Source organism: Shewanella sp. 10N.286.52.A9 (assembly GCF_041468985.1).
Taxonomy (GTDB): Bacteria; Pseudomonadota; Gammaproteobacteria; order Enterobacterales; family Shewanellaceae; genus Shewanella; species Shewanella japonica.
This window is the reverse complement of sequence record NZ_JBFRJQ010000010.1, coordinates 140,607-190,652: the sequence shown is the minus strand read 5'-3', so window position 1 is coordinate 190,652 and position 50,046 is coordinate 140,607. Positions and strand designations below refer to the sequence as shown.

Sequence of the window (50,046 nt, the reverse complement as noted above, 5' to 3'; positions counted from 1 at the left end):
GACACTGAAAACCTTGATGTCACTGACGGCTCTATCACTGTCGCCTTAACGGTTAATGATGGAACTGAAACAGCAAATATTTCTGGTAACACTGTCGATGTAGCCCCTGGAAGCACTGTAACGCTGACTCTCACAGATATCACAGGCGCAGTGCAAGTAGTGACAGGTGTAACCGTTGATAATGACGGTAACTATTCAATTTCAGGTGTCGATATCTCTGGTTTAGTAGATGGTGATATCACCGTCGATGCTTCTGCTGAAGATCGTAATGGCAATACTGTTAGTGCAGATGATACTGACGAATTAGATTCAACCGCACCAACATTAGACATCACTGTCGCAGACGCCACTCTTGAGTTTGGTGTTTCAACCCTGGTTACATTTACATTTAGTGAGGCAGTCACTAACTTTAACTTAGTTGATGATGTCGTTGTTTCGGGTGGTACACTTACTAATCTCGTTACAAATGATGGCGGTGAAACTTGGACAGCTACATTCACTCCAACTGATGGCTACAGCGGCCCAGCTAGTATCACAGTGAATGACGATACCTACACAGATTTATCAGGTAACTTAGGTTCCGGTGATAGTGAAAACCTCACCATTGCAGATAACACAGTTGATGCCGTTGATGATGCTGTTGGCACCATATTCACAACGTCAGCAGATTCAGACAATAACTGGGTAAGCCCAGTAAATGCAGATGGAGAAGCTGACTTTACTATCAGCGCAAGAAATGCTGATGGCAGCGTTGGCGCAATCTCAGTCAATGCCGATAATAACCACATAGGCGTAGCTGGCTCGCCACGATCTGCAGGTCAAATTTCAGGACAAATTGAATATGACTCTGAGACAGGCACATCTGAAGCCATAATCATTGATTTCAATGGTCTTGTTAATCAAGCAGAATTTAGCGTTTCACGTATGTTCGCTGATGAAAATAGTGGTGAACAAGGCACATGGTACGCTTACTATAATGGCCAATTAGTGGCTTCTGAAACCTTCACAACCTCAACCGGTACAACAGGTAGTTTTACCATCAATACCGGTAACCTGGTATTTGACCAATTAGTCTTTGAGGCAGCGCCAACAATTAGCGAAGCCAACGGCGGCGCAGCACTCGCAGACTCATCTGATTACTACTTAGATTCTGTTACTGTTACAGGCCCTGCATTAGTCGATGCGTACGTTGTGCAAGAAGGTTCAACCTTGGTCATTAGCGATGTTTCTGAAGGGTTATTTGCTAATGATAGTGATGCGCAAAACCATGACTTTGACATCAGTCATGTCAACGGTAACGCATACGTCTACGGGCAAGAGATTACGCTTACTAGCGGTGCTAAACTCATTATAAATGCTGACGGGACATACACCTATGATGTTAATGGTGCATTCGACAGTCTAACTGCAGGTGAATTAGATACTGATACATTTACATATACGCTAACTGATGAATATGGCGCTGTCGACACCGCCACAGTTACCATCAACATTGTTGGTGTTAACTTAGTGCCAGAAACAGTTGCAGATCAATTAGCAGTACTTGAAGGTGAATCGCTATTATTTACTGCAGCAGATCTACTCATCAATGACACAGATCCTGAAGGTGATAGCTTGTCAGTAACTCGATTTGCTCCTGGCAACTCTGACGTCGATAGTATTGATGTGACAAAAGCAGGACAAAGCTTCACTACCACACTGGGTGGCACCATCACAATTAATAGCGATGGAAGCTATACCTATGAAGCACCACAAAACCTCGACCATACAAGTAGCGATACACTGGTTGATAGTTTCTATTACCAAGCTACCGATGGAACTGGTGCCTCTTCTTGGACCCAAGTATCAATTGATGTAAATGATACAGCTCCTGTAGCTGAAGATGATACAGACCATGTTGGCTTTGGTGGTTTAGCATTTGGTGATGTCATCACGGCAGCAGGAACCGATGGCTCCGGTATTGATAACCTTGGCGCTGATAGTGCACAGATAACAAGTGTGACGTTTGGTGACGTGACTTATAGCGGTTTTGATGCTGATGGAAACCTGACTATCACCACAGATAAAGGTGTACTCACCATCAACCAAGATGGTAGTTATCAATACCAGTCAACCCAAACTGATACGATTATTGATAGCTTATCATTCAATGACTTGGTCAATAATAATGGGGTTTCATTATATGGCTTTGGTAGTGGGGCATCGTTTAACTTTAATAGCTTAGGAGTGCCTGGTAATAATGTCGGAGATAATGGCTCTAGAATTGGAGTCGGCAACTCTACCATTAGCAATGGTGAACAACTTGTCATTGACCTTGGCTCTGAAGCTCCTTTCAATGCGTTAGACATTAGCTTAACCAATGTCGGTAACTCTGAAAGCGTCATTTGGACCGTTTATGATGCAGATGGCAATCTAGTAGAGACAGGTACAACGAATAGTAATAGCCTTAATATCTCTACCAGCTCGCCGTTCCAATATCTGGTACTTTCAGCAAATTCAGGTACAACATATGGCCTTAATGCAATCACAGCTTCTTCCATTGGTGATGGTGTGATTTCTAGTGAGGAGTTTACTTACCAGCTCACAGATATTGATGGTGATTCAAGTACAGCGATATTAACTGTAAACCAAGATTCGACCCCACTTGCTGAAAATAATGCCGCTATTGTATCCGAAGCAGGTTTGGCAGGCGGTACTGAAGAAGGAACCAATTCGCACATTGCAACCGGAAACTTACTTGATAATGACTCTGGTGTTAGTAGTAGCACTGTTATAACAAGTATTGAAGGTGTCGTACCTGTAAATGGCATTATCTCAATAACGACAGCTGATGGTGTATTAACCGTTTACACCGATGATAGCAACGGCTTTAGAGCAGGTGACTATCAGTATGAATTAACGTCTACAAATACAACCAGTAACGATGTTTTAGAGAACTTCAATTACGTCATCGAAAACGGTGTAGGTGACACGAGCAGTGCCACTTTAACGGTATCAATTACTGATGATAAGCCGATGGTGAATGATATTGAGCAGAACTTGCAAGCAAGTGCTGCACCTATCACAACAAACTTGACCTTAGTATTAGATGTGTCAGGCAGTATGGACAACAGTGCAGGTAATGGTAAAACTTACCTAGAAACAGCAATTGAATCATTAACAGCACTTATCAATGAGGTCGACTCAACGGGTAATGTGAATGTTCAAATTGTTGCTTACTCAGATTCTGTTAGTAATTCTAGCTGGCTAATTGATGATATCGATAGCGCCATTAATTACTTAAATGCATTACAAGCTGGCGGTGGTACATATTACGATAGCGCCTTGAATGAAGTGATGTCGAATGTTGTCTTACCACCAGCAGACCAAAGCTTTGTTTACTTTATCTCTGACGGTGTGCCTTCAAGTGGACACAATATTGATGGAACTTTACAGAGTAACTGGGAAAGCTACCTTGATACTTATTATGATATTTCATTCGGTATCGGTATTGGCAATGCAGATTTAGATGAAATTTACCCAATTTCTTACCCTCAAACGACTGAAATAACAGAAGAAGAGCATGCGATCAAAGTTAACGATGCTGACGATTTAACGAATACAATTCTTGATTATTTCGAGTCCAATGCCGTTAGCGGCAGTTTAGGTATTCTCGGTACTAGCTCTACGGGGGTATTAGTTGGTGCCGATGGCGGTTATGTTGACCAAATCGTTGTCGATAACACGACGTACTCGATTAATATGGCAGATCCGATCCAAGTTATCACCACTGCGCTTGGCGCGACATTCACCATTGATTTCTCAACTGGTGAATATAGTTACTTTATTGATTCGACAGAAAACATTCTTAATGAGCAAGAAAATATCGAAGTCACAATTATCGATAATGATGGTGACTCGGATACATTGAACCTAGCTATCAATATCGATTACTACGCTTCACTCGATGCCAATGTAAATAATGTCATTACTAACCAAGCTCAGGGCAGTAATATCACGATTGCTACTGAGTATTTAACCCATGGAGATGCAACACCAAGCGATGCTCAGGTGACAAGTGTCAACGGAACCAATGCTTCATTAGCAAACGACGCTGTCACTGTTACTGCCGCAAATGATGAAGATTCTTTTGAATATACTTTAACGGGCAATGGTGCCAGTGACACAGCTGAAGTGTCCATTGATTATCAAAATTCCAATGTCCTCACAGGTACAGCAGAAAACGATATTATCATTGCGACGTCGACTGCTGTTAATTCGGCATCGTCTTTGATTAAAGCGACAGTGAAATCTGGAAATACCTATAACGCTTCCAACCAGTTCGGTTTTGAGGCTGCATTGCTCGCAGCAGGAATATCTATCACCCAAATAGAAATTAATCTCAGAGGTGGAGGAGATACCAATGCGATAGTAGACGTCAGTCAGTCTAATTTAGTAAAAGGAACTGACTCCGTTGGCATTAATGACAGTGATTCAAATATCTTTGCCAATATGACGCAAGATAGCGGCACACTGACCGCAGTATTTACGGCAGGAGACTTCACGAACGGAGATGAGTTCTGGTTTGCGTTTGATACAGATAATTTAGGTAGTGACACTGGCGCAAGTTTAGTTGGCGCGACATTCACGATTACCTTAAGTGACGGAACCACCCAAACTGGTACGTATATTTCCGATGGGAACTCAGGAGCAACAGGCAGCTTGTACTTTGCTGACGCGATTCTTGAGGGCGGAGCCGGTGATGATGTACTCATTGGCGGTGAAGGTAACGATATGCTTATCGGTGGTTTAGGTGATGATTTACTTATCGGTGGCTTAGGTGATGATGTCTTAAGTGGCGGTGAAGGAAGTAACACCTTCGCATGGAATGCCAATGACACCGGCAGTGACACAATCACTGACTTCGACACCAGTAAAGATAGCTTAGATTTACGCGATTTATTGGTGAATGAAGATCTATCTAACTTAGAAGACATGCTGAGCTTCAGTTACGACGGTAACAATACCACTATTGATGTCGACGTTAATCTAGATGGCACTGCTGATCAAAAAATCGTGCTAAACGGTGTTGATTTAACTGACATCTACGGTAGTTCAGCTAATGGCGAAATCATTAACGGACTGCTAGATGACGGCGCTTTAATCGTCGATACATCAGATAACGCATCCGCACAAAATGCTGCAGCAATCGATCCATTGGAAAATAACCTGGATGGTAATATTATTCCTTAAATACAACAATTTGTTGACGCTACGTAGTAATATGTTAGCGTCTGCACATTGTGCTTAACAAAACTATAATTACAAAGGATAAGTAATAAGTGCCAGCAACTGCGTCTGACCAACAAGAACAGTGGACGATTTCGGCTTCACAGCGAACAACTGTCGATCCCCTGCTTGATTGTCTTGTGTTAATGACTGAACATTTTGGTTCGCCTTGCTCAAGTGATTCACTTGCGGCAGGCTTACCATTGACTAGTGCTGTCATTACTCCAGAGTTACTGCCACAAGCCGCTTCTCGTGGCGGTTTATCTGCAAAATTGACCCGTAAAGATTTAAATCAAATCTCGGATATTTTGCTACCTTGTATTTTATTATTGAAAGATAAAAAAGCCTGTATTTTACGAAAAATTGATATTGATGCGGATCAAGTCACTATTCAATTGCCAGAAACAGGCGGACAAGAAACCCTCACAGTAGAAGAACTCGAAACCCTTTATGTGGGTTATTTATTTCTTGTGAAGCAGGAGTTTCGTGGAGATAACAGCTTTGATGTTCATATCCATGACAATAGCACTCACTGGTTAATTCAAAGTATTAAAGACTCTGCTCCCATTTATCGAGACGCATTAATCGCTTCAGTATTAGTCAACCTGTTTGCACTGGTATCCCCTCTATTTATCATGAATGTCTATGATAAAGTGGTACCCAACCTAGCATTTGAGTCTTTATGGGTATTAGCGATTGGGGCAGGAATCGCCTATTTGTTTGATTTAATTCTACGTCAGCTTCGTAGTTACTTGATTGATATAGCTGGTAAAAAAGTCGACATTATTGTGTCTTCAAAGTTATTTGCCAAAGCCATTGGGATCCCACTATCAAAACGCTCTCCCAGTGTCGGCGGCATGGCTCGACAGCTCAGTGAGTTCGATAGTATTCGTGAAATTTTAACCTCAGCAACCATTACCACATTGGTTGATTTACCTTTTGCACTCTTGTTCGTGACCATTATATATATTGTGGCGGGAGACCTAGCCGTCATTCCAGTAATAGGCGGTATTATCATTATTGGTTTTACGCTCTTTATTCAGCCCAAACTCAAAGCTGCTATTGAAGAAAGTAACCGTTTCTCAAGCCTCAAACATGGTCATTTAATTGAAAGCCTTACAGCTCTTGAATCGATTAAAGCCAATGGTGCTGAAGGGCTTGTTCAAAAAAGCTGGCAGCAGATGATAGGCCATACAGCTAACTGGCAATTAAAATCAAAAAAACTAACAAACTCAGTCAGTAATGTTGCTAATTTTGTTGTACAGCTCACCGTAGTTTGCGTCGTTATATTAGGGGTTTACCGTGTCGCTGATAATGCAATTTCAATGGGGGGCATCATTGCAGCGGTGATGCTTTCAAGCAGAGCGATTTCACCCATGGCACAGTTAGCAGGCCTGATTACGCGAGGCAATCAAACAGCCAGCTCATTGCGACAACTTGATGAAGTAATGAATCAAGAAGAAGAATTTGAAAACAAAGGCCATCTCGTTAGCAAACAGCGCTTACAAGGTAAAATTGACGCGGATAATGTCGCATTTACTTTCCCAGAAGCTGAAAAACCGGTTTTACACCCACTTTCTGTGCACATTAAGCCAGGTGAGAGAATTGCCATCATTGGCCGCAATGGTTCAGGTAAAAGTACCTTAGCAAAACTGCTGGTTGGTCTGTATAAACCAACACAGGGTAGCCTTCGATATGACGGATTAGATTCAGGTCAAATTCACCCAAGTGACTTACGCAGTAACTTTGGCTACTTACCGCAAGATGTCACCTTATTTCATGGTTCAATTAAAGACAATATCTTGTTTGGGACCCGTCAAGTCACCGAACATCAACTGATCCGAGCGGTGCAGCTATCTGGGGTCAGTATGTTTACCAACCTTGAGTCAGAAGGCTTAGATCAACAAGTTGGTGAAGGCGGCTTATCGCTCAGTCGTGGCCAACGACAAACTGTGGCTCTTGCTCGAGCGACACTCAATGACCCGCCAGTATTATTAATGGACGAACCTACTGCTAGCCTAGATGCACGAGCAGAAAAACAATTTATTCGTTCAATGGAACATGTCAGTAAAGACCGCACACTATTACTGATTACCCATAAAATGCATTTATTGCGTTTAGTGGATCGCATTATTGTCTTAGACAAAGGCCATGTAATAGCTGATGGGCCAAAAGACAGCATTTTAGAAAAACTCAATAATGGATTACTTGCAGGAGGTCGTGCTTCATGAGTAATAAATTATCGAATCACGACTTAGAGATGGTTGATGATGTCTATGGCGCCATGATGACAGACTCCCCTCGTGGCCATAGTCTTATCATATGGTCACTGGCAGCCATGACCTTATGTTTCTTTATTTGGTCTTATTTTTCTGAGTTAGATCAAGTGACATCTGGAATGGGAAAAGTGATCCCCTCCTCTCAAATTCAACTTATTGATAGTCTCGATGGCGGTGTACTGCAAGAGATATATGTTCAAGAAGGAATGATCGTCACTAAAGGGCAACCGCTAGTTAAAATTGATGATATTCGTTTTCGTTCAGACTTTGCCCAACAAGAACAAGAAGTGTATAGCTTACAAACCAATGTTATACGTATGCGCACTGAACTTGATAGCATCGTTATTTCTGATATGTCGTCTAACTGGCGAGAACAAGTCAAAATCACCAAACAACCTTTAGTATTCTCTGATGAAATTATTGAACAAGAACCTGACTTAGTTAAAAACCAGCAAGCAGAATACTCAGGCCGTCTTGACAACCTTACCAATCAACTGGAAATTTTGGTGCGTCAAATACAACAGCGCCAACAAGAAACAGAAGAGCTGACGTCTAAAATCTCTACGCTAACTAAAAGTTACCAGCTTATTTCTCGTGAGCTTGAATTAACGAAACCATTAGCCCAAAAAGGGATTGTACCCGAAGTTGAGTTACTTAAACTCGAACGCACGGTCAACGACATCCAAGGTGAATTAAAAACAATGCGCTTATTGCGCCCTAAGCTAAAGGCATCGATGGATGAGGCAATTTTAAAACGACGTGAAGCTGTATTCGTTTATGCTGCTGATTTACGTGCCAGTTTAAACGAGATGCAAACTAAGCTTTCTCGTATGAACCAAGCCCAAATTGGTGCTTTTGACAAAATTAATAAAGCTGTGATTACTTCGCCGGTAAACGGAACCATTAAAACATTACATATCAATACTCTAGGTGGCGTAGTTCAACCAGGAGAAGAGATTATTGAAATCGTACCTTCAGAAGATCAGCTATTAATCGAAACTAAAATTACACCACAAGATATTGCATTTTTGCACCCAGGCTTACCCGCTGTCGTCAAAGTCACTGCTTATGATTTTACCCGTTACGGCGGCCTTAAAGGCACTGTTGAACATATCAGTGCAGACACCAGTCAAGATGAAGAAGGCAATAGCTTCTATACTATACGTGTCAGAACTGAAGAATCGAATTTAACAAAAAGCGATGGCACAAAGATGCCAATTATTCCCGGCATGCTCACATCAGTGGACGTCATTACCGGGCAAAGAACTATCCTTGAGTACATTTTGAACCCGATATTACGGGCAAAAGAAACAGCACTTAGAGAGAATTAGCCAAAAAACCGGGAGGGTTTTTTACATGAAAATTAACATTAACCAATGCAGTAAATTGAGTATCTTCGCATTGGCAATGTCAGCAATTTTTGCAACGCCTTTGCTTAACGCACAATCGTTAGAGCAGGCTGTTGCACACACTCTGGATACCAATCCTGAGCTTCGTATTGCGTTTAACCGTTTTAAAGCACGCGAAGAACAAGTTAACCAAGCCATTGCTGGGTATATGCCAACTGTAGATTTAACAGGGGCCTATGGATGGGAACAAACTGACAGTCCTTCAACTCGTGGGAAAAGACAGCCAGGAAATGACAATCTGGATGAAGGCGTCATGGAACTTGAACGAGGTGAAGCAGGATTTAGTATCAAACAAATGCTGTTTGATGGTTTTTATACAAGTAGTGAAGTTGACCGTTTTTCTTTCGAAGCGAGTTCTGAGCAATGGGCGTTATTCGCCGCTGCAGAAGATATCGCACTCGAAGTTAGTAAAGTGTACATGAATTACATTAAAGCTGAGCAACTGTTGGTGCTTTCAGAGAAAAACTTAAATAGTCATAAAGAAATTTATGAGCAAATTAAGGAACGTACTGATTCAGGTTTAGGCTCGATTGCGGATTTATCGCAAATATCTGGTCGACTGGCTCGTGCAAATGCCAATCTGATGTCAGCTAAAAACAACCTTTCTGATGCAAGAGCCCAATATATTCGCATCGTTGAAGTTGCACCTGAAAACCTAGTTGTTCCTGTGCCTGATATAGACTTACTCCCTGCTAACATCGCAGAGAGTGTCATCATGGCCCAAGACAACCACCCAATATTAAAATCGGCAAGTAGTGATATCAAAGCCGCCGATAGTGAGCGCAGTTCAGCACAATCTAATTACTATCCAAAATTCTCATTAGAATTAAACGGTAACTGGAATAATAACCTTGATGGTGAAGATGGTTATGGCACAGGAACCACACTTGACCCTTATGTGAATGGTTACAGTAATGATCTGGTTGGTATGGTTCGAGTGAAGTACAACTTATTCTCTGGCGGTAAAGATCTCGCACGAGAAAAGGAAGCCGCTTACAAAATTAACGAAGCGAAAGAAATCCGCCAACGTGCTCATCGTCAAGTCGTTGAAGGTGTGCACCTTTCATGGAATGCTTATGAAATGTTAGCGCCGCAAAAGCGATATATTCGTGATCATGTTATTGCCTCAAAAGATACTCAAGTTGCTTATGCTCAGCAATTTAACCTAGGGCAACGTAGCTTGTTAGATTTACTTGATACTGAAAACGAACTGTATCAAGCCCGTCAGGACTATCTACAAACAGAATATGATGAAACGATTGCAAAATATCGCTTATTGAATGCAACTGGACAGTTACTAGATTCATTACGTGTTACTCGACCAGATATTTGGCAAGGCGAACGTGACTACGAAGGAGGAGTAAAATAATGAAATACCTCATTTTACTACTCAGCATGACACTAACGGTGGGCTGTTCAATGCGTGATATCGTCACCGCAGACAGCCCAACTGAGCAGCAATTCGATTTAAACGATAACGATAAAGATGGCGTTATTGTGGCACGTGAGCGCTGTTTAGATACCGTCATTGGCGCAGGCATAGATAATTATGGCTGCCCAACAATTAGCGAAATCAACGAACGCCAAGAGTTAGAGATTTTATTTGAAAATGACTCAGATCATATCAACACACGCTTTTACCAACAAATAGAAGAAGTGGCTGACTTGATGAAGTTATACCCTAATACGGTTGTGACTATAGAGGGACATTGCAGTAAAACTGGAACATATGAGCACAATTTAACGCTTTCACAAGCGCGTGCTGATAATGTTGTGAATGTCTTAGTTGATACCTTCAATATCGATAGATCACGTTTAACGGCAATTGGCTACAGCTATGATCAGCCAATTGATTTAAGTGGTACGCCTGAAGCAAATGAAGCAAACAGACGTGTTATTGCTGAAGTTACAGGCGATGATCAAAGAACAGATATGAAGTGGCACATATACACGGTTGATCAATAAGCTTTTAATGTAAGGAACTGATTTTTGCCAAAGCAGGGTTATTCGCAATTACAAAGTGTTACGCGAGCTTGCCGTTACCCATTATTGGCATCTATTTTCATTGTGTCGGGGCTTTACGCAGCAGCTCCGGCAACAATGGATGCACAGAAAACGATCAGTGCCTTATCAGATCAATACGGTGAACGCGCCGGAAAGCGTGCTAAAGCTTGGTTTAAAATCGTCAATGACGCGCAAAACCTTGACGATATAGCCAAGCTTGAAAAAGTGAATAGCTTTTTTAATTTATTTAAATTTGTCGATGATAGTAAAGTCTGGGGGGAGTCGAATTATTGGGCCTCCCCTATGGAGTTTATCGGCGTCAATGCTGGCGACTGTGAAGACTTTTCCATCGCCAAATATTTTACGCTCCTTCAGGTCGGTATTGCTGAAGATAAGTTACGCATTACTATGGTTAAAGCAACATCTGTAAACCAATACCATATGGTCTTAGCTTATTATGAAACCCCTGGGGCAATCCCATTGGTGCTAGATAATTTAGACCCAGTGATTAAGCCTGCTACCAAAAGAAATGATTTGCTGCCTGTTTACAGCTTCAATGGTAAGCAACTATGGCTTAATAAAGAGAAAGGACGAGGTGTGCTTGCGGGCTCTTCCTCGCGTCTTGAAAAATGGAATGATTTAAAATTAAGGTTGGGCATAGACCGGTTACGGCAGCCCAAACAAAAAATGGAGTAGTGGCCAAGATGACCCTTTTTCGTCAAATCTATGCGTTACTGTTTGGTTTATTTTTATTGGTTATAACCAGTCTAGGTTATGTTCAATTTACAGAAACCCAAAGCTTTCTCGTTAAGCAAATGGATTCAGATCTCAACAATGCCAGTCACTCGCTTGGTATTATGCTGGTGCCTGCTTTAGAAAGTGGCGATGACGTTGCGGCTGAAACTTTAGTGAATGTCATTTTTGAAGGCGGTTATTATCAGCAAATCAAATTGACTTGGCTGGTTGACGGTAAACAACAAGTTTGGAATAACGCCATTCGTATCGAAGGCGTGCCTCAATGGTTTATCGACTTAGATTTGTTTACGACCATCACTAAAGAAAGTGTTATCACTTCTGGCTGGTTACAACTCGCTAAAATTGAAATTACCGCCCATCCAGGCTTTGGTTACCATGAGCTTTGGCGCATTATTTCTAATACAATTATCATTTTTTCAATTCTATTTTTACTTGCCATCGTTTGCGCACGTTTTGGCTTAAGCTACATTCTCAAGCCATTACACGCACTATCAGAACATGCTAAAAAAGTCGCAAACCGTCAGTTTGGCCCTGATATGCCAGCGCCAAAAACGAAAGAACTACAAGAGTTAGTCGGCGCATTTAATAGTATGTCTGCACAGCTAAAACAAGTCTTTAGCTCATTAGATGAAGAAGTATCAGCCCTACGTAAAAAGAATTTAGTCGACCAAGTTTCTGGCTTACCGAATCGACAATACATGGTCAGTCGAATAAATGGCTGGTTAGGTGAGCCGAGTAGTGGCGCCATATTTTTAGCTAAGTTTGATTGGCTAGAAGAAGTACACAGTAAGTATGGCTATCAAGTTCGTGATGAAACCATCAAGTTATTATCACAAAAACTTGAGCATCATTTAAACGAGGTATCCCCATCCGTCATTGCCCGAATTGCTGCATATGAATTCGCTTTTCTAGTCACGGATGTAGAACACGATCAACTCACTAAGTACTTACAGACCTTACTAAGAACCTTGAATAAAGAAATCTCTAAAGCAGGCTGTAAGCCTAATGAAGGTTTCGCAATTGGTGTGGCTGAACGTACAGGGCACATGACGGTCAGTGATATTTTGGCTCAGGCTGATAATGCGCTGCAAAAATCATTAAAAGACAACAAAGTATTCCATTGGTTTGAGACCAATGAGCATCAACTATTTAGCCGCGAGCAATGGCGAGATAACCTCACTGATGCCATAAAAAACAAAAAATTCCAATTTAGATGGCAGCCCGTTTTACTAACTGAAAACGAAGAAGTCTGTCAACGTGAGGTATATTGTCAGTTGATGGTTAACGATAAACTTCAACATGCCGGTCAATTTATGCCTTATGTGGAGTTACTGTCTTTAGGTACCTTAATGGATCAATGCCTCATTGAAACCGTGATTGATAACCGCCTGCTTGAGCGAAACTATGAGCCGTTAGCGATTAACCTCACATTCCAGAGTATCAGTGACCCGCATTTCCATTCATGGCTACAAGGTTTACTGCGTAATACCGCATTCCCTGAAAGGATCTGCTTTGAAATCCCTGAGGCCAGTGTGTATAGCGACTTAGATAATTGCGAAAATCTGTGTAACATTATCAGAGATAATGGCGCCAAGTTTGGTATTGACCATTTTGGTCGCCAGTTTGGCTCAATGAGCTACTTACAAAGCCTACGTCCAAGCTATGTAAAACTCGATCAATCTTTTGCCTACATGGAAGATGACCAACATAATACTGAGCTATGTCGCGCCTTAGCAAATGTCGCCAAAGGCTTAGATATCCAAGTTATCGTGACAGGTATACAACAGCAAGAGCAGCTCGAGCGATTTACTTCAATGCGCTTAGATGCATATCAAGGGTTTATTGCTCCGCCTATCGCAATTACCTTTTAAGCTGTTTACAGCTATTAAAGCCACTCACTGAGTGGCTTTTTTATGGTTTTAGCCCACATGAGATTTAAGCTGACTGAATATCAGACACAAAAAAGCCACTCAAAGAGTGGCTTTTTTGTTTATTTGGTCGGTGATAGAGGATTCGAACCTCTGACCCTCTGCTCCCAAAGCAGATGCGCTACCGGGCTGCGCTAATCACCGGAAATCGTATTGATATATTGAGTCTAACAAGGCAAGCCTTAGCTCCACTCTAATAGAGTGAGTGATACGTAATCAATAAACGCTAATCACTAAGTTGTAAATTAATACGGTAGGCCAATTTGAAAGGATCAAAAATAAATCACTAATTGGAATACAAAAATTTGGTCGGTGATAGAGGATTCGAACCTCTGACCCTCTGCTCCCAAAGCAGATGCGCTACCGGGCTGCGCTAATCACCGAGATATTCTATAAATAGAATGTAGATTGAATGGGGTGACTGATGGGGCTCGAACCCACGACAACCGGAATCACAATCCGGGGCTCTACCAACTGAGCTACAATCACCACTGATTTCAATCTTGCTAACAAACGACCTTACCGAATGGTGCGCCCAGAAGGATTCGAACCTTCGGCCTTACCCTCCGGAGGGGTACGCTCTATCCAGCTGAGCTATGGGCGCTCGTCTTGGTTAGCGACGCACATAATAGGGATAAATCACCTTCACGTCCACCTTTGTTTAAAACTTTTTTGTTCGTTTGCTCAAGTTTTGAGTAAATTGTGAGGTTTTTAAGCAATTTTCAAAATAAACGTCTAATACTTAGCTGCTAAAAAGAGATATTTTCATATTTCAGCCTAAAGGACTAACTAATAGTTCCCTTTGTTGCTCAAGCTTCATATACTCAAGTGTGGGTAGTTAGCATAAAAGGATTGAAGGAGTCATATGGAAAAGGGAGCCTTCCCTAATCACTCTAATAATATCGAACATCTACAAAGAAGGGTGTCGAGGCTTAGACGTTTAGCGACAAAATATAAGCGCGCAGAAATCATTCAAAATGCGCTATTAGAAATTTCCAATATTGCTACCCAAGCGATCTCACTTGACGCTTTCTATAAAGGTGTCCACAGTCATCTGCAAAGCTTGATCCATGCCGATAACTTTTTCATTGCCTCTTTTGATAATCAAACTGGCACCATATCCTTACCTTTTTTTGCTGATGAGAAAGATCCCCACCCATCAGAGCTATATCCAGATGAAGAAATATCATCATTATTAGAGCGTGGCATTACAGGTTATGTGCTAAAAACCGGTGAACCACTTTTTTGTAATGAGCGACGTTTTAATGAATTGGTCGAAGAAGGAAAAATTGATGGCTTAGGTTCGCCTTGCCTTCAATGGCTCGGCGTTCCCATCAAACACAATAACCATGTCTCAGGAGTATTGGTCGTTCAAAGCTACAGCGACGATATTATCTATGGTGAGCTCGAACTCGAATTAATGGGCTTTATTTGCCACCATATTTCAGGTGTTATGGAGCGACTGCGTCACAATGAAGAGCTTGAAATAGCAATTATTGAACGCACTAAAGAACTCAGCGAAGCGTATGACAAAGTAAAACTTGAAGTCACTGAGCGTGTTAAAGCAGAGAAACTGCAAAAGTCATTATTTCAAATCGCTGATTTATCCGCATCTGATGTGACTCAAGCCGAATTTTACCCACAAATCCATCAAGTCATCAGCCAGTTACTGCCTGCTGACAACTGTTTTATTGCATTAGTGCACAAGCCATCACAAACCTTATCTTTTCCTTTTTATGTCTCGCAGATGAACGCCGAAGCGCCTAAACCAAGGGCGTTAAAGGATGGCTTAACAGAGTATATTTTAAAGCACCAGCAACCACTATTGTTAAATCAGCAAGACATTAAAAGGATGATTACTGCGGGTGAGATTTATGGCAGTAATCCCGATTTAAACCACACTCAAACAATGAAGCAATGGATTGGTATTCCGTTATTCATTCACGGGGAAATTGCCGGCGGATTAACGATTTACAGTTTGACCGACAAAAACTCCTTTGCCACTAAAGATTTAGAGCTACTCACCTTTGTCTCGCAGCATATTGCCAATGCAATTGAGCGTAAACTTGCCGCTGAGCAGTTAAAGCGAAGCTATGAGCAACTTGAGGATAAGGTCGAAAAACGCACCAAAGCGATTGCTGAGATCAATGACAACTTACAACGTCAAATCATGCAGCGTAAAAAAATCGAAGCTCAATTGGTTTACGATGCTAAACATGACAATTTAACCGGTTTACCTAACCGTAGCTTTTTCATGGAGCGGTTATCACAAGCCATTAAGCATGTTCGACGTCATCAAAACGAGCAGTTTTCTCTGTTATTTATTGATTTAGATGGCTTCAAGCAAATCAATGACACCTTAGGTCACCTTGAAGGTGATCGCTTTTTGATTGAAACATCAACTCGGCTAAAAATGTGTATTCGAGACAATGACACTTTAGCTCGCTTGGGCGGTGATGAATTTGTCATTTTACTCGACTCCATCCACCAGCACCGAGATGCCGAAGATGTATGTGAGCGCATCTTGCAAGCTATTGCAGAACCATACACATTAGCTCAACAGCAAGTGATTTCTGGTGCCAGTATTGGCGTGGCTTACAGTTCTGTTAACACTTCAGATAACAGTGAGTCAGTATTGCGTAATGCCGATACCGCAATGTATCAAGCAAAGTCAAAAGGCAAAGGCTGTTATGTTGTTTTTGACCAGAAAACCGAATACAGCTTCAATCAACGGATCGCGCTGGAGCAAGACTTTTTACACGCCCTAGAGCGCAATGAAATCATAGTAGAGCTAACGCCCATCGTCACTTTCGATCAAAGCCATATTTTAGCCTATGAGCCAGTTAGCTACTGGCACCATCCTAGCGAAGGGAAGATTGATAACCATCAGTTAAAAGCGCTTGCCGAGCAAACGCAAAGCATGATGATGTTAGACGATTATATTTTTAAATATATTGATCAACACTACCAAGCTTTAGCAAATGGATTAGGTGACAACATTCACTTTCATATTCCACTATCAAGTCAGCACATTAAACATAAATACGGCCTTCGCAGCTTAAAGAACACCATTAAGCGCAGTCGTATCTGTGCCACAAAGCTATGGGTATTCTTTCACGAGAAGTCATTTGTGCAAGACAGCACTAACCATATCGGTGCCTTTGAGTCTTTAACCGAAATGGGTGTCAATATTGGGATAAATGGTTATGGAACAGGTTATAGTTCACTGAGTAGCTTAAGCTTTTTACCGATTAAAGCGTTAAAACTCGATGCCGATGTTAGCCAACACTTACTCAATGAAAAACAACTGCAACTGGCTAAAGCCTATCAGCTTATCGCTCAAACATTGGGGTTTGATATGTATGCAGAAGGTATAAATACTTCAGAGCAGAAGCAAAGTTTATCAAAATTGGGCTATAGCCAAGGGCAAGGTAACGTTTTTTCTATCGTTAATATTGTACTAACAGATCATAATGACGTTAAAGAAGCCGTAAGCTAACCTCGCACTCAACCTTGGCATTACCGTTTACTTTTTAAACATATCTCTTAGGTTAGCAATATTCGCTTTAGCAGATTGCACCTTCTCTTGTTCAGTTTGTTTAGGCTTGCGGTTTTCCCAAATCAAATCGTCTTGAGGTAACTCCATTAAGAAGCGACTCGGCTCACAACGCATAGTCTCACCAAACTGACGGCGTTCACGGCACATAGTAAACCACAACTCTTTTTGCGCACGTGTAATACCTACATAGGCGAGACGACGTTCTTCATCGACATTATCTTCATCAATACTCGATTGATGAGGCAAAATTCGTTCTTCAGTACCTACCATAAAGACATAGGGATATTCCAACCCCTTTGAAGCATGTAACGTCATCAACTGAACTTGGTCACCGCCTTCATCTTCTTGGTTTCGTTCCATCATGTCACGCAGCGTAAGACGTGTTACCACCTCAGGTAGCGTCATCGGTTCATCAAGCTCATCACCTTCCAGCATTTCCGTCACCCAACGATAAAGCTCAGAAATATTCTTCATCCGCATTTCTGCAGCTTTGGCGCTGGTACTGGTTTCGTACAAGTAATCTTCGTAATTAATTTTACGAATTAACTGCTTGATCGCATCTACCGGCTCACCACGAGTTGCTATCTCTCCAGTATCGACAATAAATTTTCCGAATTGATACAAAGATGACATCGCCGCTGGCGCTAAATGGTGATTAAGCTCAGCTTGAAAAATCGCTTCAAACATCGAAATATGTTTTTGGTTCGCATAGTTGCCTAAGCGCTCTAAGGTAGCTGGGCCGATTCCACGCTTAGGTAAGTTCACTACACGTAAAAACGCATTATCATCATCTGGATTAACGACCAGACGCAAATATGCCATGATATCTTTAATTTCAGCCCGAGCGAAAAATGATGTGCCACCAGACAATTTATAAGGGATACGGTTGGTCATCAATGCCCGTTCGAGTAAACGAGACTGGTGATTTCCTCGATATAATATGGCGTAATCACCAAATTTAGTTTTGCCGACAAACTTATGACGAACAATTTCAGCAACGACTCGCTCAGCTTCTTGCTCTTCATTCGCGGCAAACAACACACGCAGTGGCTCACCATAAGCAAGTTCACTGAACAGCGTTTTATCGTACACATGGGGGTTGTTAGCAATGAGAATGTTGGCTGCTCTTAAAATCCGCTGACTTGAGCGGTAATTCTGCTCCAACTTAATCAGTTTAAGTTTAGGGAAATCTTTACCCAGTAAGACTAAGTTCTGCGGTTTTGCTCCCCGCCATGAATAGATGGATTGATCATCATCCCCTACCACGGTAAAACGAGCACGTTCACCCACTAACAGCTTCACTAGCTCATATTGACTGGTATTTGTGTCTTGGTATTCATCGACTAGCAAGTATTGAATACGGGTTTGCCAGCGTGTTCTGACTTCTTCGTTATGACGCAATAAAAGCGTTGGCAATAAAATCAAATCATCAAAATCAAGCGCATTATAGGCCTTCATATGTTGGGCATAACGTTGATAAAGCTTGGCAAACAATTGTGTTTGCTCATCTCCACCTCGTTTAATTGCCACATCAGGCACGACTAAGTCGCCTTTCCAGTTTGAAATCGCACCGGCTAGCGCTTTAATTAAATCTTTGTCTTCTTCAAGTTCATCTTCAGTCAGCTCTTTTAACAGCGCAAAGGTATCTTGATCATCAAATAATGAAAAGCCAGCCTTTAAACCAACCACTTTATGTTCACGCTTAATGATCTCAAGCCCTAATGTATGGAACGTCGAGATCCATAATCCTCTGGCTTCTTTGCGTCCCATGGACTGAGCCACACGCTCTTTCATCTCTCGTGCCGCTTTATTAGTAAAAGTCACCGCAGCAATATTGCGTGCTTTATAGCCGCACTTTTCAACTAAGTATGCAATTTTGTTAATAATTACCCGAGTTTTACCACTGCCTGCACCCGCTAATACTAAACAAGGTCCAGAAACATAGTGAACGGCATCATTTTGCCCAGGATTTAACTTCATGCTGACGACTTTACCAATAACCAAAATAAACGGAGTGCGATCATACCAGAAAGCCACGATCGACAATCAATAAATTTAAACGTCTACTGCGATCAAAAAGCCAATGACGATCGTATCACTCCACTAAGGTGAACCCACCCACAGGCTTAATCGATAACTTTGGACATGGCCGGTTGCTGAGGTACAATTACCCCATAGACTAGAAACCTAATTTAATATGGAATTGATGATGATTAATCCAAAAAAACTTGAAGAAGTGGCTAAGCAGTTAAGTGAAAACCTTCCTAGCGGCGTTAAGCAATTCGCTGGCGAATTTGAAGAGCGTTCTAAGCAGGTGCTTCAAAGCCAACTGATGAAGTTAGACGTGGTTTCTCGAGAAGAATTTGAAGTACAACAGCACGTGTTATTAAAAACTCGTGAAAAGCTCGAAGCACTGCAAGCACAAGTCGACGAATTAGAAAAAAAATTGTCTGCTGACGCTTAATACATAATGATCTAACAAAAATGGCATCCTTTGGGATGCCATTTTTTTAACCTTAATTTATCTCAACTGATTGTATTAAGATTAGTTAAGCACTTCATCTAGCGCGCGTAGACATAAGGCTACGTTTTCGCGTCGAGCCCCAAAACCCATCAAACCGATACGCCATGCTTTACCAGCTAATGCACCGAGTCCAGCACCAATCTCTAAATTATAAGTATTGAGTAACTGCTGACGCACTGCGGCATCATCCACCCCTTCAGGAATATAAACCGCATTTAATTGCGGTAAACGGCACGTTTCATCCACGACGAAAGTCAGCCCTAACTGCTCAAGTCCATCACGTAATATTTGATGCATATCCTGATGACGTTTCCACGCATTTTCCAAGCCTTCATTAGCCAGTAAACGCAGTGATTCATGTAATGCATATAAGGCATTCACTGGTGCAGTATGATGATAACTGCGTTTAGCGCCGGTATCTTTATTACCCCAATAACCCATCACTAAGGTTTGATCTAAAAACCAGCTTTGGACAGGGGTCTTGCGACTTTTAATCTTTTCTACTGCTTTGGCTGAAAATGACACTGGAGAAATACCTGGAACACATGAAAGACATTTCTGACTACCCGAATAAATCGCATCAATGCCCCATTCATCCACACGCAGCTCTACCCCACCTAGTGATGTCACAGCGTCAACAATGGAAATACAATCATGTTGTTGAGCCAAGGCACATAGGCTTTTGGCATCTGATAAAGCACCGGTTGAGGTTTCAGCATGAACAAAAGCTAAAAACTTAGCGTCAGGATTTGCGTTTAACGCAGCTTCTACTGCTGAAACAGATACTGGTTCGCCCCATTCATTATCAACAACAACCGCTGTAGCACCTACACGCTCAACATTTTGGCGCATGCGCTCACCGAACACACCATTACGGCAAACAATGACTTTCTCACCCGGCTCGACCAAATTAACAAAACACGTTTCCATTCCCGCACTCCCTGGTGCAGAAACAGCTAAAGTCATTTCATTATTGGTTTGAAAAGCATATTGAATTAAGGATTTCAGCTCATCCATCATTGCAACAAACAATGGATCTAAGTGGCCTATTGTTGGCCTAGCTTGGGCGGCTAACACTTCAGGATACACATCCGAAGGGCCTGGTCCCATAAGGGTACGGCGAGGTGGCATAAAGGCATTTATGCCAGATACAGAATTAGTGGGTACAGATAACATCAAAGTCTCCTTGGCTCGAGGTCAGTTGTAATAGCTCAATGAAACCTACATTTTTTATTTTACTTAACGCCACCGAATATGATTTCGTTTGTGGCTTTCTCGCCTCTTTGGGCAGAAATGACAATAACACAGACTATGTATTGAATCTGTATCCTATTGAAATTTATTAGCTTGAAATCGCCTTTTTATCTAAAAGGCTCCCTATGTAGGAAGCCTTTATTCACGGTTTAACTTAGTGACCAGAGTTCAAAAACAATTGATAAGCAGGGCTATCAGTTTCCTCTTGGTAAACAAAACCGAGCTCTGTTAAAAAACGAGCAAACGCCGCTTCGTCAGAAGATGGGACTTCAAACCCAGCTAGCACACGCCCAAATGCAGCGCCGTGGTTGCGATAATGGAATAAACTGATATTCCATTGGCTTTGTAAGGTGGTCAAAAACTTCAACAGTGCACCAGGGTGCTCAGGAAACTCAAAGCTAAATAGACGCTCATCTAATGGCTCTGGTGGTCTGCCACCAACCATATAACGCACATGCAGTTTGGCCGTTTCATCTTCTGATAAATCTTGCACCTGAAAGTCTTCTGACTCTAGGTTAGCAATAATCTCATCTAATTCAGCTTGACCTTGGCTTATACGAATGCCGGCAAATACCACCGCACTGTCACGACTGCTAAAGCGATAATTAAACTCGGTCATTGCACGTTTATTTAAAATTTGGCAAAAACGTAAAAAGCTCCCTGGTTTCTCAGGCACTTTAACCGCTAAAACAGCCTCTTTTTGCTCGCCTAATTCACAGCGTTCAGACACATAACGTAAGCTATGAAAGTTCACATTCGCACCACTTAAAATGGCGGCTACCCGCTCACCTTTACCAGCCTCTTTAGGGTGTTGTTGCAAGTATTTCTTTAATCCTGCAATAGACAATGCCCCAGCCGGTTCTGAAATTGCACGGGTATCTTCAAAAATATCTTTAACTGCGGCGCAGATTTCATCAGAGGTCACAGTAACCACATCATCAACATAATGTTTTGCGATTCTAAATGGCTCTTCACCGATACGTTTAACTGCAACCCCATCTGCAAATAGCCCAACTTGAGATAGAGACACTGGCTCGCCTGCATCTAACGCCGCTTTTAAGCAAGCGGCATCTTCTGGCTCAACACCAATAATCTTAACTTGTGGCATCACAGCTTTATAATAAGCAGCGATGCCAGCAATCAGTCCACCACCACCGACAGGAACAAACACGGTATCGATGTCACGTTGCTGTTGTAGCATTTCTTGTGCGACAGTGCCTTGACCTGCAATGACATGTTCATCATCAAATGGGGCAATGTAAGTGCGCATTTCACGCTCAGCAAGTTGCTTTGCATGTTCGTTTGCTTGATCAAACCCTTCACCAAACAACACCACATTGCCACCAAGGCGCTTTACCGCATCAATTTTAATATCAGGCGTGGTGCCAGGCATAACAATCACGGCATCAATACCACGGCTTGCTGCCGACATCGCCACACCTTGCGCATGATTACCAGCTGACGCACAAACTACTCCATTCTTACATTGCTCAGGAGTCAGTTGCGCCATACAGTTATACGCGCCACGTAGTTTAAAAGAGTGTACCGGCTGCATGTCTTCACGCTTTAAGTACACCTGACACCCCAATCTGGCTGACAGTTTATTTAAGCTCGATAACGGCGTTACTTTGGCCACATCATAAACTGATGATAACAGCGTTTTTTGCAAATATTCTTGTGCTAAAGACATAGGTCTCATTCCATCAGTTTTAGGTTAACGCTCATGTTTACACTAGCCTTCTAGCTTACTGCGATCTCTTACCGCACCTTTATCAGCACTGGTTGCCAATAATGCATAAGCTTTGAGTGCTAATGACACATAACGCTCACGAGCTAGTGGTTTCCAAGCTTGTAGCCCTTTGGCTTCCATCGCTGCTTTACGCTGCGCTAATACATCATCAGATACCGCAAGTTTGATCGAGCGTGAAGGAATATCAATTTCTATTTGGTCGCCATTCTCAACCAAGGCAATGGTGCCACCCGCAGCTGCTTCGGGAGAAATATGACCAATAGACAATCCTGACGTCCCACCAGAGAATCGGCCATCAGTAATCAATGCACAGGCTTTACCTAAACCTCGAGATTTAAGGTATGTGGTTGGATACAGCATTTCTTGCATGCCTGGGCCACCTTTAGGACCTTCATAGCGGATAACAACCACATCACCAGCAACCACTTCGCCACCTAAAATGCCGTCAACAGCATCATCTTGGCTTTCATAAATACGTGCAGTCCCGACAAAAGTCAGGTTTTCTTCATCCACACCGGCCGTTTTAACAATACAGCCATTCTCAGCAACGTTGCCTGACAACACCGCTAAACCGCCTTCTTGGCTAAAGGCATTTTCACGAGTACGAATACACCCTTCTTGACGGTCATCATCCACACTATCCCAATAACAGTCTTGGCTAAATGCAGTTTGTGTTGGAATGCCTGCTGGACCTGCACTATAAAAGCGGCGAATCGTTTCATCTTGAGTTTGGGCAATATCATACTTTGCTAGAACAGACTTTAAATCGCCGCCATTATCAGCAGCAACATGTGGCACATCCGTATGCAGTAAGCCAGCCCTATCTAGCTCACCTAGAATGCCCATGACACCACCCGCACGATGCACATCTTCCATATGATATTTAGGTGTAGAAGGCGCAACCTTACATAAATGAGGCACAAGGCGTGACATTCTATCGATGTCAGCCATCGTAAAGTCCACTTCACCTTCTTGAGCCGCTGCAATCAAATGTAAAACGGTATTAGATGAACCGCCCATCGCAATATCGAGTGCCATAGCATTTTCAAATGATTTAAAAGACGCAATATTACGAGGTAATACGCTGTCATCATCGTCACGGTAATAGCGTGTCGCAAGATCCATGATACGGCGCCCCGCTTCTAAAAATAAATTACGACGTGCCGCATGCGTTGCTAAAAGAGAACCATTACCTGGTAAAGATAAGCCGAGGGCTTCGGTTAAACAATTCATCGAGTTAGCAGTAAACATGCCTGAACATGAACCACATGTAGGACAAGCACTACGCTCAATTTGCTTACTGTCTTCATCACTGACATTGGTATCAGCACCTGCAACCATAGCATCAACTAAATCAAGCTTAATGATTTGATCTGAAAGCTTAGTTTTACCCGCTTCCATCGGGCCACCTGATACAAATATCACCGGGATATTCAATCTTAATGCCGCCATCAACATACCAGGAGTGATTTTGTCACAGTTAGAAATACACACTAAGGCATCGGCGCAATGGGCATTCACCATGTATTCAACGCTGTCGGCAATCAACTCTCGGGACGGCAAACTATACAACATGCCACCGTGACCCATTGCGATACCATCATCAACAGCAATAGTGTTAAATTCTTTAGCAATACCACCAGCCTCTTCAATCGCGCCAGCAACTAATTGCCCCATGTCTTTTAAATGCACATGACCTGGAACAAATTGGGTAAATGAATTAGAGATCGCAATAATCGGCTTACCGAAGTCTTTTTCTTTTACACCCGTCGCTCGCCAAAGTGCACGTGCGCCAGCCATGTTACGACCTTCGGTACTGGTTGCTGAACGTAGTTTAGGCATTGTCTTTTCCTTCCTGTGTCGCTTTACTGAGATGAAGCTATCAGTAAAACCTTAAAAATATTCATTATGAGTTATTGTTGTGTATATCAGTCTTATATTGACTGCTTAACGATGCTTAAATCGCTTAGTCTGATGCGACTAATGGCTCTAACCAGCCCCATTTATCTTCAGTTTCTCCGTTAAATAAACCAAAGAAAGACTGTTGAACTTGCTGGGTAACGGCACCACGCTTTCCTGAGCCAACTTCAATTCTATCTACACTTCTAACTGGAACAATTTCAGCCGCTGTTCCTGTCATGAAGATTTCATCTGCTACGTATAAAAACTCTCGTGCCATGGCTTCTTCAATAACCTCGTAGCCTAAGTCTCTTGCCAACACCATGATGGTGTCGCGGGTAATGCCTTTCAAAATAGCAGCGGTAGCCGGCGGGGTATAAATCTTATTATTTTTAACAACAAAAAGATTAGCCCCTGCACCTTCACTCACTAAGCCATTGGTATCGAGTGCGATACCTTCATCAAAGCCATTACGTTTAGCTTCTGTCGAAATTTGTAATGATGATAGGTAATTACCACCAGCTTTAGCGCCAGTCGGAATCGTATTTGGTGCTAAACGTTGCCATGAGGTAACCGCTACATCAACACCAGCATCCATACTATCAGCTCCTAGGTACGCTCCCCACTCAAATGCTGCTACCACTAATTCACATTGTGCATCGCTAGGCGGTGTTATCCCCATTCCGACATTTCCCATAAAGATAAGCGGACGAATGTAGGCACTTTGCAGATTATTCTTAAGGACTGAGTCACTGCACGCTTGCATGACTTGCTCAAAATCATATGGCACATTCATGCGATAAATTTTGGCTGAATCAAATAAACGCTGTACATGATCAGTTAACCGGAATCCTGCTGGGCCAAGGTGCGTATCGTAAATACGAATGCCTTCAAAGACAGACGTGCCGTAATGCATTGCGTGTGTCATCACGTGTACCGTAGCATTTTGCCAAGGCATGATTTCACCATTAAACCATATCAGTTCTGATTGAGTCGCAGCCATTTTCTTTCCCTTCTATCGAATATTGATGAAATGCATTAAGCAGTTGCGCAAGTAGAAGCCGTTTGAGGCTTAGATGGCATAACCACTTGGCAATTAATCACATCAAATAATTTACCTAATTGATGCGTTAATAATTCAATGACTCTGTCACTATTAACGGTAAAGTTAACCTTAAACTCACCCGATTCTGTGACTGTCATGTTCAGTTCAATGATTGTAAAACCACGATGACGAGTTACTCGTAATACTCGTTCTAACACTTCAGGTTGCGGCGATAGCAACAGCTCTATTGAATGCATCATGTTTGCTTCTCCATTTGGTCCATCATGTCACTATTGCACGCTCCTGGCGGCACTAAAGGCCAGACGTTAAATGCATCATCAATGGCTACGTGCAGCATAAAAGGTCCAGGTGCAGCAAGCATTTCATCGAGTGCAGCTTCTACTTCTTCTGCACGATGTATGGTGCGGCCCGGAATATCAAATGCCGATGCCATTAACACAAAATCAGGATTGTCAGATAAATCGGTTTCGCTGTATCGCTGTTCAAAAAACAATTGCTGCCATTGCTTCACCATGCCTAACTTTTGGTTATCGATAAGCAAAATTTTCACAGGTAACTTGCGGCGCTTAATGGTTGTCAGCTCTTGCACATTCATCATGAATGAGCCATCACCCGATACCGTCACGACTGTTGCATCTGGGCGAGCAACTTGTGCACCAATTGCTGCAGGCAAGCCAAATCCCATTGTGCCAAGACCAGCACTAGACAAGTGATCTTCTGGACGGCGGAACCACATATGCTGAGCTACCCACATTTGATGCTGACCGACATCACAGCTCACAACACTGTCTTCAGGTAATTTATTCGCTAAGCGGCGTAACATTGCTGGCGCATAGATTAAATCGCCAGGATGTTGATAATCCCATTGATGCTCACGATAAAGCTCTTCCACCTCTTGTTGCCACTGTGCTAACTCATGTGATTTAAGTTCAATTGAGTTAGACAATGCGGGTAATACTTGACGAAAGTCAGCTGAAATAGCCACATCCGCTTGGCGTAATTTATTGATTTCAGCGATATCAATATCTAGATGCAACACCTTGGCGTTGCCTGCAAACGTAGCTAAACGTCCGGTAACACGGTCATCAAAGCGCGCACCGACCACTATCAATAAATCACAGTTTTGCACAGCGAGGTTAGCGGCTTTGCCGCCGTGCATACCTAACATACCCAAATAGCCTTTGGTGCCATGTGCAATCGCCCCCAAGCCCTTTAAGGTTGCAACCGAAGGTATGCCTGTTTCATTGATAAATTGACGCAAATGATCAACTGCGCCAGCCATACCAACACCACCACCAACATAAAGGATAGGTTTACTCGCTTGTTGTAATAGTGCTCGTGCGGCCTCGATATCAGTTAATACTGGAGCAGGCTCTTCAACCACTGAAAGTAGAGGTGTTTTATATTCAAGCTCAGCGATTTGAATATCTTTTGGGATATCAACCAATACAGGGCCTGGACGACCAGATGCAGCGATTTCAAACGCTTTATAAAGTGTAGGAATTAATTCATTAATGTCTGTCACCATAAAGCTGTGTTTGGTGCATGACAGCGACATCCCGAGTACATCTATTTCTTGAAAAGCATCGGTACCAATTACAGCGGTAGAGACTTGCCCCGTTATCGCAACCACAGGGACCGAATCGAGTAAGGCGTCCGATAATGACGTTATCAAGTTCGTCGCACCAGGCCCTGATGTTGCAAAGCACACGCCTGTTTTGCCACTGGCTCTGGCATAGCCTACAGCCGCAAAGGCCGCGCCTTGTTCATGACGACTCAGTAAGTGCTCAACAGGATGACCATATAGCGCATCATAAATCGGCATGATTGCCCCACCAGGGTAACCAAAAATCGTCGTCACACCATGTGCCGCTAATACTTTGATAACGGCATCGGCGCCGCGCATTGTCTGTCCTGATTCCATATTGATAGTCTCGTATTTCATCTGCATTTACTGAGCTAAGATCAGTGCGTCTGATAAATCGTTATTGCCACTTATTGGCTCTCATTTAACCTTGCTTTTGTGAAACAAAATAAACCCTAGAAAACAAAAAACCCCCGGTCCTTTCGGAGCGGGGGTTTTGCAAATTCTGACGATTAACTCTGTCTCTTTGCCAAACGCCACCCCCGCGGTGACTTAATAATCACGACGGTAATAATCACAATAATGAGCTGGGCAGCTTGGTTAAACATGGTTAACTGATTCCTAAAAAATAATTGTTTATTTTTGTTGAGTCAGGCTCCATGCCGGACTTGTTTATAATTTATCCTCTATAGGAGTACCATAAAGTGATTTATAAACACAACAAAAAATCATGTGTTGTAAAAAAAATTCAGCTTCCCTGCCGAGACAATGCAAACAACAACAAAATCTAAAGCTATGATGATTAGGACATAATCCGTCTTTATCATCCTAATTTTCTATAGATTGTTTCTTCTACGCATTTAGCAAATGGTAGATAGATGCCTGCTCGATAGCTTAGCTGAACAGGTATTTCACAACACAATCAACAAATATTAGCTAGCTTCAACAATACCTTTCATGTCAGTCATGTAACCGCGTAACTCTGCACCAATGAACTCAACATCGGTATGACGAATCGCTTCATTTACTTCAATCAAACGCTTGTTATCAACACTGTTTGAGCCTTCTTTTAGACCAGCTCCTAACAATTCTGAAGACATGCCAGCTACATAGTCACGTAATAATGGCACTGCAGCATGGTTAAATAGGTAACAACCGTATTCAGCAGTATCAGAAATAACCACGTTCATTTCATATAAACGTTTACGTGCAATGGTGTTGGCAATAAGAGGCGTTTCATGCAGTGACTCATAGTAAGCCGACTCTTCGATAATGCCCGCAGCAACCATAGTATCGAACGCTAATTCAACACCTGCTTTGATCATAGCAACTAAGAAAATACCTTTATCAAAGTAAGTTTGCTCGTCGATATACTCATCAGATGCCGGTGCATTTTCAAATGCTGTTTCGTTGGTTTCAGATCTCCAACGCAGTAAATTTGCATCGTCATTAGCCCAGTCTTCCATCATAGTGCGAGAAAACTCACCACTGATAATGTCATCCATGTGCTTTTCAAATAACGGCTTAAGAATCACTTTTAGTTCTTCGGCAACTTCAAACGCTTTCACTTTGGCAGGATTCGATAAACGATCCATCATGTTCGTGATGCCGCCATGTTTCAGCGCTTCTGTTACTGTTTCCCAACCTTGTTGGATTAACTTACCCGCGTAACCTGGCTCAACACCGTCAGCAACCATTTTCTCGTAACCAAGGATTGCACCAGTCTGCAACATGCCACAAAGGATGGTTTGCTCGCCCATTAAGTCAGACTTAACTTCGGCAACAAATGAAGATAACAACACACCAGCTCTGTCGCCGCCTGTTGCACTTGCATATGCTTTAGCAATGGCAAGGCCATCACCTTTAGGATCATTCTCAGGGTGAACAGCAATCAATGTCGGTACACCAAAACCACGTTTGTATTCTTCACGAACTTCAGTACCAGGACACTTAGGCGCTACCATCACAACGGTGATATCTGAGCGAACCTGCATACCTTCTTCAACGATGTTAAAACCATGAGAATATGACAAGGTTGAACCTTGCTTCATTAATGGCATAACTGCGTTAACAACATTTGAATGTTGCTTATCTGGAGTTAGATTTAATACCAAATCAGCATCAGGAATAAGCTCTTCAAATGTACCGACTTTAAAGCCGTTATCAGTAGCTTGTTTCCAAGAGGCACGCTTTTCAGCAATCGCTTGTGGGCGAAGTGCAAATGAAATATTCAGTCCAGAGTCACGCATATTGAGACCTTGGTTCAGGCCTTGTGCCCCACAACCTAAAATCACAATGTTCCAATCTTTAATAAAATTACAACCGTCACTAAACTCATTACGGTCCATAAAGCGGCATTGAGCTAATTGAGCTAATTGTTGACGTAAATTCAGAGAGTTAAAATAGTTAGCCATCTGAGATACCACCTTTAATTCAGAAATTTGAGACACAACATTTTGGCAATCTCACGGCACAAAAGTTGTGATTGGGATCACTATAGCGTAAGCTGCTCATTGCTTAAAATGATATATTCGGGATGTTATATTGCATTTTATGCAATACTAAAAATGAGCCATTTCATACTGTTTTTTTACTCATTTATTTAAGGTTGATTCATGGATATTCGTGCGTTAAAACTGTACTTACACCTATGTGATAGTCTGCATTTTGGTAAAACTGCAGAACAAACCCATGTGAGTCCATCTACGCTCAGTCGAGCGATGCAGCGATTAGAAGAAGAGGTGGGCTGCAAATTATTTGAACGAGATAACCGCAGTGTCAGTATGACCCATGCGGGAACTGAATTTAGGCGTTTTGCAGAACAAACCTTATCCGAATGGCTCAACCTGAAAGGTCGAATTGACCCGGACCAACCTCTACTGCACGGGCGGATCAATTTATATTGTTCAGTTACAGCAGCATACAGCCACCTTCCAGCCTTGTTAGATCGATTTAGACGTGAACATCCTATGGTAGAAATCACCCTTAATACAGGTGATGCAGCTAATGCTGTAGATGAAATTCAGCATAACCGCGCTGATATTGCCATCATCGCCTTACCTGATTCATTGCCGAGTAGTCTCCACTTTGCAGAAATTGATCAAGTGCCTTTGCATGTTTACGCTCCGACAATTAATTGCCAAGTACAGCAAATGGTTAATACCGTTCCCATTAATTGGGCAAAATTACCCTTCATTGTGCCGGATCATGGCCCTGGGCGACGTCGAGCTGACAACTGGTTTAAAGCAATGGGATTCAAACCTAATATTTATGCTCAAGTATCAGGTCAAGAAGCGATAACTTCTATGGTCGCGTTAGGGTGTGGTGTCAGTATCAGCCCAGAAGCTGTGGTTGAAAATAGTCCAGTAAGAGAACGACTGGTTAAATTAGATACACAGCAAAATATTGCCCCATTTCAGCTTGGCTGTTGTTGTAAACAAAAACGCACCCACGAACCCATTTTACATGCCTTTTTAGAGGTCATTTAATCACTCAGGTTATTGATTTAAAGTTGAATAAGCTGCGCTAATTGACACTGCATACCGCTTTGACTTCTTGCTCAAGGATTTGATGCCATTGATTGTTAACAATCATACGAAATAAAGGGCATTCAAGTGTTAAGTGACGATAAAAATTATGTTCAAGGCATAGGTCAAATGTTTGTTTTTGCTGATGACGAGCAATATTTAGCCCCACCACACCTGCTAATAAAAATGAGCCTCCTCCTATCGCATTGACGTCACCATTTTTAAGTAACTCATATGACAAGACCGAAGGGTTAATCGCCAATACTTTAATATCTTCACCCGGTTTTCGGTGGGTTTCTTTTAAGGCTTTAACGACCCCAACTGCCATTTCATCATTGCCAATCCATAAGCCGTCTACCCCAGGAAATCGATTCAGCAATATATGCGTTTGTTCGTAGGCTTTATTGGCTTGCCAATCTGCATAAACGACCAGCTCCAATACGGTATTCAAATGCAGGTTAAAATACCCCTCCATTCCTTGTGTGCGTAGTAGCGATGTTTCCCTTACATCATCTCCCGCTACAGCCACCACATGTGCGGGAGTAGTCGTAAATAATTGAGTTAATGCTGCAGCAGACTCACGACCAATATGATAATTGTCTTCAATAACTGCAGGTAATAAGTACTTTTTCCAGTGGGGATCGTTCATTAACTGCAACCTAAGTGGCTGCTCAATATCATTAATCATAAAAATAATGTGAACGGGTTTTTGGTAAAAAGTATCAAGCACTTTTTTAGCAACATCTTTATCGTTAACCATGACAAGATAGTCCGGTAAAGATGCATGATTAGAAATTTCAACCGCCTGATTTAACATCAAATTACGGTCACGGTTTGAATGTAAAACCGTTAAATTAAAATCTTGATCTTGCGCTGTAACTTGCATGACATTATCGATATGGTGCCAGAATGAATCATCAGCTGCACCGGGGTTTAAAAACACGACATTAGTACTCGCCAGCACTGAATTTGAAAGCATGAATAACATAAAAATGAGCAAAGCTCGCATAGTGACATGTCCTTTTTCAACCAATACCTATCGCAGTTATCTGAATAAAGCATAGTCTAACGGCATACAACACAGCCTAACTGTATATAACATAGTCTATTTTAGTAATGATTCGCCTCCGCAAACTAAAGCTTGAATGTCATTTAACTTAATTATGTCTGTAAATAGTACACCTTGCATGATTAAGTTCTGTGAGAAAGCTTACTTACCATGCAATATGCTACTGATAACAACTAACCCGCCAAAACCGCTTATTGTGACTCAGTGTAATGCACAAAATAAAGCGACAGAAATATGATTAAAAATATTGATTTATATCACTTTTAACGTTTTAATAACCAGCTCAATTCCAACGGAAGGAAATCTAAATGAGTACCATAGACTCATCACAAGGCAGTACCGCCTCTACAGCTTCGACATCAACAATATCTTCAGACACATCAACAACCAGTACTCCATTTAAATTTCACGGTATTGGTGGTGAATTTTTTGGTATTTGGATAGTCAACGTTTTACTCACCATGGTGACATTCGGCATTTACTCAGCCTGGGCCAAAGTGAGAACCAATAATTACTTTTACGGAAATACTGAATTAGGCGGTGACAGATTCGAATACCTTGCCAAGCCAATGCAAATCTTAATTGGCCGAATTATTGCCGTATTCTTATTGATTACATGGTCAGTGCTCAGTAGCACTATGCCTCCTGTCGCTGTCGCATTAGCCATCATATTCATGTTAGCAGTACCATTTCTAGCCGTTAGAAATGCTCGTTTTGATGCTCGTATGACACGTTTTCGCAATGTTAGGTTTGATTTTGCTGGCTCTTATGGCGGTGCATATATCAACCTACTGCTAAAACCCATTGCGGCATATATTATTGTTGTCGCGGGTGGATTTGGTATTGGTGTTGTTACAAGGTTAATGACAGATAACCCCATTGCTATCGGCATTGCAATTACCGCAGGCGTGGTATTTTTCTTTGTTGCTGCTATTTATTCTTACGCTTGGGTTAGCGCTGGAATGGCACAATACTTAATCAATGGTTATCGCTATGGTGATAAGGCATTTAATGCCAAACTTGAAATCAATCAGTATGCCAAAATTGCCGTCACCGCTATTGGGTTATTCTTCGGTGCAGGCTTACTTTTTTCAGTTTTTGCATTTGCTTTTGGCATGATGGGGTCGATTGTTGAGCTAATTCAAAGTGGCGCCTCTGAAGAAGCATTTAAAAATAATGCTTCGTTGATAGGCATGATGTTCTTTGGATACTTCTTCATGTTTATTTTATCAATGCTCATCGCAGCCTATGTTCAAGTCTGTGTTCGCAATTATGTCTTTAGCCAAACATCTATTAATGATGACTTACAAATGGCATCGACAATGAAAACCTCAAGTTTCTTATTCTTAGTTATCACTAATCTACTGCTTGTTATGTTCACCTTTGGCATGGGTAAAGCTTGGGCAGATGTCCGTTTTGCTAAGTACATGGCAGAAGTCACTGCAGTTGAAGGAAACTTAGATGCTTTCACAGCTCATGACCATAATGAGCAAAGTAGCACCGCTGTGGCAGATGAAGTGGCAGATGCCTTTGATATTAATATTGGCATAGTTTAGCAATGCCAAGGTTTGCTGGAATAAAGCTGTGATAGAACAAGTTAATGGGCATATTCTTGCCCCAAAACAAGCCACAAAATACCCAGCCACATTAGTGCTGGGTAAAAATGGGATGTTGACATTGTCCTCAGACGTTCACCGAGGGCAATTTCAACTAGACCAAACCATTGTTACAGATCCTATAGGTAATATGGCTCGTCATATCACGTTTTCCAGCGGACATGTTTTTGTTTCAACAGATCCTCAACAGCTTAATCAATGGCTCAACATTCACGCTAAAAAAAGCTGGATAGCCCAGCTAGAAAAAAACCTTGGACTGATTATTATTGCAACCTTGGTTTCACTAGCTGCGCTGTATTTTATTGTTGTGCATGGCATACCTGCTGCTTCTAAAACCATCGCCCAATTATTACCGGATGCCGTAGTGGAAGAAGTCGGTGAGCAAACGTTCAGCTTAGTGGAGTCCATGGGATTCACCGAAAGCCAAATCAAGCCACAAAGACAAGTTGAACTGCAGCAGTTATTTCAGCAGACATTAGATAAACTGCATCAAGAGCAGATAGTATTTTCAATCCAACCTTCTTTGTTAATCTATAGCAGCAAAGATGGTGCTAATGCTTTTGCACTCGCAGACGGTCAAATTATATTAACGGATGACATGATTAACCTCGCGAAAAACGACCAACAACTTGAAGCGGTTATTTTGCATGAGCTGGGTCATGTTCATCACAGGCATGTACTCACAACGTTAATACAATCATCAATCCTCTCTGTTGGCGCAGCGCTAATTGTCGGTGATGCCAGCGGGATCTCGGATATGCTTGTCAGTGTCACGGTATTAGGGACCAGCTTAACCTATTCTCGAAATCATGAACGAGAAGCCGACCAGTTTGCAGCATTGCAACTTCAAACTTGGTACAAAAATACCGACTCTATCGTCGAGCTATACCAGTTATTGCAAGCTGAGCATAATCTCGACATACCAGACTGGGCCAGTACTCACCCCGACATTGATGAACGCATCAAAACCTTACGCTCTGATTCTATTCAATAAATACTCATCCTAACTCACTTATTTTTGTTATAGGTGGGGTTTGGCTACAGCGATTTATTTACCTGCTACACTTAATGGGCTTAATAACCTCATTAAGTGTCATTAAATATCTGTAAACGAAAAACAAAAGGATTTGTTTATGGCGATTGCCTGCGTAGTCACACGTGCTTGCTGCGGCGTTGAAGCCCCTAAAGTCACAGTCGAAGTTCACCTAAGTAATGGATTACCTGCTTTTAATTTAGTCGGATTACCAGAAACCTCAGTAAAAGAAGCCCGTGAACGGGTTAGAAGTGCATTAATCAACGCCGGCTTTGAGTTTCCCATGCAGCGCATTACCGTTAACCTCGCTCCAGCCGATCTCCCCAAACAAGGAGGTCGATATGACTTGCCCATTGCAATCGGTATTTTAGCGGCTTCAGGCCAAGTGCCGTCGGATAAATTGGCTCACAGTGAATTTATTGGAGAGCTGGCGTTATCGGGAGAGGTTCGTCCATGTATTGGCATACTGCCAGCAATCATTGCAGCCAAAAACCAACAACATCAATTGTTTATCCCTTTAGAAAACAGACGAGAAGCAGAGTTAGTCGGCTTTGAGCAAACTCACTTTGTTGCCCATTTACAGCACCTTGCCGCCTTTATGCATGGTCAAGCTCAACTACCACTTGTTGACCAGCAACCGCAATGGTTTGAAGATGAAGCAACAGGCCCGCAGTTATGCTTAAGCGAAGTCATAGGCCAATATCAGGCCAAGCAAGGGTTAGAAATCGCTGCAGCAGGCGGGCACAACACTCTATTTCTAGGCCCTCCTGGCACCGGCAAAAGTATGCTCGCTAACCGAATCATTCCGCTATTGCCCAAGCTCAGCTATGAAGAAGCTATTGATGTTGCCGCTATTCATTCTGTCGCAGGGTTAAACATCAAACCAAACGCTTTTCTTGAACGTCCCTTTAGAGCACCACACCACACATGCTCATCAATTTCATTAGTTGGCGGTGGCAGCATCCCAAAGCCAGGTGAGATATCACTAGCCCATAGAGGAATATTGTTTTTAGATGAAATAGCCGAGTTTCCACGTAAAGTATTAGATTGCCTACGTGAACCTATGGAGTCTGGCGAAGTCGTCATTTCTCGCGCAGCAGCAAAAGTAAAATTCTCGAGTCGTTTTCAACTGATTGCAGCCATGAACCCAAGCCCTTGTGGTGATGTAGATAATGCCCGCTCAACCCCCGACCAAATTCAGCGTTATCTATCTAAACTTTCAGGTCCATTTTTAGACCGTTTTGATTTAACAATCGAAGTCCCTAAACTGCCAGCAGGCACTCTCACCCAACCCCAGCAAACTGCTGAAAGCAGTGAAAGCATTGCCAAAAGGGTCAATCAAGCAAGACAGATACAGTTATCGCGCGCAGGTTTGCTTAACAGTGAACTATCCCCTTCACTGTTAAAACAGCATTTAAACATGAACCAAGCTGACTTAGAGTTTTTAGACGCAAGTGTGCAGCAGCTCGGTTTATCTGTGAGAAGCTTTCATCGGATCCAGCGGGTTGCTCGAACCATCGCAGACCTACAACAATCCAAAACAACTGAAAGACGTCATATTGCTCAAGCATTAGGATATCGAGCCATGGATAGATTGATGCATCGATTGAGTCAGCAGTGAGTACGAACAATCATCATAGTAAGTCAATGATACAGACTGAACAGCGTGTAATTTTTGCGTAAAAATTGCGATATTATTGTCCTTCGGATTGAGCCAAATCATTTCACGGAGTAACATAAGCCTCCATTCACAGGAGAGCTAGATGCCGCTGTTTGCAAAAATTAAAGGATCGATAGCATTTATTTGCTATGTAATAAATACCGTATTCTGGGTAATACCTATACTTATATTTAGTATATTCAAAGTGTTACCAATAAACATCATTCGTAAAATATGCAGTTATATTTTAGATAACTGTGCCAGTGCGTGGATCACTGTTAACGGTGTGATTGAGTCAATATTGCACCCAACGAAGATAAGGTTAACTGGCGATAGTCAGTTTTCAGAAAAAGAATGGTATATGGTCATTGCCAACCACCAATCTTGGGTCGACATTTTAATTTTACAACGAGTATTTAACCGCAAAATTCCTTTTTTGAAATTTTTCTTAAAGCAGCAACTCATTTATGTTCCAGTGTTAGGGCTAGCTTGGTGGGCGTTAGATTTCCCTTTTATGCGCCGTTATTCCACAGCACAACTTAAAAAGAACCCTAAACTTAAAGGGAAAGATATTGAGATAACTCGCAAGTCATGTGAAAAATTCAAGCATAAGCCTGTGAGTGTAATGAACTTTGTCGAGGGAACTCGCTTTCATCCTGGCAAACATACAAAACAAGCCTCACCGTATCGTCATTTATTAAAACCTAAAGCAGGCGGAATGGCATTTGCCCTTGACGCAATGGGCAGCCAGATTAATAAATTAGTCAATGTCACCATTTATTATCCTGATAAAATACCTTCCTACTGGGAATATATTTGTAATGGCCTCGATGAAGTCCATGTTGATATTCAAGTGACAACGATTCCTGACGCAATGCGTGGTGACTACAGTAAAGATCGTGAGTTTAAAATTGAGTTCCAAAATCAACTCAATCAACTATGGCTCGAAAAAGATAACAAAATCAGCGAAATGGCTGACAAAATAACTAGAGGTATTTAGCTCCATGCTAAGTTTTTTACCAGGTCCGATACTGTTCTTTATCAGTTCATTACTTTTAATTATTAACACTGTTGTATGGGCAGGATTAATCAGTATTGGCGGCATCATTAAATTATTCGTGCCAGTGGCTCTAGGTCGTAACCATATTTCACGATTAATGAATCGCTTTATGTGGGCTTGGGCATCATGTAATGGCGGCATTTTAAATTTAATCGCCAAAATTGAATGGGACATTGAGGGACTAGAAGGACTGGATGAAAATGGCTGGTATTTAATTATCAGTAATCATGTCAGTGGATTTGATATTGCTGCACAAACGTATATTTTGCGCAACAACGTACCAATGATGAAGTTCTTTTTAAAACGAGAGCTCATATTTGTCCCATTTTTAGGATTAGGCTGTTGGGCATTGGATATGCCATTTATGAACCGAACCAGCCCAGCCAAACTAAAAAAGAATCCTAAACTCAAAGGCAAAGATTTAGAAACGACTCGCAAAGCATGTGAGAAGTTTATCCATATCCCAACGTCAATCATCAATTATGTTGAAGGTAGCCGTTTCACTGAAGATAAACATCGTCGCCAACAATCACCTTATCGTCATTTATTGCGTCCTAAAGCAGGTGGAATCGCGTTTACTCTTTCAGCTATGGGTGAGCAGTTTACTGGCTTATTGAACATGACATTGGCCTATCCTGATGCTGATGCTAAAGCAAAAGAAGGCATTTTGTACGAAGTCATGTCAGGGCGGGTGAAAAAGATTGTCGTACGTATTGAGCAAATGCCTGTGCCAGAAGTCGATTCTGAAGTGTATTTCTCGCAAGCTGAAACCCGGGTTGAATTTCAACGTTGGTTAAATCAAGTTTGGTTTGATAAAGACCAGCAGCTTGAGGAAATTTTCCAGCAACATGCCCCTGATCAAAAACAAGATAATTAATAGCATTATCGAACATGACTAAAAACACGCTATTCAGCGTGTTTTTTACTTTATAGCGTTAACTTTTAAGTAAATTGTTAACTCTATTAAGCTTTTGCAACATCCACCCTACGTAAAACTGAAATGTAATTTGAAATAAAGCATATAGCTACGTAATATGGTTGCTTAAGACGATTTAAATGCTTTTTTTTGTGTATTTAACAAACGGATAGTGTGTTATTTCTCTCCGCTATGACTATTCTTGTTAAGCATTTACATCCTAACTAACAATATGCAACCAACATCACTAGGTGTTTATTCTAATTACTATAGGTGCAGATTGAATTTACGTTTAGCCACATTATTTAGCACGTCTTTTATCATTGCGATGTTTATCATCTCAATGACAATTCAAGCTATCGCAATCACACCTAAAAATGATAATCATTTATTGTCGTTTGATCAGTTCGAAGGCTCTAATGAGCTGAACCAAAACTCAGTCACCAAACTGTTTATGGATAAGGCTGGTATGCTATGGGTCGGAACCCAAGATGGACTGCATAGCTACAACGGAATCGAGTTTGATATTTTTCTCAATGACAGTAACGACCCGTCTAGTATTGTCGGTAATTACATTATTGATATCTTGCAATCACCCGACGATAGCTTATGGGTTGCAACCTTCTCTCAAGGCCTCAGCAAACTAGATTTAGCCACTGGCAAGTTCACCAATTATGGCTTAGAAAGCGGTCTAAATGACTTACGCTTAACCAGCTTAAGTTTAATTGGTGACTCATTATGGATTGGCACCAAAACAGGCCTTTATACCCTCTCGCTAAAAACCAATAAAATCACCAAGATTAGTATCAGTAATAGCATTGACCCCAGCATCAGCTATGTCGCTAATGTCGATGATAAATATATCTTTGTTGGCACTGAGCAAAGCGGGACATTTGCCATTGATAGCAATACCATCATTCGCTTAGATATCCCTGCAGATTTAAGAGTCAATAGCATTCATACTAACGCTCAAGATGACTCAGTTTGGTTCGCGATAGGTAACGAGCTAGTTCGCTATGATCTCATCACCCACGAAAAAACACTCGTATGGACTAATCAGCAGCCAACCATCTTTAACGAAATTCATGATTTTGTCATCAGCAATAGCCAACAAGTATGGGCTATTGGTGCTAATGCAGGATTAATACAACTTGATTTAATCGACGGTCAGTGGCGCAGTAAAGTCCATAAATATGACCCTAATAGCCGTCATTCAATCAGCGAAAATAACTTACAAACCATCATGCTCGCGCCCGATGGTACATTGTGGTTAGGCACTCGTTATTCTGGTATTAATAAGCTTAATCTTAACCAAGTCTATTTTAATCATATTTATGAAATGCACCCATCTAAGCCCAAAATGGCTAATATGATCAGAGCTATATTTCGTGATAGCCAAGACAGACTATGGGTTGGAACCGAAAGCGCAGGAGTTAAAACCTTTGATGAAAAACAAGGCCAATTTTATTATTACAATGACTTGTTTGCCACAGCATTAAACCTTAATGAATCTGAATTAAACATCACGGTACATGCAATAACTGAAACGCCCGATGGCAACTTATGGTTCGGAACTGATCATGGTTTAGCCAGACTGACACCGGATCAACAGCTCAGTTTTTTACCGGCATTTGACCACCTTATTCCCAACACTTTGCATATACGCTCGCTCGCGTTAGACGACAAACAGCGTTTATGGGTGGGAAGCAGTAATGGACTGTATTTTGTCTTACCAGGCGAAGGGGTACTACATCAATATCAATTTGATTACCAAGAGACGTACTCACCTCAAGAGCGCTCAATTCTTTCTCTAAAGTATCATCAAAATAACCTTTGGATTGGGACAATGGCAGGCCTAGTAAGGCTAAAGCCAGATGATAAAAAACTCACGTTAAAGGTTCGCCAACCCGCGGACGAATCAACACTGAGTGATAATCGTATCCGTGATTTTATTGCTACCAGCACGGGTGACTTTTTAATGGCAACCCATAGCGGTGTCGACAAAATTATTGAATTGGCAGACGGTAGCATTCACTTTGAAGCCTTAAATGAATCATTAAAGCAACACACGGTCTATGCCATTCTCGAAGATAACCAGCAAAACCTCTGGTTAAGCACGAACTCAGGCATCATTCGTGTCACTCCTGATAATCAACTCGTGGCATTTAATGTCTTTGATGGTGTGCAAGCCAACGAATTTAATGGTGGGGTCAAGTTTAGGGATGCAGATGGCGACTTATGGTTTGGCGGGATTAATGGCATTAACCAATTTACCCCGGATGAAGTGCCCGCAGAAAGACCTGATGTCAAATTAGCGCTTACTAGCTATACCATTGGAAATGAGCATCATCAATTGCATGACTTATCTCATCCTCCTGAGCTGACCATGCCATTTGTGAATAATGTCATTCGTTTTGAAGTCAGTGCGCTTGAATACAATTACCCAGGATTTCACCAATTAAGTTATAAATTAGTCGGGCACAATAACGATTGGGTTGATCTTAACAATACCAACAATATTACTTTTACAGGTCTTGCACCTAAAGAGTATGAGTTATTGGTGCGCTTCACGTTAACTGACAACAGTTTTAACCAAGCTCCGTTTAGTATCAAATTTACTATCGTCCCACCGTTTTATTTAAGTAAAGCAGCTTACGTCATTTATGGTATTGCCATCATGCTGGCGATTACTTTCCTGATTTATCTTAAACAGCTAAAGCGTGAACAGCAGCGTGAATTTGAGATCAGTATCCGCGCCTCTGAAGAGCGCCTGAAACTGGCGCTATGGGCGTCTGGTGATGGCATGTGGGACTGGAACATACGTGAAAATAAAGTCTACCGAACGGACATGGTGCCACCGCTGCGCCTTGGTAATGAAGATCAAGCTTTGATTAATAATATTCACCCAGAAGATAAACCTAGGGTGTCGAAAATTCTTAATCAACATCTTGAAGGTAAACTTGAGTTCTTTGAAGCTGAATATCGTGTTGAAAAACAAGCGGGCAAATGGATCTGGTTAATCGATCGAGGCAAGGTTGTTGAATGGGATCAACAAGACAGACCGGTCAGAATGGCAGGAACCCATAAAGACATCACTGTCAGAAAAGAAACTGAAAACGAGCTGAAACTCTCCACTCAAGTACTGCACAGTATGAATGAGGCCGTAGTAGTGGGAGAACTAGATTACCGTGTTCGCTCAGTAAACCCTGCTTTCAGTCGAATAACAGGTTTTGAGCCTGATGCCATCGCGGGCAAGCATTTCTTATTCCTCGCCCATGGAAAGCGTTCTCGAGATTTCTACCATAATGTCGAATTACAGCTACTGCGTAAAAAGCATTGGGCCGGTGAAATCAACATTCGAACTAAAGATAAAAAAGGTATTTTGGCTTGGCTAGAAATCAACCAAGTCATTGATACTAAGGGTGAAACCAGCCACTTTGTTGCGGTATTTACTGACATCACGAGCCGTAAAAAAGCGGAAGAAGATTTGCGAATTTTAGCAAACTTTGACCCATTGACAGGCCTGCCGAACCGAACCTTATTCCAAGATAGACTTAATCAAGCTATCACTAAGGCCCATCGTTCGAGATCAATTGTTGCCTTGTTATTCCTTGATTTAGACCGCTTTAAACACATCAATGACTCCATGGGACACCATGTGGGTGATTTACTGCTAAAAGCCGTTGCGAGTCGATTGCAAAATGCTATTCGTGAAGGCGATACCGTTGCCCGTCTAGGCGGGGATGAGTTCACCATTATTTTGGAAGGGGTCGCCAAGTTAAAAGCGGCTACCATCATTGCTGAAAAAGTGCTTAAAGCCTTTAAAGCGCCTTTCTTACTTGAAGATAAAAATATTACTGTCTCGCCTTCTATCGGTATCAGTTTATTCCCTAATGACGCTGACGACAGTACCTCACTGATCAAGTATGCAGATACCGCCATGTATCATGCAAAATCTTTAGGTCGCAATAACTTCCAGTTTTATACCGAAGAGCTAAACCAATATGCCACCCGTCATGTTGAGCTTGAAGCTGGGCTAAAAGAAGCGATTCAAAGTAATGAGCTCTATCTGGTTTATCAGCCTAAATACGATATTAAAACCAAGCAAATTTTAGGCGTTGAAGCGCTACTGCGTTGGGAAAGTAAAACGCTCGGCTTCATTTCACCCGTTGAATTTATTCCATTGGCAGAAGAAACTGGGATGATCAACGCCATTGGGCACTGGGCCATTGATGAAGCGTGTAATCAACTTGCTGAATGGCATAAACAAGGCTTTGAAGATATCTCAGTTGCCGTCAATCTCTCAGCAAGACAATTAAAAGCGGATATCATTTCAACCATTGAAGTCGCATTGGCCGTCTCAGGATTACCTGCTGGAGCATTAGAGCTTGAGTTAACCGAATCGATGATCATGGGTAATCCAAAGGATTCAGTGGAAGTGCTGTCGCAACTTAAAGCCTTAGGACTCACCATTGCTATTGATGACTTTGGGACTGGGTATTCGAGCTTGAGTTACTTAAAACGTTTCCCTATTGATACGTTAAAAGTCGACCGAGAGTTCGTGCGCGATATCATTGAAGATCCTGATGACGCAGCAATAACCAGTGCAATTATTACCTTAGCCCATAGTTTAGAACTGAATGTCGTTGCTGAAGGGGTAGAAACCCAAGAACAACTCGACTTCTTGCAGTCAGAAGGCTGTGATCAAGTCCAAGGCTTCTTACTGAGTAAACCTCTGCCAGCAGATGAATGTTTGGCCGTATTACAGCAAGACAAACTTGACAAAACTAACAGTTAACAGGCATGTGATAGATACACAAAAGGCTCCCTTAGGAGCCTTTTTAATGGTCAAAACACCTGCACTAGGTATTCTACTAGGTATTAAGGAGCCACTCGCTCAACACGTTTAACCCAGCCTTCAGGGCCTTCAAGTTGACCATTTTGTAGTTCAGTAAAGATTTGGTAGATTCGCTTAATACACGGACCGACCTCACCATCACCAACGGTTACCACTCGTCCATCTTCAAAAATGTACGATCCCACAGGTGACACAACTGCTGCTGTGCCAAAGCCACCCGCCTCAACAATTTCACCCGCCTCGATATCAGCAATAAACTTATCTAGCATGATCGTCTCTTGACGCACTTCACAGCCTAATAGGTGCCCTAGCTCAAGCATTGATTGCGAGGTGATTGATTTTAAAATCGTATCAGTAAATGTTGGGATCACTACAGTGCCATCTTTTAGCACATGGAAGTGGTTCATTGCGCCCACTTCTTCAATCTGTTGATTATTAGCATCAAGATATAACACTTGAGCAGCGCCATATTCAGCAGCAGCTTGACCCGCTCGCAGTGACGCAGCGTAGTTACCCGCCGCTTTCGATGCGCCAGTGCCACCCGATACTGCACGGTGGAACTTCTTACTAATTAGTAAACGAATCGCTTTGCTTACCCCATCAGCATAATAAGCGCCACTTGGGCTTAAAATGACGCAAAAGGTAAAATTCAGGCTAGGACTCACCGATAGACGATCTTCGGTGGCAAAAATGAAAGGACGAATATACAAACAAGCGCCATCTTGCATCGGGAACCACAAACGATCCACATCAATAAGCGCATTAATGGCTTCAAGTTGAATCTCTTCATCAAGGTTAGGAATACATAAGATATCTGCAGAGTTGTTTAAACGTTCCGCATTCTTATTCAATCTAAAGGTATAGATTTCACCGTCGTCATGCATAAAGGCCTTTGCGCCTTCAAAAATAGACTGACCGTAATGCAATGAAATTGCACCTGGCGCAATCTCAAAAGGAGCATAAGGTTCGATACGTGGATCGCACCATTGGCCATCTCGATAATCCATTAAAAACATATGATCAGTTCTGAGATTACCAAATCCAACATTACCTTCTGGATGAAATTGCTCAGTACGGCGTGACGATTTTAAATTATATTTGATGTCCATTTGCTACCACCTTGAAAACAGAGCTAGCAGACTATGAATCATCAGTTGTAATGTCAAGCAAATGGACAATGTGGATGACATTTAACCGTCAATCGTTCTGCACAAGATGACAATTCCCAAAAAAGGTCGTTTTAAAACGAGGTTTATCTAATGAGTAAGACTTTCATGGGACACTGAACATCAGGGATTGCTGCTAGATATCAGTAAAAAATTACCTAAATACAGCTCAAGGTGATTAAAGCTTAGAAAATAGTAGTAAAACTGGTACTTTTTTTAACCACTTAACAGATTTGTCTATTCCTTAAACCCCAGTCACTGCTAGAATCAGCATTCCATCCAGAAACTATTAGGACTCCCGATATGAGCCTTGAATTATTGTCCCAACTGGAAGCCAAAATCCAGGCTACTCTTGAAAATGCTGAGCTACTTAAAATGGAGCTTGAAGAAGAGAAGCAAAAGAACGCTCAGTTGACTGAGACTAATCAACAACTACAACAAGACCTCAACTCTTGGAATGACAAAGTTAACGGTCTTGTTGGATTACTTAATAGCGAAAGCTAAATAGCATTAGCTTCATTATGCTGAGCAGCTAATAGCTCATTAAGTTCTGAAACAGCCTGCTTTACTTTTGGCAGGCTTTTTTTTGGCATTAAAAAACGTCCCTTCTTAAACTCTAAGCAACCTAGATCTTTAACCCAAATAACCCCTGTAAGAAAAATACGTGCATGTTTGACAATAAGCTTAGGTGCGTAAACGGGGAACCTTCTCATGAGAACTCCTCAAGCATGTTGTTATTGGTTTTTGATGACTTCACTTTGACAATATAAATCCCCAAAGAGTTTCGTAAAGTTAAACATTTTTTACCTTAAATTCAGCGATTAAGTTCAAATAATGAAATAACACAAAAATGACACTTGCCATTTTTTTGACGCTTTGGTAGAGTATTTAACGTTACTCAGGGTAAATAACGAGCCAATTGGCTCAACACCGTATCGTTTTAAAATGAATAATTTTGAAACCTACGGTTTTTTTTTGCCTTTTTTCAGGTGGTTGGACAATTAACCTCACATAATACAGACATAAAAAAAGAGCCACTGCGGGCTCTATTTTTTTATCAAATTATCGAACAAATACTGCGTCAATAATTCGTCTTAGTTAATCTTAATCGATTACTTATCTTTAGACGTTAAGTAGTAAGCGATATCTAAAAGCTCGTCATAAGACTTAATTGAACCTGTCTCAACACGATATTTACCGTTAACCACTAATGCAGGTACACCTGATAGTTTTGCGTTTTCAGTATCACGCTTCATTTTAGACATTTGTGCATTCACCATGAATGAGTTTGCTGCCGCATCAAAGTCTTTACCATCAACACCGTTAGCAATAAACAGCATACGGATATCATCTTGGCTAGTGAAACGTTGCTTAGTATCGTGAATAGCAACGAAAATTGCATGTTCGATTTTCTTTTCAACATTTAATTGGTGAGCAATCGCAAAAGCACGAGACATTTCAGTGCCCATTTCACGGCCAATAAACTCTACGTGTGCTTGGTTAAACGCAACACCTTCTGGCAATGTTTTCTCAATTTTTGGTACAACTGTTTTTGAAAAGTTATAACAGTGGCCACAGAAGAATGAGAAAAACTCTGTAATTTCAGGCTTAGACGTTGCTGGGCCTTCATTAATCACAGTGTAATGTACACCTTCTTTATAATCTGCAGCAGTTGCCGCCAATGGGGCTAAAAGTAGTACTGCTGCCATTAATAGTGCTTTTTTCATTTTGCTTCCTTTAGTGTGCAATCTTAAATTATTTTTTAATTTTAAAATTTGCCATCTATTGCCTGCTTTACGCAGAGCTAATGTATGTATTACCTAAACCGTATCATAATTTAGGTTATTGCAATATCTCAAGACCTTATCAAGAACATTTGTAACAATCTACGTTAGTTAACACCTAGTATCCCATCAAGCTTAATGGTGCTTCATCTAACGCTGCAAGTTGTTCTTTAAACGCTAAGGTTTGTTGTTCCCAGTATTTGATATCACCAAACCATGGAAAGTTCATTGGAAATGCGGGATCTTGCCATCTTTTACTTAACCAAGCGTTATAGTGAAGCATGCGCAAGGCCCTTAGAGGCTCAACTAAAGCGAGCTGACCTTGGTCAAAATCGTAAAACTCTTGGTAACCTTCTAGCAAGACGTCTAATTGTAACAGCCGTTGAGATCGATCACCCGTTAGCATCATCCATATGTCTTGTACTGCCGGGCCTTGCCTTGCATCATCTAAATCCACAAAGCCTGGGCCATCGGGCGTCCATAAAATATTACTGGGATGCAGATCTCCATGTAGACGAATCGTTGGAAATTGATGCCCTGACATCGCACTTTTAGCTTTATCTAACACTTGCTCTGCCACGGTAAAAAACTGCTGACTAATGCCATCAGCCACTTGACCAGATTGCTGTAAATACGCCAACGCATCATCACCCAAAATCTTTGATGAAACTGGCTCTCTATATTGGAATGCTTGTTTACTGGCATATTGATGAATACGGCCAATGAAGCGACCAACAGACTCTAATTGGTCAAGATTGTCGACCTCAAAAGCACGCCCACCAATAGAAGGAAATAGCGTAAATTTATAGCCTTGATAGTGGTGTAAAGTCTTACCATCGATAATCGCTGGGACAGCAATAGGAATATCTTCTGCAGCCAATGCCAGCGCATAATCATGTTCTTCTTGAATTTGTTCTTCAGACCAACGATGCGGCCTGTAAAACTTAACCACATATCGATTCCCACGATCACACCGAAATTGGTAAACACGGTTTTCATAGCTATTTAAAGCTAATAAACCGGTTTCTGGGTATACCGCTAAGCTCTCGATAGCATCTAAAATTAAGTCAGGCGTTAAAGCTTGAAAGTCAAATGATGCATCTTGGTTTTTATTCGAATTGGCTTGCTCTGTCGAATCGTTATCTATTTGACGATTACTCATTTGCGCCCTTCACTGTGACTAATGGTGTTAATAACGTCATTAAATACGTTAACACTTCAATATCCGAGGCGACATCGGTCGATATCCAACAAATATCGCCATAAAACTCGTAATGTAACCAAAGCTGGCTGCCTTCGAAATTCAATAGCCATTGATGTCTATCTGCGCCCCATTGTTGCTCACGGATTTCGCAATCTATCGCCGCGGCCAATGGCTCAGCAAATTGTTCAAACTGCTCAAAATCAATATCTGCACGGATTAAAATACTGAGAGACTCTTTGTCTAATGCGATTGAATGCAAGCCAATCACGGGCTTTTCGCTATTCATATTGTTAGGTAAACCTGCGTTATTGATAAGCCTACATGTTTACTGTTCGGCTTATCGTATGCTTAAAATAAAAATTAACTGCTACAAGACATAATTAATCCCTGTCCCCACTGCGGCGGACGCTGAGCATAGTGTGACATATGTTCTTGCTCGGCATAGGGCTGTGTTAATAACCGGTGTAATTCAACCAATTTACCATTATCTCCATCTTCTGCGGCGACAATGGCTTCCTGTGCAAGATAATTACGCAGAATGTATTTCGGATTAACACTGTTTCTTGCACCTTGCCAAGCCTCAATATCTGTCACTTGTCCCACTCGTTGCTGATAGTCCTTATACCAAGCATCAAATGTTGGCCTATCGATTATTTCATCAGCGATATTGGATTTAGCGCTATTGACATCCAAGTTACCAAAAGCCCTAAAGGTATTGGTGTAGTCCAACATATTATGCTGCATCACCCCACAAAATCGGCCTATTAGGTCTAAATCTTGTTTGTCTTGTTCTGACGAATTGGCGATCTGCTCTGTTACTGACAAGCCCATTTTAGCCCGCATCAATAACAAGTATTGCTTCACTAATTCTGCTTGGTAGGTATTCAGTGCAGCGACCAAATCATCAGATTCGATCACAGGCGTTAATGCTTGCGCTAAACGTTGCAAGTTCCATAATCCAATACCGGGCTGCTGACCGAACGCATAACGCCCTTCTGGATCAGAATGATTGCAGATGAAGTCTTCTTTAAACGTGTCTAAAAAAGCAAAAGGGCCAAAATCAAAGCTGTCGCCCAAAACAGACATATTATCTGTGTTCAACACCCCATGAGCAAAACCAACGGCTTGCCAATGACCAATCAGCACAGCGGTATCTTTAACCACTTGTGTGAACCAAGCTTTGTAACCGTGATAATCTTGCGATAAATGCGGGTAATGTTGGGCAATAGTAAAATTAAGTAACTGAATAAGCTTATCTTTACTTCCTTGTTCGCTATGACAAAAATATTCAAAATGGCCAAAACGAATATGACTTTTTGCCAGCCTTACGGTAATAGCAGCGGTTTCTTGGGATTCACGCCAAACGGGCAAATCAGAACCTATAACGGCTAAGGCACGTGTAGTAGGAACAGATAAAGCTGCGAGCGCTTCCGATGCCAAAAACTCTCTTACTGCAGAGCGCATTACTGCTCGGCCATCGCCATGTCGGGAATACGGGGTTGGGCCTGCACCTTTTAAGGCAATATCCCAAGCTTGTGGATGCGCATCTTGCCCATTAAATGCTTCACCTAGAATAATTGAACGACCATCACCCAATCGTGGTGAATAACCACCAAACTGATGACCGCTATACACTTGCGCATAATAACTCGCACTAGGCATCTGGTGATTACCTGACATCTGCATCAGTAACTCATCGGTGGGCTTAGTTAGGCCGATTAATGCCGCGGCGTCATCACTCCAAGCAAGCCAATGAGGTTGACTAATAGGCAGCGGGTAAACCTGCGAATAAAATCCTTCAAGTTGTTCAAAAAAATCTTGTTTTAGCTGCATTCATCTTCCCTAAAGCAGGTTATTGGCAATGAATCACATTTTCATCATCGACCTGACATAGCTGCTCACATTGATATCCTTTTTCGATAGCTACAGGTATTGCTGTAGCATTTTCCAGAGCCTGCTTGTCTATTTCAACAAGGCTTTTTCCACTAAGGCGTAACATACCATCGCCTTTTAACTGACACTGCTCAAGCGTGTCATAATAACCCGCAATATAATCCGCTTGTATCGGATTAGCCGGCTTTTTAGCTTGATCTGCGTAATAAAAAAGAGTCCATTCAGGTGTACGAATACAGCCTGACAAGCTGAATATTCCTAAGCATAAAACCAACAAAGTCAGTACTTTGGTATTCATAAAAAACCTCTTAATTTCCTCAAAAGTGAAGGGAAGCATTAACTCGCCGAGCAAAAAGTAGCGCGATATTGCAACTCCGTTGGCTCAAACGCGCCCTATAATGGCAAGATCCATCAATATGTCTATAACTAACAAAGATATTAGCAATAAAAAAGCGAACCTAAGTCCGCTTTAATTGAATCTAGGTGAAATAGTATTCACCAACAGGTTAAATAGCCCTTAGCCTGCAGCTTTAGATTTTGCTTTCTCGATACGTTTAATTCGACCTTCAAAACCAGTAACAGTTCCATCGCTTAGCTGATATTGCAGCGCTTGCTCACATAGCATAATGGCTTTATCAAACTGCTTCGTATCATTAAGCATGGTTGATAACTGCATAAAGCCTGGACCTTTTTCATCAGCAGCAACCTTATTCTGTTGCTGGTACTTGGCATAAACAGCTAAATAGTTATCGGCCAATTGCGCACCATATTGGCAATAATCTGCCTGTTTACGTAATTTATAACTATGACCAATAATATTCAGTAATGTTTGATGCTGCGCTGTGACATCTGCACTGGCATCAAAACTGCTAACGAGATTAGCAAACACATCACCCGCCCATGCACCTGTAGCAGGCAAGTTTACATCCGTTTCTTCGTTTTCTTTTTCTTTTACAACTTCTGGCTCTGGCTCTGGCTC

Annotated in this window: 33 protein-coding genes, 4 tRNA genes and 1 pseudogene; 17 read left to right on the top strand and 21 right to left on the bottom strand. The window is 41.8% G+C overall.

Annotated elements, in window-relative coordinates; translation table 11 throughout:
* The 7 genes from AB4128_RS09725 to AB4128_RS09695 form a co-directional block, all read left to right on the top strand.
* On the top strand, window positions 1–5,232 hold a 5,232-nt coding region (locus tag AB4128_RS09725; protein ID WP_372037545.1), incomplete at its 5' end, for an Ig-like domain-containing protein.
* Window positions 5,233–5,321: 89 nt separating this feature from the next.
* Window positions 5,322–7,499 (top strand): type I secretion system permease/ATPase, encoded by a 2,178-nt coding sequence (locus tag AB4128_RS09720; protein ID WP_119969350.1) that lies wholly within the window; start codon window positions 5,322–5,324, stop codon window positions 7,497–7,499.
* On the top strand, window positions 7,496–8,878 hold the full coding sequence (locus tag AB4128_RS09715; RefSeq protein ID WP_055026137.1) for an HlyD family type I secretion periplasmic adaptor subunit: 1,383 nt from the start codon (window positions 7,496–7,498) through the stop codon (window positions 8,876–8,878). Before AB4128_RS09720 ends, AB4128_RS09715 begins: the two co-directional genes overlap by 4 nt.
* 25 nt (window positions 8,879–8,903) lie before the next feature.
* Window positions 8,904–10,325 carry a TolC family outer membrane protein gene (locus tag AB4128_RS09710; protein ID WP_080916999.1) on the top strand — a complete coding sequence of 474 codons (1,422 nt, stop codon included), beginning with the start codon at window positions 8,904–8,906 and terminating at the stop codon, window positions 10,323–10,325.
* A complete protein-coding gene (locus AB4128_RS09705) occupies window positions 10,325–10,921 on the top strand; it encodes an OmpA family protein (RefSeq protein WP_055026139.1) in 597 nt (198 codons plus the stop codon). Before AB4128_RS09710 ends, AB4128_RS09705 begins: the two co-directional genes overlap by 1 nt.
* A gap of 135 nt (window positions 10,922–11,056) precedes the next feature.
* Window positions 11,057–11,656: a transglutaminase-like cysteine peptidase gene (locus tag AB4128_RS09700; RefSeq protein WP_372037550.1), complete on the top strand. Its 600-nt coding sequence runs from the start codon at window positions 11,057–11,059 to the stop codon at window positions 11,654–11,656.
* Between the two features lie 8 nt (window positions 11,657–11,664).
* Window positions 11,665–13,587: an EAL domain-containing protein gene (locus tag AB4128_RS09695; RefSeq protein ID WP_055026141.1), complete on the top strand. Its 1,923-nt coding sequence runs from the start codon at window positions 11,665–11,667 to the stop codon at window positions 13,585–13,587.
* A gap of 124 nt (window positions 13,588–13,711) precedes the next feature.
* Here AB4128_RS09695 and AB4128_RS09690 read toward each other — a convergent pair.
* From AB4128_RS09690 to AB4128_RS09675, 4 genes are all read right to left on the bottom strand, one after another.
* Window positions 13,712–13,788 (bottom strand) — tRNA-Pro (locus AB4128_RS09690).
* A gap of 162 nt (window positions 13,789–13,950) precedes the next feature.
* Window positions 13,951–14,027: transfer RNA gene (locus tag AB4128_RS09685), tRNA-Pro, on the bottom strand.
* 30 nt (window positions 14,028–14,057) lie between these two features.
* Window positions 14,058–14,133, bottom strand: a tRNA-His gene (locus tag AB4128_RS09680).
* 38 nt (window positions 14,134–14,171) lie between these two features.
* Window positions 14,172–14,248, bottom strand: a tRNA-Arg gene (locus tag AB4128_RS09675).
* Between the two features lie 261 nt (window positions 14,249–14,509).
* On the opposite strand from AB4128_RS09675, the gene AB4128_RS09670 reads away from it, so the two are divergent.
* Window positions 14,510–17,143: a diguanylate cyclase domain-containing protein gene (locus AB4128_RS09670; RefSeq protein WP_372037544.1), complete on the top strand. Its 2,634-nt coding sequence runs from the start codon at window positions 14,510–14,512 to the stop codon at window positions 17,141–17,143.
* Window positions 17,144–17,170: 27 nt separating this feature from the next.
* Here the strand turns inward: AB4128_RS09670 and rep are convergent, their stop codons facing one another.
* Window positions 17,171–19,183 (bottom strand): DNA helicase Rep, encoded by a 2,013-nt coding sequence (gene rep / locus AB4128_RS09665; RefSeq protein ID WP_055026165.1) that lies wholly within the window; start codon window positions 19,181–19,183, stop codon window positions 17,171–17,173.
* A gap of 229 nt (window positions 19,184–19,412) precedes the next feature.
* Between rep and ubiK the strand changes: the two genes are divergently transcribed.
* The gene (ubiK, locus tag AB4128_RS09660) at window positions 19,413–19,667 is read left to right on the top strand and encodes a ubiquinone biosynthesis accessory factor UbiK (RefSeq protein ID WP_055026143.1); all 255 of its coding nucleotides are present in this window, start codon (window positions 19,413–19,415) and stop codon (window positions 19,665–19,667) included.
* Between the two features lie 81 nt (window positions 19,668–19,748).
* Here the strand turns inward: ubiK and AB4128_RS09655 are convergent, their stop codons facing one another.
* The 7 genes from AB4128_RS09655 to ilvC all read right to left on the bottom strand — a co-directional run bounded on the left by AB4128_RS09655 (window position 19,749) and on the right by ilvC (window position 29,695).
* On the bottom strand, window positions 19,749–20,903 hold the full coding sequence (locus AB4128_RS09655) for an alanine--glyoxylate aminotransferase family protein (protein WP_080917002.1): 1,155 nt from the start codon (window positions 20,901–20,903) through the stop codon (window positions 19,749–19,751).
* Window positions 20,904–21,135: 232 nt separating this feature from the next.
* Window positions 21,136–22,671, bottom strand: coding sequence for a threonine ammonia-lyase, biosynthetic (ilvA, locus tag AB4128_RS09650; RefSeq protein ID WP_225442117.1), 1,536 nt, complete (start codon window positions 22,669–22,671; stop codon window positions 21,136–21,138).
* 42 nt (window positions 22,672–22,713) lie between these two features.
* Window positions 22,714–24,573 carry a dihydroxy-acid dehydratase gene (gene ilvD / locus AB4128_RS09645; protein ID WP_055026146.1) on the bottom strand — a complete coding sequence of 620 codons (1,860 nt, stop codon included), beginning with the start codon at window positions 24,571–24,573 and terminating at the stop codon, window positions 22,714–22,716.
* 124 nt (window positions 24,574–24,697) lie between these two features.
* A complete protein-coding gene (locus AB4128_RS09640) occupies window positions 24,698–25,633 on the bottom strand; it encodes a branched-chain amino acid transaminase (protein ID WP_055026147.1) in 936 nt (311 codons plus the stop codon).
* Between the two features lie 35 nt (window positions 25,634–25,668).
* Complete coding sequence (gene ilvM / locus AB4128_RS09635) at window positions 25,669–25,935, bottom strand: acetolactate synthase 2 small subunit (protein WP_372037543.1); 267 nt, start codon at window positions 25,933–25,935, stop codon at window positions 25,669–25,671.
* Window positions 25,932–27,620, bottom strand: coding sequence for an acetolactate synthase 2 catalytic subunit (gene ilvG, locus AB4128_RS09630; RefSeq protein ID WP_372037549.1), 1,689 nt, complete (start codon window positions 27,618–27,620; stop codon window positions 25,932–25,934). Before ilvG ends, ilvM begins: the two co-directional genes overlap by 4 nt.
* 593 nt (window positions 27,621–28,213) lie before the next feature.
* Entirely contained in the window at window positions 28,214–29,695 is a 1,482-nt protein-coding gene (ilvC, locus tag AB4128_RS09625; RefSeq protein ID WP_055026150.1) for a ketol-acid reductoisomerase, read from the bottom strand.
* A 201-nt stretch (window positions 29,696–29,896) separates the two neighbouring features.
* Between ilvC and ilvY the strand changes: the two genes are divergently transcribed.
* Window positions 29,897–30,769: an HTH-type transcriptional activator IlvY gene (gene ilvY / locus AB4128_RS09620; protein ID WP_119969342.1), complete on the top strand. Its 873-nt coding sequence runs from the start codon at window positions 29,897–29,899 to the stop codon at window positions 30,767–30,769.
* A gap of 37 nt (window positions 30,770–30,806) precedes the next feature.
* Here the strand turns inward: ilvY and AB4128_RS09615 are convergent, their stop codons facing one another.
* Window positions 30,807–31,817, bottom strand: a complete 1,011-nt coding sequence (locus AB4128_RS09615; protein ID WP_065108852.1) for a substrate-binding domain-containing protein — start codon at window positions 31,815–31,817, stop codon at window positions 30,807–30,809.
* 368 nt (window positions 31,818–32,185) lie between these two features.
* Between AB4128_RS09615 and AB4128_RS09610 the strand changes: the two genes are divergently transcribed.
* The 6 genes from AB4128_RS09610 to AB4128_RS09585 all read left to right on the top strand — a co-directional run bounded on the left by AB4128_RS09610 (window position 32,186) and on the right by AB4128_RS09585 (window position 42,960).
* A complete protein-coding gene (locus AB4128_RS09610; RefSeq protein WP_192021673.1) occupies window positions 32,186–33,433 on the top strand; it encodes a YjgN family protein in 1,248 nt (415 codons plus the stop codon).
* Between the two features lie 28 nt (window positions 33,434–33,461).
* A complete protein-coding gene (locus AB4128_RS09605; RefSeq protein ID WP_372037542.1) occupies window positions 33,462–34,487 on the top strand; it encodes a M48 family metallopeptidase in 1,026 nt (341 codons plus the stop codon).
* Between the two features lie 139 nt (window positions 34,488–34,626).
* Window positions 34,627–36,147: a YifB family Mg chelatase-like AAA ATPase gene (locus AB4128_RS09600; protein WP_080917014.1), complete on the top strand. Its 1,521-nt coding sequence runs from the start codon at window positions 34,627–34,629 to the stop codon at window positions 36,145–36,147.
* A 142-nt stretch (window positions 36,148–36,289) separates the two neighbouring features.
* Window positions 36,290–37,186: an acyltransferase gene (locus tag AB4128_RS09595; protein WP_055026156.1), complete on the top strand. Its 897-nt coding sequence runs from the start codon at window positions 36,290–36,292 to the stop codon at window positions 37,184–37,186.
* A 4-nt stretch (window positions 37,187–37,190) separates the two neighbouring features.
* Entirely contained in the window at window positions 37,191–38,123 is a 933-nt protein-coding gene (locus tag AB4128_RS09590) for an acyltransferase (RefSeq protein ID WP_055026157.1), read from the top strand.
* A gap of 382 nt (window positions 38,124–38,505) precedes the next feature.
* On the top strand, window positions 38,506–42,960 hold the full coding sequence (locus AB4128_RS09585) for an EAL domain-containing protein (RefSeq protein WP_372037548.1): 4,455 nt from the start codon (window positions 38,506–38,508) through the stop codon (window positions 42,958–42,960).
* Between the two features lie 83 nt (window positions 42,961–43,043).
* Here the strand turns inward: AB4128_RS09585 and AB4128_RS09580 are convergent, their stop codons facing one another.
* Window positions 43,044–44,129 (bottom strand): branched-chain amino acid aminotransferase, encoded by a 1,086-nt coding sequence (locus AB4128_RS09580; RefSeq protein WP_055026158.1) that lies wholly within the window; start codon window positions 44,127–44,129, stop codon window positions 43,044–43,046.
* A 360-nt stretch (window positions 44,130–44,489) separates the two neighbouring features.
* On the opposite strand from AB4128_RS09580, the gene zapB reads away from it, so the two are divergent.
* Window positions 44,490–44,690 carry a cell division protein ZapB gene (zapB, locus tag AB4128_RS09575; protein ID WP_055026159.1) on the top strand — a complete coding sequence of 67 codons (201 nt, stop codon included), beginning with the start codon at window positions 44,490–44,492 and terminating at the stop codon, window positions 44,688–44,690.
* Here the strand turns inward: zapB and AB4128_RS09570 are convergent.
* From AB4128_RS09570 to AB4128_RS09540, 7 genes and pseudogenes are all read right to left on the bottom strand, one after another.
* Complete coding sequence (locus AB4128_RS09570; RefSeq protein ID WP_055026160.1) at window positions 44,687–44,899, bottom strand: DUF1107 domain-containing protein; 213 nt, start codon at window positions 44,897–44,899, stop codon at window positions 44,687–44,689. The genes zapB and AB4128_RS09570 overlap by 4 nt on opposite strands.
* A 399-nt stretch (window positions 44,900–45,298) precedes the next feature.
* A complete protein-coding gene (locus tag AB4128_RS09565) occupies window positions 45,299–45,913 on the bottom strand; it encodes a thiol:disulfide interchange protein DsbA/DsbL (protein WP_372037541.1) in 615 nt (204 codons plus the stop codon).
* Window positions 45,914–46,088: 175 nt separating this feature from the next.
* Window positions 46,089–47,132, bottom strand: coding sequence for a serine/threonine protein kinase (locus AB4128_RS09560; protein WP_192021677.1), 1,044 nt, complete (start codon window positions 47,130–47,132; stop codon window positions 46,089–46,091).
* Window positions 47,125–47,460, bottom strand: coding sequence for a DUF3630 family protein (locus AB4128_RS09555; protein ID WP_055026162.1), 336 nt, complete (start codon window positions 47,458–47,460; stop codon window positions 47,125–47,127). Before AB4128_RS09555 ends, AB4128_RS09560 begins: the two co-directional genes overlap by 8 nt.
* Window positions 47,461–47,534: 74 nt before the next feature.
* Entirely contained in the window at window positions 47,535–49,007 is a 1,473-nt protein-coding gene (locus AB4128_RS09550) for a YdiU family protein (protein ID WP_372037540.1), read from the bottom strand.
* A gap of 19 nt (window positions 49,008–49,026) precedes the next feature.
* Complete coding sequence (locus AB4128_RS09545; RefSeq protein WP_065108869.1) at window positions 49,027–49,365, bottom strand: hypothetical protein; 339 nt, start codon at window positions 49,363–49,365, stop codon at window positions 49,027–49,029.
* A gap of 219 nt (window positions 49,366–49,584) precedes the next feature.
* A pseudogene (locus AB4128_RS09540) lies at window positions 49,585–50,046 on the bottom strand (hypothetical protein); the annotation flags it as partial.

Coding starts and splice junctions, on each gene's coding strand:
- AB4128_RS09565 (WP_372037541.1), bottom strand. CDS start 45,913: ATGAAAAAAGCACTATTAATGGCAGCAGTACTACTTTTAGCCCCATTG.
- AB4128_RS09590 (WP_055026157.1), top strand. CDS start 37,191: ATGCTAAGTTTTTTACCAGGTCCGATACTGTTCTTTATCAGTTCATTA.
- ilvG (WP_372037549.1), bottom strand. CDS start 27,620: ATGGAATCAGGACAGACAATGCGCGGCGCCGATGCCGTTATCAAAGTA.
- AB4128_RS09615 (WP_065108852.1), bottom strand. CDS start 31,817: ATGCGAGCTTTGCTCATTTTTATGTTATTCATGCTTTCAAATTCAGTG.
- AB4128_RS09560 (WP_192021677.1), bottom strand. CDS start 47,132: ATGAGTAATCGTCAAATAGATAACGATTCGACAGAGCAAGCCAATTCG.
- AB4128_RS09705 (WP_055026139.1), top strand. CDS start 10,325: ATGAAATACCTCATTTTACTACTCAGCATGACACTAACGGTGGGCTGT.
- AB4128_RS09570 (WP_055026160.1), bottom strand. CDS start 44,899: ATGAGAAGGTTCCCCGTTTACGCACCTAAGCTTATTGTCAAACATGCA.
- rep (WP_055026165.1), bottom strand. CDS start 19,183: ATGAAGTTAAATCCTGGGCAAAATGATGCCGTTCACTATGTTTCTGGA.
- AB4128_RS09595 (WP_055026156.1), top strand. CDS start 36,290: ATGCCGCTGTTTGCAAAAATTAAAGGATCGATAGCATTTATTTGCTAT.
- AB4128_RS09640 (WP_055026147.1), bottom strand. CDS start 25,633: ATGGCTGCGACTCAATCAGAACTGATATGGTTTAATGGTGAAATCATG.
- ilvC (WP_055026150.1), bottom strand. CDS start 29,695: ATGGCTAACTATTTTAACTCTCTGAATTTACGTCAACAATTAGCTCAA.
- AB4128_RS09710 (WP_080916999.1), top strand. CDS start 8,904: ATGAAAATTAACATTAACCAATGCAGTAAATTGAGTATCTTCGCATTG.
- AB4128_RS09550 (WP_372037540.1), bottom strand. CDS start 49,007: ATGCAGCTAAAACAAGATTTTTTTGAACAACTTGAAGGATTTTATTCG.
- AB4128_RS09600 (WP_080917014.1), top strand. CDS start 34,627: ATGGCGATTGCCTGCGTAGTCACACGTGCTTGCTGCGGCGTTGAAGCC.
- AB4128_RS09585 (WP_372037548.1), top strand. CDS start 38,506: ATGACAATTCAAGCTATCGCAATCACACCTAAAAATGATAATCATTTA.
- ilvA (WP_225442117.1), bottom strand. CDS start 22,671: ATGTCTTTAGCACAAGAATATTTGCAAAAAACGCTGTTATCATCAGTT.
- ubiK (WP_055026143.1), top strand. CDS start 19,413: ATGATTAATCCAAAAAAACTTGAAGAAGTGGCTAAGCAGTTAAGTGAA.
- AB4128_RS09555 (WP_055026162.1), bottom strand. CDS start 47,460: ATGAATAGCGAAAAGCCCGTGATTGGCTTGCATTCAATCGCATTAGAC.
- ilvY (WP_119969342.1), top strand. CDS start 29,897: ATGGATATTCGTGCGTTAAAACTGTACTTACACCTATGTGATAGTCTG.
- AB4128_RS09715 (WP_055026137.1), top strand. CDS start 7,496: ATGAGTAATAAATTATCGAATCACGACTTAGAGATGGTTGATGATGTC.
- AB4128_RS09700 (WP_372037550.1), top strand. CDS start 11,057: ATGGATGCACAGAAAACGATCAGTGCCTTATCAGATCAATACGGTGAA.
- AB4128_RS09610 (WP_192021673.1), top strand. CDS start 32,186: ATGAGTACCATAGACTCATCACAAGGCAGTACCGCCTCTACAGCTTCG.
- AB4128_RS09695 (WP_055026141.1), top strand. CDS start 11,665: ATGACCCTTTTTCGTCAAATCTATGCGTTACTGTTTGGTTTATTTTTA.
- AB4128_RS09545 (WP_065108869.1), bottom strand. CDS start 49,365: ATGAATACCAAAGTACTGACTTTGTTGGTTTTATGCTTAGGAATATTC.
- ilvM (WP_372037543.1), bottom strand. CDS start 25,935: ATGATGCATTCAATAGAGCTGTTGCTATCGCCGCAACCTGAAGTGTTA.
- ilvD (WP_055026146.1), bottom strand. CDS start 24,573: ATGCCTAAACTACGTTCAGCAACCAGTACCGAAGGTCGTAACATGGCT.
- AB4128_RS09580 (WP_055026158.1), bottom strand. CDS start 44,129: ATGGACATCAAATATAATTTAAAATCGTCACGCCGTACTGAGCAATTT.
- zapB (WP_055026159.1), top strand. CDS start 44,490: ATGAGCCTTGAATTATTGTCCCAACTGGAAGCCAAAATCCAGGCTACT.
- AB4128_RS09655 (WP_080917002.1), bottom strand. CDS start 20,903: ATGTTATCTGTACCCACTAATTCTGTATCTGGCATAAATGCCTTTATG.
- AB4128_RS09670 (WP_372037544.1), top strand. CDS start 14,510: ATGGAAAAGGGAGCCTTCCCTAATCACTCTAATAATATCGAACATCTA.